The sequence below is a fragment of the Amycolatopsis sp. NPDC021455 genome (assembly GCF_040640995.1).
Lineage (GTDB): Bacteria > Actinomycetota > Actinomycetes > Mycobacteriales > Pseudonocardiaceae > Amycolatopsis.
The window spans coordinates 1-56914 of sequence record NZ_JBFACT010000046.1; the positions used below are offsets into that span (position 1 = coordinate 1).

Annotated in this window: 49 protein-coding genes (1 of these 49 cut by a window edge); 26 read left to right on the forward strand and 23 right to left on the reverse strand. The window is 72.0% G+C overall.

Annotated features, from left to right (window positions below; translation table 11 throughout):
• Positions 1-79 precede the first annotated feature (79 nt).
• Genes AB0G28_RS34685 through merB form a run of 5 tightly spaced genes read right to left on the reverse strand, consistent with a single transcriptional unit; the run spans position 80 to position 5085 of the window.
• On the reverse strand, positions 80-859 hold the full coding sequence (locus AB0G28_RS34685; protein WP_361099065.1) for an LLM class F420-dependent oxidoreductase: 780 nt from the start codon (positions 857-859) through the stop codon (positions 80-82).
• The gene (locus AB0G28_RS34690; RefSeq protein ID WP_361099068.1) at positions 856-1782 is read right to left on the reverse strand and encodes a phytoene/squalene synthase family protein; all 927 of its coding nucleotides are present in this window, start codon (positions 1780-1782) and stop codon (positions 856-858) included. Before AB0G28_RS34690 ends, AB0G28_RS34685 begins: the two co-directional genes overlap by 4 nt.
• Complete coding sequence (crtI, locus tag AB0G28_RS34695) at positions 1779-3251, reverse strand: phytoene desaturase family protein (protein WP_361099071.1); 1473 nt, start codon at positions 3249-3251, stop codon at positions 1779-1781. Before crtI ends, AB0G28_RS34690 begins: the two co-directional genes overlap by 4 nt.
• A 1-nt stretch (position 3252) precedes the next feature.
• A complete protein-coding gene (locus tag AB0G28_RS34700; RefSeq protein WP_361099074.1) occupies positions 3253-4335 on the reverse strand; it encodes a polyprenyl synthetase family protein in 1083 nt (360 codons plus the stop codon).
• A 60-nt stretch (positions 4336-4395) separates the two neighbouring features.
• Complete coding sequence (gene merB / locus AB0G28_RS34705) at positions 4396-5085, reverse strand: organomercurial lyase (RefSeq protein WP_361099077.1); 690 nt, start codon at positions 5083-5085, stop codon at positions 4396-4398.
• A 50-nt stretch (positions 5086-5135) separates the two neighbouring features.
• Between merB and metF the strand changes: the two genes are divergently transcribed.
• The 3 genes from metF to AB0G28_RS34720 all read left to right on the forward strand — a co-directional run bounded on the left by metF (position 5136) and on the right by AB0G28_RS34720 (position 8967).
• Entirely contained in the window at positions 5136-6020 is an 885-nt protein-coding gene (metF, locus tag AB0G28_RS34710; protein ID WP_361099080.1) for a methylenetetrahydrofolate reductase [NAD(P)H], read from the forward strand.
• A 42-nt stretch (positions 6021-6062) separates the two neighbouring features.
• Entirely contained in the window at positions 6063-7751 is a 1689-nt protein-coding gene (locus AB0G28_RS34715; RefSeq protein WP_361099084.1) for a DUF885 domain-containing protein, read from the forward strand.
• Between the two features lie 343 nt (positions 7752-8094).
• Positions 8095-8967 (forward strand): EamA family transporter, encoded by an 873-nt coding sequence (locus AB0G28_RS34720; protein ID WP_361099087.1) that lies wholly within the window; start codon positions 8095-8097, stop codon positions 8965-8967.
• Positions 8968-8987: 20 nt separating this feature from the next.
• Here AB0G28_RS34720 and AB0G28_RS34725 read toward each other — a convergent pair whose 3' ends face one another.
• Both AB0G28_RS34725 and AB0G28_RS34730 read right to left on the reverse strand, forming a co-directional pair.
• Entirely contained in the window at positions 8988-9560 is a 573-nt protein-coding gene (locus tag AB0G28_RS34725; RefSeq protein WP_361099090.1) for a GNAT family N-acetyltransferase, read from the reverse strand.
• Positions 9557-10069 (reverse strand): YbaK/EbsC family protein, encoded by a 513-nt coding sequence (locus AB0G28_RS34730; protein WP_361099093.1) that lies wholly within the window; start codon positions 10067-10069, stop codon positions 9557-9559. The genes AB0G28_RS34725 and AB0G28_RS34730 overlap by 4 nt, the downstream gene beginning before the upstream one ends.
• A gap of 755 nt (positions 10070-10824) precedes the next feature.
• On the opposite strand from AB0G28_RS34730, the gene AB0G28_RS34735 reads away from it, so the two are divergent.
• The 5 genes from AB0G28_RS34735 to AB0G28_RS34755 all read left to right on the forward strand — a co-directional run bounded on the left by AB0G28_RS34735 (position 10825) and on the right by AB0G28_RS34755 (position 14840).
• Positions 10825-11295 (forward strand): SAV_6107 family HEPN domain-containing protein, encoded by a 471-nt coding sequence (locus AB0G28_RS34735; RefSeq protein ID WP_361099234.1) that lies wholly within the window; start codon positions 10825-10827, stop codon positions 11293-11295.
• Complete coding sequence (locus AB0G28_RS34740) at positions 11285-12052, forward strand: maleylpyruvate isomerase family mycothiol-dependent enzyme (RefSeq protein ID WP_361099096.1); 768 nt, start codon at positions 11285-11287, stop codon at positions 12050-12052. Before AB0G28_RS34735 ends, AB0G28_RS34740 begins: the two co-directional genes overlap by 11 nt.
• Positions 12053-12123: 71 nt before the next feature.
• Complete coding sequence (locus AB0G28_RS34745; protein ID WP_361099099.1) at positions 12124-12855, forward strand: VOC family protein; 732 nt, start codon at positions 12124-12126, stop codon at positions 12853-12855.
• Between the two features lie 15 nt (positions 12856-12870).
• Positions 12871-13704, forward strand: coding sequence for an alpha/beta hydrolase (locus AB0G28_RS34750; protein ID WP_361099102.1), 834 nt, complete (start codon positions 12871-12873; stop codon positions 13702-13704).
• A 74-nt stretch (positions 13705-13778) separates the two neighbouring features.
• Entirely contained in the window at positions 13779-14840 is a 1062-nt protein-coding gene (locus AB0G28_RS34755; protein ID WP_361099237.1) for a GNAT family N-acetyltransferase, read from the forward strand.
• Positions 14841-14847: 7 nt separating this feature from the next.
• Here AB0G28_RS34755 and def read toward each other — a convergent pair whose 3' ends face one another.
• The 4 genes from def to pdxA form a co-directional block, all read right to left on the reverse strand.
• Positions 14848-15348, reverse strand: a complete 501-nt coding sequence (gene def / locus AB0G28_RS34760; RefSeq protein WP_361099105.1) for a peptide deformylase — start codon at positions 15346-15348, stop codon at positions 14848-14850.
• Between the two features lie 81 nt (positions 15349-15429).
• Positions 15430-20103 (reverse strand): DEAD/DEAH box helicase, encoded by a 4674-nt coding sequence (locus tag AB0G28_RS34765; RefSeq protein WP_361099108.1) that lies wholly within the window; start codon positions 20101-20103, stop codon positions 15430-15432.
• Positions 20093-20959, reverse strand: coding sequence for a DeoR/GlpR family DNA-binding transcription regulator (locus AB0G28_RS34770; RefSeq protein WP_361099111.1), 867 nt, complete (start codon positions 20957-20959; stop codon positions 20093-20095). Before AB0G28_RS34770 ends, AB0G28_RS34765 begins: the two co-directional genes overlap by 11 nt.
• Positions 20956-21984 carry a 4-hydroxythreonine-4-phosphate dehydrogenase PdxA gene (pdxA, locus tag AB0G28_RS34775; RefSeq protein WP_361099114.1) on the reverse strand — a complete coding sequence of 343 codons (1029 nt, stop codon included), beginning with the start codon at positions 21982-21984 and terminating at the stop codon, positions 20956-20958. The genes AB0G28_RS34770 and pdxA overlap by 4 nt, the downstream gene beginning before the upstream one ends.
• A gap of 274 nt (positions 21985-22258) precedes the next feature.
• Here pdxA and AB0G28_RS34780 point away from each other — a divergent pair, with 274 nt between their 5' ends.
• The 4 genes from AB0G28_RS34780 to AB0G28_RS34795 all read left to right on the forward strand — a co-directional run bounded on the left by AB0G28_RS34780 (position 22259) and on the right by AB0G28_RS34795 (position 26168).
• Complete coding sequence (locus AB0G28_RS34780; protein ID WP_361099117.1) at positions 22259-24085, forward strand: Hsp70 family protein; 1827 nt, start codon at positions 22259-22261, stop codon at positions 24083-24085.
• Between the two features lie 39 nt (positions 24086-24124).
• The gene (locus AB0G28_RS34785) at positions 24125-24319 is read left to right on the forward strand and encodes a DUF3046 domain-containing protein (protein WP_361099120.1); all 195 of its coding nucleotides are present in this window, start codon (positions 24125-24127) and stop codon (positions 24317-24319) included.
• Between the two features lie 238 nt (positions 24320-24557).
• Positions 24558-25604: a recombinase RecA gene (recA, locus tag AB0G28_RS34790; protein WP_003054505.1), complete on the forward strand. Its 1047-nt coding sequence runs from the start codon at positions 24558-24560 to the stop codon at positions 25602-25604.
• Between the two features lie 18 nt (positions 25605-25622).
• A complete protein-coding gene (locus AB0G28_RS34795) occupies positions 25623-26168 on the forward strand; it encodes a regulatory protein RecX (protein ID WP_361099123.1) in 546 nt (181 codons plus the stop codon).
• 16 nt (positions 26169-26184) lie between these two features.
• Here AB0G28_RS34795 and AB0G28_RS34800 read toward each other — a convergent pair whose 3' ends face one another.
• From AB0G28_RS34800 to edd, 4 genes are all read right to left on the reverse strand, one after another.
• Positions 26185-27447 carry an MFS transporter gene (locus tag AB0G28_RS34800; RefSeq protein ID WP_361099126.1) on the reverse strand — a complete coding sequence of 421 codons (1263 nt, stop codon included), beginning with the start codon at positions 27445-27447 and terminating at the stop codon, positions 26185-26187.
• A gap of 20 nt (positions 27448-27467) precedes the next feature.
• On the reverse strand, positions 27468-29435 hold the full coding sequence (locus AB0G28_RS34805) for a PEP/pyruvate-binding domain-containing protein (protein ID WP_361099129.1): 1968 nt from the start codon (positions 29433-29435) through the stop codon (positions 27468-27470).
• A 215-nt stretch (positions 29436-29650) separates the two neighbouring features.
• Entirely contained in the window at positions 29651-30256 is a 606-nt protein-coding gene (gene eda / locus AB0G28_RS34810; protein ID WP_361099132.1) for a bifunctional 4-hydroxy-2-oxoglutarate aldolase/2-dehydro-3-deoxy-phosphogluconate aldolase, read from the reverse strand.
• Complete coding sequence (edd, locus tag AB0G28_RS34815) at positions 30253-32139, reverse strand: phosphogluconate dehydratase (RefSeq protein ID WP_361099135.1); 1887 nt, start codon at positions 32137-32139, stop codon at positions 30253-30255. The genes eda and edd overlap by 4 nt, the downstream gene beginning before the upstream one ends.
• Positions 32140-32394: 255 nt before the next feature.
• On the opposite strand from edd, the gene AB0G28_RS34820 reads away from it, so the two are divergent.
• From AB0G28_RS34820 to AB0G28_RS34845, 6 genes are read left to right on the forward strand one after another with little or no spacing between them, the layout of a single operon-like run.
• Positions 32395-32682 carry a hypothetical protein gene (locus AB0G28_RS34820; protein ID WP_026469165.1) on the forward strand — a complete coding sequence of 96 codons (288 nt, stop codon included), beginning with the start codon at positions 32395-32397 and terminating at the stop codon, positions 32680-32682.
• Positions 32679-33503, forward strand: coding sequence for a hypothetical protein (locus tag AB0G28_RS34825; protein ID WP_361099139.1), 825 nt, complete (start codon positions 32679-32681; stop codon positions 33501-33503). The genes AB0G28_RS34820 and AB0G28_RS34825 overlap by 4 nt, the downstream gene beginning before the upstream one ends.
• Before the next feature lie 52 nt (positions 33504-33555).
• Positions 33556-35472, forward strand: coding sequence for a fumarate reductase/succinate dehydrogenase flavoprotein subunit (locus AB0G28_RS34830; RefSeq protein WP_361099142.1), 1917 nt, complete (start codon positions 33556-33558; stop codon positions 35470-35472).
• A complete protein-coding gene (locus tag AB0G28_RS34835; protein WP_361099145.1) occupies positions 35469-36221 on the forward strand; it encodes a succinate dehydrogenase/fumarate reductase iron-sulfur subunit in 753 nt (250 codons plus the stop codon). Before AB0G28_RS34830 ends, AB0G28_RS34835 begins: the two co-directional genes overlap by 4 nt.
• A gap of 33 nt (positions 36222-36254) precedes the next feature.
• Positions 36255-36785 (forward strand): GNAT family N-acetyltransferase, encoded by a 531-nt coding sequence (locus tag AB0G28_RS34840; protein ID WP_361099148.1) that lies wholly within the window; start codon positions 36255-36257, stop codon positions 36783-36785.
• The gene (locus tag AB0G28_RS34845; RefSeq protein ID WP_361099152.1) at positions 36782-37900 is read left to right on the forward strand and encodes an amidohydrolase family protein; all 1119 of its coding nucleotides are present in this window, start codon (positions 36782-36784) and stop codon (positions 37898-37900) included. Before AB0G28_RS34840 ends, AB0G28_RS34845 begins: the two co-directional genes overlap by 4 nt.
• A gap of 159 nt (positions 37901-38059) precedes the next feature.
• On the opposite strand, the gene AB0G28_RS34850 is transcribed toward AB0G28_RS34845, so the two are convergent.
• Entirely contained in the window at positions 38060-38911 is an 852-nt protein-coding gene (locus AB0G28_RS34850) for a helix-turn-helix transcriptional regulator (protein ID WP_361099155.1), read from the reverse strand.
• A gap of 236 nt (positions 38912-39147) precedes the next feature.
• On the opposite strand from AB0G28_RS34850, the gene AB0G28_RS34855 reads away from it, so the two are divergent.
• Complete coding sequence (locus AB0G28_RS34855; protein WP_361099158.1) at positions 39148-39834, forward strand: YoaK family protein; 687 nt, start codon at positions 39148-39150, stop codon at positions 39832-39834.
• Between the two features lie 118 nt (positions 39835-39952).
• Here the strand turns inward: AB0G28_RS34855 and AB0G28_RS34860 are convergent, their stop codons facing one another.
• The 5 genes from AB0G28_RS34860 to AB0G28_RS34880 all read right to left on the reverse strand — a co-directional run bounded on the left by AB0G28_RS34860 (position 39953) and on the right by AB0G28_RS34880 (position 44070).
• On the reverse strand, positions 39953-40690 hold the full coding sequence (locus AB0G28_RS34860) for an SDR family oxidoreductase (protein ID WP_361099161.1): 738 nt from the start codon (positions 40688-40690) through the stop codon (positions 39953-39955).
• Between the two features lie 76 nt (positions 40691-40766).
• A complete protein-coding gene (locus tag AB0G28_RS34865; RefSeq protein ID WP_361099164.1) occupies positions 40767-41627 on the reverse strand; it encodes an amino acid ABC transporter permease in 861 nt (286 codons plus the stop codon).
• A complete protein-coding gene (locus AB0G28_RS34870) occupies positions 41624-42271 on the reverse strand; it encodes an amino acid ABC transporter permease (RefSeq protein ID WP_361099167.1) in 648 nt (215 codons plus the stop codon). The genes AB0G28_RS34865 and AB0G28_RS34870 overlap by 4 nt, the downstream gene beginning before the upstream one ends.
• Before the next feature lie 85 nt (positions 42272-42356).
• Complete coding sequence (locus tag AB0G28_RS34875) at positions 42357-43283, reverse strand: glutamate ABC transporter substrate-binding protein (RefSeq protein WP_361099170.1); 927 nt, start codon at positions 43281-43283, stop codon at positions 42357-42359.
• A 58-nt stretch (positions 43284-43341) separates the two neighbouring features.
• Positions 43342-44070 carry an amino acid ABC transporter ATP-binding protein gene (locus AB0G28_RS34880; RefSeq protein ID WP_361099240.1) on the reverse strand — a complete coding sequence of 243 codons (729 nt, stop codon included), beginning with the start codon at positions 44068-44070 and terminating at the stop codon, positions 43342-43344.
• 278 nt (positions 44071-44348) lie between these two features.
• Here AB0G28_RS34880 and AB0G28_RS34885 point away from each other — a divergent pair, with 278 nt between their 5' ends.
• The gene (locus AB0G28_RS34885) at positions 44349-45023 is read left to right on the forward strand and encodes a response regulator transcription factor (protein WP_361099243.1); all 675 of its coding nucleotides are present in this window, start codon (positions 44349-44351) and stop codon (positions 45021-45023) included.
• Positions 45024-45026: 3 nt separating this feature from the next.
• Positions 45027-46424, forward strand: coding sequence for a HAMP domain-containing sensor histidine kinase (locus AB0G28_RS34890; protein WP_361099173.1), 1398 nt, complete (start codon positions 45027-45029; stop codon positions 46422-46424).
• On the opposite strand, the gene AB0G28_RS34895 is transcribed toward AB0G28_RS34890, so the two are convergent.
• Positions 46421-47341, reverse strand: a complete 921-nt coding sequence (locus tag AB0G28_RS34895; RefSeq protein ID WP_361099176.1) for a TAXI family TRAP transporter solute-binding subunit — start codon at positions 47339-47341, stop codon at positions 46421-46423. The two genes, AB0G28_RS34890 and AB0G28_RS34895, sit on opposite strands and share 4 nt — an antisense overlap.
• 21 nt (positions 47342-47362) lie before the next feature.
• Positions 47363-49417 (reverse strand): hypothetical protein, encoded by a 2055-nt coding sequence (locus AB0G28_RS34900; protein WP_361099179.1) that lies wholly within the window; start codon positions 49415-49417, stop codon positions 47363-47365.
• A 147-nt stretch (positions 49418-49564) separates the two neighbouring features.
• On the opposite strand from AB0G28_RS34900, the gene AB0G28_RS34905 reads away from it, so the two are divergent.
• From AB0G28_RS34905 to AB0G28_RS34925, 5 genes are all read left to right on the forward strand, one after another.
• Positions 49565-50674, forward strand: coding sequence for an ROK family protein (locus AB0G28_RS34905; protein WP_361099182.1), 1110 nt, complete (start codon positions 49565-49567; stop codon positions 50672-50674).
• 167 nt (positions 50675-50841) lie between these two features.
• Positions 50842-51798 carry a sugar ABC transporter permease gene (locus AB0G28_RS34910; protein WP_361099185.1) on the forward strand — a complete coding sequence of 319 codons (957 nt, stop codon included), beginning with the start codon at positions 50842-50844 and terminating at the stop codon, positions 51796-51798.
• Positions 51799-51826: 28 nt separating this feature from the next.
• Positions 51827-52666, forward strand: coding sequence for a carbohydrate ABC transporter permease (locus AB0G28_RS34915; RefSeq protein ID WP_361099188.1), 840 nt, complete (start codon positions 51827-51829; stop codon positions 52664-52666).
• Between the two features lie 36 nt (positions 52667-52702).
• Positions 52703-54016 carry an extracellular solute-binding protein gene (locus AB0G28_RS34920; RefSeq protein WP_361099191.1) on the forward strand — a complete coding sequence of 438 codons (1314 nt, stop codon included), beginning with the start codon at positions 52703-52705 and terminating at the stop codon, positions 54014-54016.
• 7 nt (positions 54017-54023) lie between these two features.
• On the forward strand, positions 54024-56914 hold the 5' portion of the coding sequence (locus AB0G28_RS34925; protein ID WP_361099194.1) for a glycoside hydrolase family 38 C-terminal domain-containing protein. 1285 nt of this gene lie beyond the right edge of the window; the window shows 2891 of its 4176 coding nt (coding positions 1-2891); its start codon is at positions 54024-54026; its stop codon lies beyond the right edge, outside the window.

The following is a 56914-nucleotide window of genomic DNA, read 5'->3' on the forward strand; positions in this document are numbered from 1 at the left end:
GATCTCCACCGGGCCCAAAAGCCGTGAAGGCCTCCTTCCCGGCTCTAAGAGCCGGGAAGGAGGCCTTCACGGACAGACGTCAGCCCTGGGTCTTGTCGCGCCAGGCGAGCCACTTCTTCAGCGCGCCGAGGTCGTAGTCCGGGCCGCCCACGCCGACGGTGAACGTCGTGACGCCCAGGTCCAGGAGCTGCGGGCCCAGCTCGTCCGGCTCGCCCTGGACGCCGCACGAGCGCTCGATCTCGGCCGGGTCGCGGCCGACGTCCGCGCAGTGCTGGTCGAGGATCTTCACCTTGCGGCCGACGACCTCCGGGTCGCCGAAGCCGTGCCAGATGTCGCCGTGCTTCGCGACCAGCTTCAGCGTCTTCTTCTCGCCGCCGCCGCCGATGAGGACGGGGATCTTGCGGGTCGGGGCCGGGTTCAGCTTGCCCAGGCGCGACTCGATCCGGGGGAGGGACTCCGCCAGGTCGTCGAGGCGGCCGCCGGCGGTGCCGAACTCGTAGCCGTACTCCTCGTAGTCCTTCTCGAACCAGCCGGAGCCGATGCCGAGGATGAGCCGGCCGCCGGAGATGTGGTCGACCGTGCGGGCCATGTCGGCCAGCAGCTCGGGGTTGCGGTAGCTGTTGCACGTCACGAGCGCGCCGATCTCCACCCGGGACGTCGACTCCGCCCACGCGCCGAGCATCGTCCAGCACTCGAAGTGCTTGCCCTCGGGCTCGCCGTACAGCGGGTAGAAGTGGTCCCAGTTGAAGACGATGTCGGCGCCGAGGTCCTCGGCGGCCGACGCGGTGCGCCGGATGGTGTCGTAGTCGGCGTGCTGCGGCTGGAGCTGCAGGCCGATCCGGATGCGTCGTTGGGTCATGATCGCAGCCTACGACCGCCGCCGAACGTCTCGCTCGCCCACATCGCGGCCAAGGGTGGTAGCGCGACCACCAGCCTCCGCCCCTTCGGCACCACCGCGCGCCGCGTGAGGATGTCGTAGTCCAGCGCGACGATCTCGTCGAGGATTCCTTCGTACAGCGTCAACGCCGTCCGCACGCAGGGCCGCGATTCGGGACGCAGCAACGCCACCCCGGCCTCGGCCCGCCGGTACACCGCCCGCGTCCGCGCCACGAAGTACGCCAGCGCCGCCCGGATCCGCGGGTCGGGCCGCCTCGCCTCGAGCAGCTCCCGCGAGACGCCGAACGCGGCGAGTTCCGAAACCGGCAGGTAGAGGCGGCCGCGGTCGAGGTCCTCGCCGACGTCGCGCAGGAAGTTCGTCAGCTGGAACGCCTCGCCCAGCGCGATCGCGCCCGGCTCGGCGTCGGCGAGGGGGCCGACGGTGCCGAACACCGGCAGCATCTGCAGCCCGATCACCGCGGCCGAGCCGTACATGTACTCGCCCAGCTCGGCGAACGTCCGGTACTCGACCGGCGAAAGGTCCATCCGCATCGACTTCAGGAACGCGTCGAACAGCTCCCGCGAGAGGCCGTACCGGCGCACCGTGTCCGACAGCGCCACCAGCACCGGGTCCCCGGGGGTCCCGCCGTCGAAGACGACGTCGACCATGGCCGCGACGCGGTCCAGCTCGGCCGCCGGGTCGCTGCCCGGCGACGGGTTGTCGACCAGTTCGTCGGCCATCCGCGCGAACCCGTACAGCGTGTGCGCGGCCGGCCGGACCCGCGCCGGCAGCAGCCGCGTGGCCAGGAAGAACGTGCGCCCGTAGTGGGCGTTGATGCGGCGGCATTCGGTGTAGGCGGCGCGCAGGGCGGGTCCGGTGATGCCCGCGGCGTCGAGTTCGTTCACCGGCCGGTGATCCTTTCCGCTGCCAGTCGTCCGGAGATGAGCACCGGCGGAATGCCGACGCCCGGGGTCGTGCCGCAGCCGGCCAGCACCGCGTTGCCCGCCGCGCGCACCAGGTTCGCCGGCCGGAAGGGACCGGTCTGCGCGAACGTGTGCGCCAGCGAGAACGGCGTCCCGGCCGTGAGCCCGCGCGCCGCCCAGTCCGCCGGGGTGATCGTCTCGTCGACGGTGAACTCGTCGCCGAAGCCGGTCAGCCCGCGTGCCTCCAGCGTGCGAAGCAGCTCTTCGCGGTACGGCCCGCGCACGCGGGCCCAGTCGATCGGCCCGCGACGCAGGTTGGGGGCGGGCGCGAGCACCGAGACGATCTCGCCGCCGCGGCCGGCCAGCCCCGGGTCCGTCGCCGTCGGCCGCGTGACCAGCAGCGACGGGTCGCTCATGAGCTTCCCTTCGCGGATGATCTCCGCGAACGTCCGCTCCCAGGCGCCGCCGAAGAAGATCGTGTGGTGCCCGAGGTCCCACGCTTTCGTGGTGCGGCCGTGCAGGACCACGGCGGAGGGCGAGTAGCGCAGCGGCACCGGCCGCCGCGGCCGCGCCCCGAGGAGCCGGTACGCGGCACCCAGCTCGGTGGCCAGCACGACGGCGTCGCACGCGATCCGCTCGCCCGAGCGCGTGCGGACGGCGCGGACCCGCGAATTCACCCGCTCGAGCCACGCGGCTTCGGTGCCGAAGCGCACGTCCGCGCCCGCCCGTGCGGCGGCCCCGGCCATCGCCCGGCCGATCTCGCCCATCCCGCCTTCGGGGTAGTAGACGCCGCCGACGGTGTCCATGTAGGCGATGACGCCGTACGCGCCCATCGCGCGCGCCGGGTCGAGGCCCGCGTAGAGCGATTGGAAGGAGAAGAGCCGCCGGACGCGCTCGTCGAGCAGGTACCGGCCGACGCGCGGGCCGAGCCGGCCGAAGCCGCCCAGCGCGGCGAGCTTCGCCAGCTCGGGGCGGGCCAGGCCGAGCGGCGAGTCGAAGTTCGCCGCGAGGAAGTGGTCCTTCTGCACGGCGTACAGCTCGGTCAGCCAGCGCCGCAGCGCCCGGTAACCCGCCGCTTCGCGGGCGCCGGCGAAGGCGCGGATCTCGGCCTCCATCGCCTCGCCGTCGGTGTGCAGCGCCAGCGTCGAGCCGTCGGCGAACCGCGCCCGGTACGCCGGGTCGAGCCGGGTCAGGCGCAGGTTCTTCGCCAGGGGCTCGCCGACCGCGGCGAACGCCTCTTCCAGCAGTTCCGGCATGGTGAGCACGCTCGCGCCGGTGTCCACGGCGTTGCCGTCGAAGCTCTGCTGCCCGGCCCGCCCGCCCGGGGCGTCCGCCTGCTCCAGCAGCGTGACCCGCCGTCCCGCGCCGAGCAGGTGCAGGGTCGCCGAAAGGCCGGCCAGCCCGGCCCCGATCACGACGACGTGGTCGGCCGGCCCGTCGATCTTCCGCACGTCAGTACGTCCGCTGGGTGGCCTTGACGACGAGCCCGGTCAGCGCCTCGGGCGCCGGCTCGGCCAGGTGGGCGCGCTCGAGGGCGGCCATCGCCGCGGTGGTCAGCTCGTCGATCCGCCGCTCGACCGCGTCGACCGCGCCGACCTGCTGCAGGGCCATCCGGACGGTCTCGACGCCCTCGTCGGACAGGGCCGCGTCGCCGATCGCGTCCGCGATCACGGTGGCCGCGGCCCGCTCGCCCTTCTCCTCGGCGAGCTGCAGGCCGAGCGCGACCAGCAGGGTGCGCTTGCCTTCCCGCAGGTCGTCGCCGGCGGGCTTGCCGGTCACCGACGGGTCGCCGAACACGCCCAGCAGGTCGTCCCGCAGCTGGAACGCGACGCCGACCTCGCCGCCGAACTCCAGCAGGGTGGCGATCAGCTCGGGGGAGGCGCCGCCGAGCGCGGCGCCCAGGTGCAGCGGCCGCTGCACGGTGTAGGCGGCCGTCTTGAGCTTGTCGATCTTCAGTGCGGCCTCGACGGAGGCGTCGCCGGTCGCCTGCGTCCGGACGTCGAGGTACTGCCCGGCCAGGACCTCGGTGCGCATCGCGCGCCAGGCCGGGCGCGCGGCGGCGAGCGTTTCGGCCGGCAGCGGCGCGTCGGCGAACATGTCGTCCGCCCAGGCCAGCGCCAGGTCGCCGACGAGCACCGCGGTGGCCAGGCCGAACGTCGCCGGCGAACCGAGCCAGCCCCGGTCGGCGTGCAGCTTCGCGCCCGCGATGTGCACGGTCGGGAAGCCGCGGCGGGAGTCGGAGGAGTCGATCAGGTCGTCGTGGATCAGCGCGCACGCCTGGATCAGCTCCAGGCTGGACACCGCCTGCAGGACACCTTCGGCGTCCGGGCCCGCCGGGTCGCCGCCCGCGCCGCGCCAGCCCCACCAGGCGAACGTCGGCCGCAGCCGCTTGCCGCCGTTCAGCACGAACCCGCTCAGCGCGTCGATCCCGGCGGCCACGGTCGGCTCGGTTCCGAGGATTTCGGCGCTCGCCCGGCCGAGGAACCCGGCCAGCGCGCGCTCGACGTGGGCGGGCAGGTCGGTGTCGGCGTTCATGACGTCATCCTCGCCGAACCCGCGGGCGGCCGGGCCGCCGGGGCACCCGGATGTGGTGAATCAGACTCCCGGCGCAGCGGCCCAGAACGGCCCCGTCAGGCCCGCTTCGGCGAAGTAGGCGGCCGCGCTGCCCGGCTCGCGCCGCCGGTAGCCGCGTTCCAGCCTGCCTTCGTACCAGCCGCGCGCGAGCCGCCAGAGCGTGACGAGGTCCAGCACGGACCCCTTGTCCTGCCCGGTTTCCGCGAGCCAGGCGTCCACACAGGACTCGCAGCAGAAGAGCCGCTGGTTGCCGCAGGTGTGCAGCACGTCGTCCCACATCCGCGCGGCGGGCACGAGGAAGTGCGCCACCTGGATGCCCTCGGGCGGCGCGCTCCGGTTCACCACCAGCGCGTGCGGCTGCCCGCAGCCGGGACAGCGGGTCGCGACGAGCACCTCGGGCTCGGCCTCGACGAGGTGGGGGATGGCGAAGGAGTCCCACGCGCAGCCGCCCCACCACAGCGTGTGCGAGCCCATCACGGAGAAGCCGAGCGACTTCGCGGCGAACGGGTGCGCCAGCACGACGTGTTCGCACTCGTCGAGCACCAGGTGGTGGGCGTCGGCCAGGCGGTGCAGTGCCTGCTTGGCGACGGCCAGCGACCCGCCCGCCGCGTCGGCCAGCTCCGGGGCGCTCGGCGCGCGGCCGTGGGCGGCGAAGGCGCGGTAGACCGCGAGGCGCACGTCCTCGTCCCAGCTCGCGTCGTCTTCCCTCATGGCACGCTCCCGTATCCAGTTTAGTCCGCGCTGCCCTTAACATCGTGGGTATGACGTCGGTGATCGAGCGGTTGCGCGGAGACGGCCCGAAGTTCTCCATCGAGTTCTTCCCACCCCGGGACCCGGCGGACGAGGCCGTCCTGTGGAAGGCCATCCGGGAGCTCGAGTCGTACGACCCGGCCTACATGTCGATCACCTACGGCGCCGGCGGCTCCAGCCGCGACGGCACGATCCGCAGCATCGCCCGCGTCGCGACCGAGACGACGCTGGTGCCGATGGCGCACCTGACCGCGGTCAACCACTCCGTCGCCGAACTGCGCAACGTGATCGGCTGGTACGCCTCGGTCGGCGTCCGCAACATCCTCGCGCTGCGCGGCGACCCGCCGGGCGACGTCTACGGCGACTGGATCCCGCACCCGGAGGGCCTGACCTACGCCGAAGAGCTGGTCCAGCTGGTGCGCGAGCTGGGCGACTTCTGCGTCGGCGTGTCGGCGTACACCTACGGCCACCCGCGCTCGCCCGACCTGGACACCGACACGAAGTACCTGGTCCGCAAGCTGCGCGCGGGCGCCGACTTCGCGATCGCCCAGCTGTTCCACGACGCCGAGGACTTCCTGCGGCTGCGCGACCGGGTCGCCGCGACCGGCTGCGACGTCCCGGTGCTGCCCGGCGTCATGCCGCTGACGACGATGCGGACGCTGCAGACGACCATCAAGCTGTCCGGCGCCCCGGCCCCGCGGAAGCTGCTCGACCGGCTCGAGCCGCTGGCCGACGACCCCAAGGCGTTCCGCGCGGCGGGCATCGACGTCACCACGGAGCTGTGCGAGAAGCTGATCGCCGAGGGCGTGCCGAACCTGCACTTCTACACGTTCAACCGCTCGAAGGCGACGCGCGAGGTGATCGCGAGGCTGGGCCTCGTCCCAGCCCGTGCTTAAGTACGTACCACTGGCCACCTGCGGCCCGGTAGCGTGCGGCCCATGGCTTCTACTGCTTCTGAGGGCGTGCACGGCATCTGCGACCGCTATGTCGACGACTACGCGGCCGCGGACCCCGTCGCGGCCACCGCGCAGGGCATCACCGGGCACGACCACCGGCTGACCGACTACTCGGCGGACGGGTTCGCCGAGCGCGCCGGCCTGGCCGCGCGGGCGCACGCCGCCGTCACCGCCGCCGAACCCCGGGACGCCGCCGAACGCGCCGCCAAGGCCGTGTTCACCGAGCGTGTCGGCCTGGAGCTGGAGATCCACGAAGCCGGACTCGACGTCGCGAGCCTCAACGTCATCGCCAGCCCGGTGCAGGAGCTGCGGATGGTGTTCGACCTGATGCCGCTCGAAACGGAGCACGACTGGTCGGTCGTCGCGGCCCGGCTCGGCGAGGTCCCGAAGGCCCTGGCCGGCGTCCGCAGCGGCCTGCTCTCGGCGGCCGACGCGGGGCGCGTCGCGGCGCTGCGTCAGGTCGCGAAGGTGGCGGAGCAGTGCGAAACGTGGGCCGGCCTGAAGGAGGAGACGGGGTTCTTCACCGCACTCGTCGGCGGTGCGTCTTCGCAGGGTGAAGCGCTGAAGTCGGACCTCGCGCACGGCGCCCGCGCCGCCGACGAGGCGTACGCGGAGTTCGCCGGGTTCCTGCGGGCCGAGCTGGCGCCGAAGGCCCCGGTCAAGGACGCCGTCGGCGAGGACGTCTACCGCCTGTGGTCGCGGTACTTCGTCGGCGCCACGCTGGACCTGCGCGAGGCCTACGAGTGGGGCTGGGCGGAGTTCGCCCGGATCGAGGAGGAGATGCGCGCCGTCGCGAACCGCGTCAAGGCGGGCGCGACCGTCGCGGAGGCCGCCGCGGTGCTGGACGCCGACCCGCGCTACCGCGTCCGCGGCCGCGCCGAGTTCGAGGCGTGGATGCAACGCCTGTCCGACAAGGCACTGGAGTCGTTGCGCGGCAAGCACTTCGACATCTCCGACCGCGTGATGGCCCTGGAGTGCAAGATCGCCCCGCCGGGCGGCGGCGTCGGCGCGTACTACACGGGCCCGAGCGAGGACTTCGGCCGCCCGGGCCGGATGTGGTGGTCACTGCCGGCGGGCCGCGACGAGTTCGTCACCTGGCGCGAGACGAGCACGGTGTACCACGAAGGGGCCCCGGGCCACCACCTCCAGATCGCGACGGCGGTGGACCAGTCGGGAGCGCTGAACAAGTACCAGCGGATGATGGCGTTCACGTCGGGCCACGCCGAGGGCTGGGCCCTGTACGCCGAGCGCCTGATGCAGGAACTGGGCTACCTCGCGGACGACGGCGACCTGCTGGGCATGCTGTCGGAGCAGCTGTTCCGCGCGGCCCGGGTGATCGTCGACCTGGGCATGCACCTGGAGCTGGTGATCCCGTCCGGCACCGGCTTCCACGAAGGTGAGCGGTGGACGCCGGAGCTGGGCCTGGAGTTCATGCTGACCCGGACGATCACGGACCCGGCCCACCTCCGCGACGAGATCGACCGCTACCTGGGCTGGCCGGGCCAGGCCCCGGCGTACAAGATCGGCGAGCGCCTCTGGCTGGCGGCGCGTTCGGAGGCCCAGGCCCGGGCGGGCAAGTCGTTCGACATCAAGCACTTCCACACGGAGGCCCTGAAGCTGGGCGGCATGGGGCTGGACACGCTGCGGGAACAGCTTTCCCACTTGGCCTGAGGTGCGGGGCCGGGGGCCTGGCCCGCCCCGGGCCGGCCCCCACCCGCCCAGGGGGGCGTGCCCACGTCCAGTCTATCGGCCCCCACCGACGAAACCGGCCGGAAAGCCGTTCCGGAGCCCAGTTGTCCACAACTCGGCCGGCCTGGGGAAAACCTCGTCGCGTCCGCCCCACCGCACCGCTAGGTTCCTTCTCGTGCGCCGAATTCTGTTCGTCACCCCACCGCCTCGCGCCTGAGCGGGGTGGTCCTCGCCGCGTGGCCGGAAAGGCCCGCGGCTGATTCGTCTTGCGCACCGCCCCGCGTCGTCGAACTCCCTTTTCCTTCGACGCAGGAGCGTTCTCCCGATGTCCATCGCCACACCCACGCGCGCCCGTTCGTCGGCCGCGCTCGTTCTCGCCGGTGTCCTCTGGGGCACCGGCGGCCTCGCCGGCTCGCTGCTCGGCGACCTCGCCGGCCTCCACCCGCTCGCCGTCGCCGCCTACCGGCTGCTCGTCGGCGGCGGCGCCGCGACCCTGTTCGTCCTCCTGACCGGCGGCACCTTTCCGCGCACGGCCCGAGCGGCCAAGCGCATCGCCGCGGTCGGCGGCCTGTTCGCCCTGTTCCAGACGAGCTACTTCGCCGCCGTCGCGCTCAGTTCGGTGAGTGTCGCGACCATGACCACCATCGGTGCCGCACCCGTCGTGGTCACCCTCGCCGGGCGCCGGAAGCCGCACCGCTGGACGCTGGTCTCGCTGGCCGGCACCGTCGCCGGCCTGGCGCTGCTCCGCTGGTCACCGGGCGAAGCGACCTCCCTCGCCGGGCTCGGCTTCGCGCTCCTCGCGGCGGCCGGCTTCGCCACCCTCACCCTGCTCACCGCCCAGCCGGTCGAGGGGCTGGAGCCGCTGCCCACGACGGCGTTCGGCTGCCTGGCCGGCGGCCTGCTGCTCACGCCCGTGGCGAGCTGGTCCGGCATGGCGCTGCCGCTGCACGCGGACGTCCTGCTCGTGGCGTGCTACCTCGGCGCGGTGCCGACCGCGCTCGCCTACGCCCTGTACCTGCGCGGCCTCGCCGACGCGCACCCGCTCCTAGGGGCGCTGGCAGCGGTGCTCGAGCCGCTCACGGCGGCGGTGCTGTCCGCGGTCCTGTTCGGCGAGCGGCTGAGCGTCACGGCGTGGTGCGGCGCCGCCGTGCTGGTCGCGGCGCTCACGGTCGGCTACTGGCGCCCGGAACCGCGCTGACGGCGGCGTTGCCCCTCGGCTCAGCGCGGGTCGAGGGGCAGCGCCCGCCCGAGGATCGCGAACGGCCGCGGGTCGCCGGCGAAGTGGTAGTCGCGCAGGACGTCGACGAACCCCGTCCGGCGGTAGAGCTTCCACGCCCGGCTGGTGCCCTCGGGGGTCGAGAGCAGCACGTTCGCGCTCGGCACGCCGTCGAGCAGCCCGCGCAGCAGGTCCTCGCCGATCTGGTGGCCCTGGTTTTCCGGCCGGACGTGGATCTCGGTCAGCTCGAAGTAGTCCGACAGCCAGCGGTCGGCCTCGGCGGGCCCGGACCGGCGGCTCAGGCCGTGCCGCACCTGCTCGTGCCACCACTGCCCGGCCCGCCCGCGGTAGCCGTAGGCGACCCCGAGCAGGACGTCGTCGGCGTCGAGGGCGGCCATGCAGCGCCAGCCCTCACGGAGCGCGTGGGTGAGCCACATCGGCGCGCGCTGCTCGGCGGTGCCCGCCGGGTACCGCATCGCCCGGACGTAGATGTCGAGCGCTTCGGGCAGGCGTGCGCGGAACTCGTCCGACGAGAGCTGGACGTACCGGGAGCAGCCGGCGGGCATCGCGGTCACGGCTGTCCATTCTCCTCCGCGCCGCCGAGCGCGCCGGGGGTGCCCCCGGTCAAGGCCACCAGCCCGGCGAAGGTGGTGGGGTAGACGGCCTTCGGATGCCCGGCGGCGGCCCAGACGACGTCGTGGTCCCGCAGCGCGGTGTCGACGAGCGTCGGCAGCGGCCGCGGGTGCCCGGTGGGGGCGACCCCGCCGATCGGCTGCCCGGTGTGCGTCCGGACGAAGTCGGCGTCGGCCTTCCCGATTTCGGCGCCGGCCAGCCGGGCGAGGGTAGCCGGATCGGCGCGGTGGGCGCCGGAGGTCAGCGCGAGGAGCGCGTTTTTGTCGGACCCCAGGCGGAAGATGAGGCTGTTGGCGATGGCGCCGGTGGGCACGCCGAGTGCTTCGGCCGCCTGGGCGGCGGTCCGGACCTCGGCGGGCAGCACGCGGATGCCTTCGGCGGCGGCGTGCTGCCCGGCCTCGGCCAGCGCGGCCGCCACCTTGGCGACGGCGGGGTGGTCCAGCGAACTCATGAACCTATGAGATCACGCCACCGACCTGGTGTCCCGCACCACGCCCGGTGGGGTTGAGCGGACGCCCGGTCCGGGGTTACTCTGGAAATTGTTCGAACAGGCGTTCGACATCGGTGAGCGCGCACCGGTCAGGTGCCCGGTACCGGGACGGGGGAAGCGTCTCGGCACCGGGCCCCCGATCGGAGCTCACCCCGCGCGGGAGGAGGGTCGCCATGTCCGTCAAGGCCGTGTCCCCCACGGATCCGGGGCAGCCACAGCTGCCCATGTCGCTGCGCCCACCGGTAACCCCGGCGGCGGCCGGAACCCACCACGTCCGCCCCCGGCGGCCCTCGACAGCCTCGGCGGCCTCGGCCCCGGTGGTGGATTCCCGGCAGCCCGAGCTGCCGATGCCGCTGTGCCGTTCCGCTGCCGAGCTGGAGTCTGGGCAGCCGATGCCACAGCGCCGTTCCGCCGCCGAGTCCCACCAGCCTCAGCTGCCGTTGTCGTCACGTCCGGCCGCCGCCGAGCCGGGATCCGGGCAGGTCCTGCCCGAGTCGCGGCGCTCGCCCGCCGCCGCGCCGGAGGCCGACCGGCCTCGGGCGCCGATGGCGGTGCGCCCGCCAGCCGGTGAGTTGGAGTCCGAGCAGGCCCTGCTGCCCATGGCGGTGCGCCCGTCCGCCGCTGAGCCGGGGGGCGAGGCGGAATCCGGGCAGGTCCTGCCCGAGTCGCGGCGCTCGCCCGCCGCCGCGCCGGAGACCGACCAGCCTCAGCTGCCGATGCCGCCGCGTCCGCCGGCCACCACCGGCACTGAGGCCGACCAGTCCCTGTTCCCCATGGCCGTGCGCCCGCCCGCCCCGCCTGTCGCCGCCGGCTTGCTCGCGCAGGCTCGGCGCGGGCTCGCCGAGGCCGAGCGGGAGACCGATCCGGCCGAGCGGTTCATCGGCGCCTACCTCGCGGCGCTGCGCGGTGCCGCCGCCGTGCTCGCCGCCCGGGGGCGTCCGCACCGGGGCCGTGCTCGGCCGGCCTCCACCTGGGTCCTGCTCGACTCCGTCGCGCCCGAGCTGCGGGAGTGGTCCGCCTTCTTCGACGGCAACTCGGCGGCGCGCGCCGCCGCGCAGGCCGGGATCACCGGCAAGGTCACCGCCGAGTCCGCCGCCGGCCTGGTGCGGGCCGCCGCTCCCTTCCTCGAACTCGTCCGCCGCCTCGTGCACGGCCTGCCGATCACCGGGGAAGCCCATGTCGCGTGAGCACGGCCTGGTCGACTCCGGGCGGCTGCTCACGGCGTTGGGGATCGAAGGCCGGGTGCTGGCCGAGGCCGTGCACGCGGCGCCGGTCGAGGCTCCGGTGCCGGCCTGCCCCGGCTGGTCGCTCGGCGAGGTCGCCCGGCACGTCGGAAGCCTCTACCGGATGATCCGGCGCCGCCTGGCAGACGGCCGGAGCCCCGAAGACTGGCAGCGCGACCCCGAACCGGGCCAGAGCCTGCGGGAGTTCCTGGAGACCGGCCTGGCCGAGCTGCTCGACGAACTGGCCGCGCACGACCCCGAGGACCGCGCCGACACCTGGTGGCCCGCGGACCCGACGTACGGGTTCTGGCGGCGGCGCATGCTGCACGAGACGCTCGTCCACCGCGTCGACGTCGAGCAGGCCGCGGGCACGGAGTCGCGCGGGGTCCCCGAAGACCTCGCGCTCGACGGCATCGACGAAGCGCTGACCCTGTGGTTCGGCCAGAAGCTGCCGATGCTCGGGCTGACCGGCACGAAAGCGGGCTCGGTCGGCGTGCGGGCCGGCGCGCACAGCTGGATCGCGCGGGCCGGCCCGGAGACCACCGAAGCCTGGCGCTGCTCGGCCGAGGAGGCCGAGAACGCCGACGACGTCGTCACGGCGAAACCCGCGCAGATCTACCTGTGGCTCTGGGGCCGCGCGTCCCTGACCTCGGTGACCGTGCGGGGAGTGCACGACCAGGCGGCCCAGCTCTGGGCGCTGCTGCGGCTCGCGACCCGATGACCCGGCCGGTGGGGAAGCCGAACCGGAACTGTCGGACGTGACTGCCGCGAATGACCGCTAGCCTGCGGCGCATGAGCACGCGCCTGGTGAACGTGGTGATCGACGCGGCGCGGCCGGGAGTCCTGGCGGACTTCTGGGCCGCGCTGCTCGGCTGGCGGGTCGCCGTCGAGGAGCCCGGCGAGGTCGACGTCCGCGCCCCGGAGACCGACGGCTGGGACCTCGACCTCGTCTGCGTGCCCGTTCCGGAACCCAAGGAGGTCAAGAACCGGATCCACCTCGACCTGGCGAGCACGACTCCGGCGCACCAGGCCGAGCTGGTGGCGCGTGCCCTGGAACTCGGCGGCCGCCGGGTCGACCTCGGGCAGGGCGCGGTGCCGTGGGTGGTGCTCGCGGACCCGGAAGGGAACGAGTTCTGCGTGCTCGAGCCCCGCGACCGGTACGCGGACACCGGCTCGGTGGCGTCGATCGTGGTCGACGCCCACGACCCCGCGCTCCTGGCGGGCTTCTGGGCGGGCGTCACGGGACGGCCGGTCCAGGTCCGGGAGGGCGACGTCCTGGTGGGCTTGCGCGCGCCCTCGGGCCGCGGGCCGTGGCTGGAATTCCTCCGCAACGACGACGTCAAGCGGGTCAAGAACCGCGTGCACCTGGACGTCGCGCCGCCGGCGGGCGCCGACCACGCCGCCGCCGTGACCGACGTCATCGCGGCCGGTGCGGCGCCCGCGGACCTGGGCGGTCCCGCGCTTCCGTGGCGCGTCCTGACGGACCCGGAGGGCAACGAGTTCTGCGTGCTCACCCCGCGCTGACCTAGCTTGGGAAGCATGGAGATCTTCGACTGGCAAGGACGCCGGATCGCCTGGGAGCGCGCCGGATCGGGGCCGTCGGTGGTGTTCTGCCACGGGACGCCCTGGTCGTCGTGGCTGTGGCGGCCGTTCGCCGAGGCGCTGAGCAGCGACTTCACCGTCTACCTGTGGGACATGCCCGGCTACGGCCGGTCTTCGAAGAACCCGGAGCACCCGGTGGACTTCGGGGTCCAGGCCGACGCCTTCCAGGCCCTCCTCGCGCACTGGGACCTCGACCGGCCGCACGTCGTCGCCCACGACTACGGCGGCATCGTGTCGCTGCGCGCGCACCTCGTCCACGGCGTGCCGTACGCGTCGCTGCTGCTGGCCGACGCCGTGGCCATCCCGCCGTCGGGCTCGCCGTTCTTCCGGCTCGTCAAAGAACATCCGGACGTGCTGGCCCAGGTGCCGCCCTACATCCACGAGGCGCTGGTCCGGGCGTACGTCGGCAACGCGAGTTTCCGGCAGCTCCGGGACGCCGACGTGGACGCGCTGGTCGCGCCGTGGCTCGGCGAAGAGGGCCAGCCGGCGTTCTACCGCCAGATCGCCGCCTACGACGAGCAGTACCTGGTCGAAAACGAGAAACGGCTGGGCGAAATCGACCTGCCGGTGCGTGTCCTGTGGGGTGCCGAAGACACGTGGATCCCGCCGTCCATCGGCGAGCGGCTGGCCGCGGGCATCCGGGGCGCGACGTTCACCCCGGTCGCCGGGGCGGGGCACCTCGTCCAGCTGGACGCCCCGGTCGCGCTGGCGACCGAGCTGCGGTCGTGGCTGAGTGTTTCGCCGGGGTTGCGGGACCGCGTCGAACGCTGACCTGCGCGAAACACCGGCGCCCTGGAGCGGCAACAACCGCGGGGCACCGTGGAGGCATGGAGACCTCCAGAGCGTTGCCCCAGCCCGGCCGGACGGCCGCCGTCGAGGAGCCCGCCACCCCGTCGGCGTGGCGGGTGCGGATCCGGATGCACGACCACCCCGGCACGCTGGCCCGCATCGCCATCCGGCTCGCCGACCTCGAGTGCAACATCCTCGGCCTGAGCGTGCTGCCGGTGCCCGGCGGGGTGCTCGACGAGATCGTGCTGCGCCCCGCGACCGGCCTGCCCCGGCGGCACCTGGCCGAAGCCATCCGCGCCGAGGGCTGCGAATGCACCGCGATCATCGACGCGGACGTCCACGAGCTGGTCGACCCGTCGTCGTCGACGCTGCTGGCGGCCCGCCGGGCGATCGACGACCCGGCCCGCCTCGCCGACGTGCTGAAGGACGTCCTCGGCGCGGACGTCGTCACGCTCGTCCCGGCCGCCGAAGCGAACCCGGCCCGCACCGAGAGCGGGCACCGGGCGGTGTTCGAGCTGGGCGCCGACAGCGCACTGGTGGCGCGCCGCCAGTGGGCACCGTTCGTGCAGCTCGAGCTGACCCGCGCCGAAGCGCTGGTGACGCTGCTCACCGCGGCGGCCCGGAACGTCGCCGGCCCGGTGGTCCTCGACCGTCCGGACGGCGCGGCGATCGTCCTGCGCAAGGGCTTGCCCGGCGACGCCGACGCGGTGTCCGAGCTGCACCGCCGCTGTTCGATGGCGACGCTCTTCCGGCGCTACCACACGGGCGTGCGGGCAATGCCGCGCCGCCGGCTGCACCGGCTGCTGGTGCCGCCGCGCGGCACGAGCGTCCTCGCCGTGTTCGGCCGCGAGGTGATCGGCCTGGGCCAGCTGATCCCGCTGATGTCGGGCGGCGCCGAAATCTCGCTCCTGGTGGAGGACGAGTGGCAGCGGCAGGGGATCGGCACGGCGTTGCTGGCGCGGCTCGCGGTGCTCGCGGAGGCGCAGGGCATCACTGAGCTGTCGGCGGACTCCCTCGCGGGCGACGACGTGCTGCCCCGGACCGCGGCCCGCGCCGGCCTGCGCACGGAACGCACCGTCGAGGACGGCGCCAAGCTGCGGTTGTTCCTGCCCGCGTGAGCGGGGCTCAGCGCTTCCAGAACCAGTCTTTGTCCCGTGCTTCGCGCAGGGCGGACTTCTTGCGCTCGGCGGTGAGCCGGTCGAGGTAGAGGATGCCGTCGAGGTGGTCGGTTTCGTGCTGCAGGCACTGCGCCAGCACGTCTTCGCCTTCGACCTCGATCGGCTCGTTGTGGACGTCGACGCCCCGGACCCTCGCGTGCTTCGCCCGCTTCGTGGGGAACCACAGCTCCGGCACCGACAAGCAGCCCTCGTTGATCTCGTGGGTCTCTTCGGACAGCTCGACGATCTCGGGGTTGATGACGTACCCGGTGAGCCCGGCGACGTCGTAGCTGAAAATGCGAAGCCCCACCCCGATCTGCGGCGCGGCCAGCCCGGCGCGCCCGGCCGGTTTCACCGAGTCGAGCAGGTCCCGCACCAGCGCCTCGAGCTTCTCGTCGAACACGGTGACCGGGTCGCAGACGGACTTGAGGATCGGGTCCCCGAAATAGCGCAGTTCGCGCATCGCCATGAGCAGAACATCCTTCGTGCGGTGTCGGACTGGCAGCTTAGGCCAGTCCGGAAGGCCGTCGTCGGGGAATCGGCAACCCGCTCAGGCACGCAGGCGCAACCCGGACGGCGTCGCCCGGAACCCCGCCTCCCGCAACACCTCCGCCAGCTCCGAGGTCAGGGCTTGCTCGCCGTCCGCGCGCTGGACGGCCAGCTGACCCAGCCAGCCCTCTCGCACGGCCGCCGACAACGCCTGGGCCGCCTCCGACAGAGGTTGCCGTTCGTCGGTGAAACTCAGCAGCGATCGGCCTCCTCGCTCGACGTAGAGTGCCGGCACGCCGTCGACCAGCACCGCCAGGGCGCCGGCCTTGCGAGCGGGGCGGTGCTTCGTGTCCCCGGTCGCCGCCGGCCAGGGCAGGGCCGCGCCGTAAGGCTGGGCCGGGTCCGCCGCGGCCAGCACCACCGCGCGGCCGGGCGCCGGACGGCCCGGACCGGACAGCGCCCGCAACCGGTCCACGGCGCCCTTCGCCGCGAACTGCGCCGCGCCGAGCCCCTCGACGACGTACCCGCGGATCACCTGGCCGGTGTCCTCCATGCCGCGGAGCACCTTGTAGATCCCGGAGAACCCGCCGGTGACGCGTTCGGTGTCGAGCGCGCCGCGGGTCAGGACGCCGTGGCGCTCCAGGAACGCCTCCGTCCGCGCGTGGGCCCGCCGGGTCGCGTCGGTCTCGCGGGCCGGTGTCAGCGCCCACCGCCCGGCGACGGTCGGCGGCCCGGACCGCGACGGCATCTGCGGCCGCCCCGCCCGCAGCCGCGCGTACCGGCCGCGAGGCGCCTGCCGCCGCGGCTTGTGTGCGCCGTGGCCGGCGACCTGGGCCCGCAACGGCCCGAGCGTGTCGCCCGTGACCAGCCCGGCCCACACCAGGTCCCACAGCGCGGCCACGACTTCGGCGTCGTTCGGCGCCTTGTCCACCAGCACCGTCGCGCGGTCCACCAGCTGGCGGAAGAACAGCGCGCCACCCTCCAAAGTGGACACGATCGCGTCGTGCAGCGGACCGGTCGGGATGTCCTCGACGACTTCGGGCAGCAGCAGGTCGGCGACATCGGTGGGGGCCAGGGCGATCCAGCCGTCGCCGCCGGACAGCGCGCCGCAGCCCGCCCACGTGACCTCGCCCGCGGTCGTCAGCTCGTCCAGCAGCGCGGGGGAGTAGCCCGGCAGCCGCCCGGGCAGGATCAGCGACTCCACCGCGCTCGCCGGCAGCGGTGCCCCGGCCAGCTGTTCGACGACCGACAGCACGTCGTCCGCCGTCGGTGCCGCCCGGACGCGTCCGCCGAACCCGTGCCACGCCGGCAAGAACCGGCCCAGCGCCGCGGGTTCGACCGGCTCGACTTCGGCGCGCAGCTTCGCCAGCGACGCCCGCCGCAGCCTTCGCAACACCGCCGAGTCGCAGTACTCGACACCCACGCCGTGGGTGTCCGGGTGCCCGACCGGGCTCAGCTCGCCCCGGACCAGGCGGCCTTCCCCGGTCATCCGGTCGAGGACGCCGGTGACGACCGCCGTGCCCAGCCCGAACCGGGTGGCCGCGTCCGCCGCCGCGAACGGCCCCCGGCTCCGGGCGTACCGCGACAGCAGGTCCCCGAGCGGGTCCGCGACCGGTTCGGTGAACGCCTCGGGCACGCCCACCGGCAGCGCGGTGCCCAGCGCGTCTCGCACCCGCCCCGCGTCCTCGACGGCCAGGAACCGTTCCGTGCCGCCGATCCGCACGCGGATCGCCCGCCGCGCCGCTTCCAGCTCGGCCAGCCATTCCGGCCGGATTCCGCGTGCTCCGGCTTCCTCGACGGTCAGGTCCCCGAGGAACCGCAGCAGGTCGGCGGCGTCCTCGGCGGACCGCGCGTGCCGGTCGGGCTCGAGCCGCTGCAGCGACCGCTCCACCTCCCGGACGGCTTCCGGGTCGAGCAGTTCGCGGATCGCCTCGGTGCCGAGCAGTTCGGCCAGCAGCGCCGAGTCCAGCGACAATGCCGCCGCCCGCCGCTCGGCCAGCGGCGCGTCGGTCTCGTACAGGAACATGCCGACGTACCCGAAGAGCAGGCTGCGCGCGAACGGCGACGCGGCCGGCGTCTCGACCTCCACGAGCCGGACCTTGCGGGCCCGGACGTCGGCCATCAGCTCGCGCAGGCCGCCCACGTCGTAGACGTCCTGCAGGACCTCCCGCATCGCCTCCAGCACGACCGGGAACCGTTCGTACTTCGCCGCGACCGACAGCAGCTGCGACGCGCGTTGCCGTTGCTGCCACAGCGGGGTGCGGCGCCGGGGGTCCCGCCGCGGAAGCAGCAGCGACCGCGCCGCGCACTCCCGGAACCGCGCCGCGAACACGGCCGAGCCGCCGACCTCGGCGACGATGAGCTGTTCGACCTCTTCGGGATCGAGTAGCACGTCGTCCGCGCCGATGGTGACGTCGGCGCCTTCGGCGTCCAGCGCGTCCGGCAGCCGGAGGACGATGCCGTCGTCGGAGTGGGCCACCTGCGCGTCGACCCCGCGGTTTTCCCGCAGCCGCGCGGCGATGGCCAGCGCCCACGGCGCGTTCACCTGCGCGCCGAACGGCGAGTGCACGACGATCCGCCAGTCGCCGAGCTCGTCGCGGTAGCGCTCCAGCAGGATCGTCCGGTCGTTCGGGACGTGCCGGGTGGCGGCCTTCTGCTCGGCCAGGTAGGTGAGGAGGTTGTCGCACGCCCGCTCGTCCAGCCCCGCCGCCTCGGCCCGCTCACGCGCCTTCACTTCGTCCGATGTGGACAGTTCGCGGACGAACTTGCCGAGCGCCCGGCCGAGTTCCAGCGGACGGCCCGGCGCGTCGCCCTTCCAGAACGGCATCCGCGCGGGCTCGCCCGGCGCGGGCACCACGATGACGCGGTCGTGCGTGATGTCGGTGATCCGCCACGACGACGTGCCCAGCAGGATGGTGTCGCCGACGCGCGATTCGTACACCATCTCTTCGTCGAACTCGCCGACGCGCGAACCTGGTTTGTCGTCCGCGCCCGGGGTCATGACGGTGAACAGGCCGCGGTCCGGGATCGTGCCGCCCGAGGTCACCGCCAGCCGTTGCGCGCCCGGTCGTCCGCGCAGCTCGCCGCCGATGCGGTCCCAGGTGATCCGCGCCCGCAGCTCGCCGAACTCCTCGCTCGGGTACCGGCCCGCGAGCATGTCGAGCACCGCGTGCAGTGCGTCGTCCGGCAGGGCGGCGAACGGCGCCGCGCGCCGCACCAGTGACGCCAGGTCCGGCACCGTCCACGGTTCCAGCGCGACCATGGCCACGACGTGCTGCGCCAGGACGTCCAGGGGGTTGCGCGGGTAGCGGACCGCCTCGATCGCGCCGGTCGCCATCCGCTCCGCGACCACCGCGCACGAGACGAGGTCACCGCGGAACTTGGGGAACATCACGCCGGAGGAGACCGCGCCGACCTGGTGCCCGGCCCGGCCGACCCGCTGCAGCCCGGACGCGACCGTCGGCGGTGCCTCGATCTGCACCACCAGTTCGACCGCGCCCATGTCGATGCCCAGTTCCAGCGACGACGTCGCCACCACGCACGGCAGCCGCCCGGACTTGAGCTCCTCCTCGACGTGCGTGCGCTGCTCGCGGGACATCGACCCGTGGTGCGCCCGGGCGATCACCGGCGCCGCGCCGGTGCTGACCCCGGACTGCCCGACGGCTTCCGCGGGGAACGCGTCGGCGGCGGTGAGCTCCGTCTGCTCGGTGGCCAGCTCGTTGAGCCGGGCGGTGAGCCGCTCGGTCAGCCGGCGCGAGTTGGCGAAGACGATCGTCGAGCGGTGGTCGCGGATCAGGCTCAGCACCCGCTCCTCGACCGCCGGCCAGATCGACGGCCGCTGCACCGGGTTGCCCGCCATCTCCTCGAGCGTGCCGAGGCCGCCCGGCGCGATGTCACCGGGCGGGAACGCCTCGGTCAGCGACTCCAGCGACTCCAGTGCGTCGAGCGGGCTCGGAGCCGGGCCGCCGCGCGGCGCGTCGAGGTTGCTCATGTCTTCGACCGGGACCTCGACGCGGACTTCGATGGTCTTCGCCAGCTTGGGCTGGACCACGCGCACGGGACGTCCGCCGGCCAGGAACGCGCTCACCTCGTCGATCGGGCGGACCGTCGCCGACAGGCCGATCCGCTGCGCCGGCTTCGGGAGCAGCGCGTCCAGCCGCTCCAGCGAGAGCGCGAGGTGCGCGCCGCGCTTGCCGCCGGCGACCGCGTGCACCTCGTCGACGATCACGGTCTCCACGCCGCGCAGCGACTCCCGCGCCGACGAGGTGAGGATGAGGAACAGCGACTCCGGCGTGGTCACCAGCACGTCCGGCGGGGTCTTGCCGAACGTGCGCCGCTCGGCCGCGGTGGTGTCACCGGTGCGCATGCCGACCTCGATCTGCGGCACCGGCAGCCCGAGCCGCCGGGTGGCCTGCGAGATCCCGGCGAGCGGGGCACGCAGGTTCCGCTGGACGTCGACCGCGAGGGCTTTCAGCGGCGAGACGTAGAGGACGCGGCAGCGTTTCGTCGCTTCCGCCGGCGGCGGTTCCACCGAGAGCCGGTCCAGCGCCCAGAGGAACGCGGACAGCGTCTTGCCGGACCCGGTCGGCGCGACGACGAGGGCGTGCTCACCCGCGTGCGCGGCCCGCCAGGCCCCTTCCTGCGCCGCGGTGGGCGCGGCGAAGGCTCCCGCGAACCAGTCCCGGGTCGCGGGGGAGAAGAGGTCGAGAACGTCAGCTGCCACGTCACCCATCATGCGCGGCACCACCGACAATTTCGGAACGCGAGGACCTCTGACCACGGAACTCGCGTGATCCGGCCCGCGAGTCACGGGCTCCGGTGGGTTCGGGTTCGCCGGCCAGCAGGACGCCTCCGCTCTCGGCGAACGGCGCGAACTGGATGTCGAGCGCGGCGTGGTCGGTGATCAGGCGGAACTCGCGGTCCAGCGGGGTCCAGTAGGGGAACGGGGCCTGGCCCAGCCGGGAATGGTCGGCCAGCACGTACGCCTCGCCGCCCGCGTGGAGCATCGCGTGCTTGACCACCGACTGCTCCAGGGACGGGCAGCACAGCCCACGTCCGGCGACCAGGCCGTCCGCGCCCAGGAACACCCGATCGGGTGAGATGTGCCGCAGCTGCGCCGGCACGCTCTCGCCGAGGATCGCTTCGCCGGGGTGCCGCAGCCGGCCGCCGAGCACGATCAGGTCGATCCCGGGGAAGCCGGCGAGCTCGCGGATGGCGGTGACGCCGTTGGTGACCACGGTCAGCCCCTCGCGGTGGGCGAGGTGGCGGGCGAGCCTGCCGGTGGTCGGGCCGGCGTCGAGCAGCACGACCTCGCCCTCCTGGACCAGCGCGGCGGCTTCGCGGGCGATGGCGTCCTTCGCCGCTCGCTGCGGGTCCTGCTCGCGGTTGCCGTGTTCCGGGCCGGTGTCGAGCGCGCCGCCGTAGGTGCGGACGACGTGCCCGGCGCCCGCGAGCGAGGCGAGGTCGCGGCGGATCGTCGATTCCGAGACGCCGAACTCTTCGGCCAGCTCCGCGATGCCGCCCGAGCCGTGACGCACGGCTTCGAGCAGCATCGCGCGCCGGTCACGGGTGCCCGGTCGCGGCCGGATCATCGGACACCCGGCGGGTAGATCACGGGCAGTTTCCGCGCGTACGGCGCCAGGGTCGCCGCGGCCTTGAACGCCGCCCGCATGGTGCCGTGCGACGCCCGGCCGGTGCCCGCGATGTCGAACGCCGTGCCGTGGTCGACCGACGTGCGCAGGATCGGCAGGCCGACCGTCACCGCCACCGTGCCCTCGAAGTCGTACGTCTTCGACGCGATGTGCCCCTGGTCGTGGTAGAGCGAGAGCACGCCGTCGAACCGGCCCTGGATCCCTTGGTGGAACACGGAATCGGCGGGGATCGGGCCGACCACGTCCAGCCCGGCGGCGCGCGCGGCGGCCACCGCGGGGGCGATCGCGACGATCTCCTCCTCGCCGAACTTGCCGTTCTCCCCGCCGTGCGGGTTCAGCGCCGCCACCGCCAGCTTCGGTTTCTCCGTGCCGAACACCTCCAGCGCGGTGTAGGCCTCGCGGATCGCGTGCTCGATGTTCTCCCGCGTGATCCGGTCGAGTGCCTCACGCAGCGAAAGGTGCCGGGTGGCGAAGAAGATCTTCAGCCCCGACACCCAGAACATCGTGGTGAACCGGGTCGACCCGGTCAGCTCGCCGAGCATCTCGGTGTGCCCGAGGTGCTGCGAGCCCGCCGCCCAGATGGCCTCCTTGTTGATCGGCGCGGTCACGATCGCGTCGACCTCGCCGGCCAGCGCGAGCCGGGTGGCGACCTCGATCGCTCCGAGCGCCGCGGCGCCCGCGGTCGCGTTCACCTCGCCCCATGGCAGGTCGTCGGTGACCACGCCGAGGTTGAGCACGTCGATCACGCCGGTGGTGAAGCGCGCGTCGGCGACCGTCGCGATCGGGTTGACCTCCAGGTGCAGGCCCAGGTGCCGGACCAGGCGTTCCAGCACGACCGCGTCGCCCACCGCGACGCCGCGCGCCAGCTGGAGCGACTCGGGCTCGGCGAGGGTCTTCAGGGTGATCTCCGGGCCGATGCCCGCGGGGTCGCCCAGGGTGACGGCGAGGAGGGGGAGGTCGCTCAAGGTTTCTTCCTTCCGGTGGCCGGACGTGGTTCGCCGTCGGCTCGGGCGGGCGGCCTCCGGCATGTGCCGGGGTACCCAGATCGCCGAGGCGTCGATCACGGTTCTTCGCGCAGTTCGCGCACCTTGATTGACCGGAATGTGCAACTATCGTGCCCCCGGCCCGGCCGCCGTGTCAAGGAGCAGCGACTTTCCCGGGTCCGCACGCACGGTGACCACCCGCATGGCAGCATCACGGCGAACGCCGTCGGGGCGTGTCTTCGCGAAGGGGAGTTCTGTGCGGATCCTGTCGGTGGACCTGGGGACGTCCAACACCGTCGCGGTGCTTTCCGCGCACGGCAGGCCGCCCCGGGTCGTCGAGGTGGACGGCTCGGCCAACATGCCGTCGGCGGTGTTCGCCACCGAAGAGGGCACGATCATGGTCGGCCGCGACGCCGAACGCCGCGCCCGCCTCGACCCGACGCGCTTCGAACCGAACCCCAAGCGCCGCATCGACGAGCAGACCCTGCTGCTGGGCACCGACGTCGTCCCGGTGGCCGACGCGCTCGCCGCCATCCTGCGCCGCGTGCTCGAAGAGACCTCGCGCCAGCTCGGCGGCGAGCAGCCCGACGAAGTCCGGCTGACCCACCCCGCGCAGTGGGGCCAGACCAGGCGCAACGTCCTGATGACCGCCGCCCGGCTCGCCGGGATGGGCCCGAACATCCTGCTGGTGCCCGAACCGGTCGCGGCGGCGGCGCACTTCGCGTCGTTCCCCGGGAAGTCGCTGGCCCCCGGCCAGGCGCTCGCCGTCTACGACCTCGGCGCGGGCACCTTCGACGTCGCCGTCGTCGGCGCCACGCAGACCGGGTTCACGGTGCTCGCCGAAGACGGCCTGCCCGACCTCGGCGGCCTCGACGTCGACCAGGCGCTGATGGTGCACGTCGGGCGCGAGGTCTCGCACTCCGACCCGCAGCGCTGGCAGCGGCTGCTGCGGCCCGAGTCGACCGCCGACCGGCGCACCCGGCGTGCGCTGCAGGAGGACGTCAAGGCGGCCAAGGAGGCGCTGTCGCGGCACCCGCAGACCGAGGTGCCGATGCCCGAGCCGTTCAAGGACGTCCTCGTCACGCGCGGCGAGCTGGAAGGCCTGGTCCGGCCGGCGATGCTGCGCAGCGTCGAACTGCTGTCGCGGACGCTGCGGTCGTCCGGGCTGACCCCGGACCGGCTGGCCGGCATCTACCTCGTCGGCGGGTCGAGCCGGCTGCCGCTGGTCGGCACGATGGTCGCGGAGAAGCTCGGGGTGGTGCCGGGCAGCCTCGACCAGCCGGAGACCGCCGTCGCGCTCGGCGCGCAGCACGTGGCCCGCGACGGGCTCTCGGTGCGCACGCAGAACGTCGAGGGGGCGGTGGCCGCGGGGCACCGTCCGCAGTACGCGCCGCCGCCTCCGCCGCCGCAGTTCCACGGGAACTTCCCGCCCCGCGGCCCGCAGCCGATGCCGTCGAACTTCCCGGCGTACCCGCCCGCGCCGGAGAAGGCCGGACCGAAACCCGGCGGGAAGAAGAAGCTGCTCATCGCCGTCGCGGCGGCGGTCGTGGTGGTGCTCGCGGCGGGCCTGACCGTCTTCCTGACCTCGTCGTCTTCGGTGACCACCTACACCGCGGACCAGTGCAGGACGCCCGGTCACGCGGACGACAAGGGCTTCACCGGCTGCCTGCGCCAGCTCGCCGGGAAGATCGCCGACACCGGCGACTGCAAGCCGGGCATGGGCAACGGCCCGGCGGCGCCGGCGCAAAGCCTCGGGGCCGCCTCGACCTGCTCCGCGCCGGGCCGGGCGGGCACCCAGGTGACCTACGTCCACGGCGACAGCGCCGCCGCGCTCAAGCAGTACACCGACGGCCTGCTCGCCTCGGCGGGCGGCGACCGCACCGAGGCCGACTGGGGCGGCAACGGGCTCAAGGGGCACTACTCGTCGGCCGCGGGCCGGACGTCGGCGGTGCTCGTGTTCACCGTGTCGGACCGGCCGCTGGCCGGGTTCATCTACCAGCTGAACACGAGCGAGCAGGCCCAGGCGACGACGCCGGGCACGCTGGCCGACTACTTCGAGCAGAGCGTCCAGCCCGGGGAGTAGCGAACGGACCGTTCGCGCCCTCCGGTTAGAGTGGGTTCGATGCGGATCACGGTTTTCCGGCGGCTGATGGCCGAGGAGTTCGGCCCGGGGCGGGCCCAGGTACTGGCCAGGGATCACGTCCTCAGCGGGCTCGGCGGGCGCACCGTCGACCAGGCGCTGACCGCGGGAATCCCGGCGAAGGAGATCTGGCGCGAGGTCTGCGACGCCTTCGACATCCCGGCCGAACGGCGCTGACCTGGGCGAATACGCACGGGTCCTGACCCGGGCGGGCGAAAATCCTAGCGCAAGGGTGTGTCGCTGCCGACCTCGAACAGGTGTTCGTCTATGGTGTTGTCCACATCGGGTCCAGCGATCCACAGATTGGGCGCCGCGCCTGGAATTGTCGGTCCCCGCCGCTAGCGTCGGACCGGACAGCTGAAGAACCGACACAGAGCCCTCGAGACGGGGGCTTCGACCAGCGAGGTGGACTTCCATGCCTGCAGCACCCGACAAGGACAAGGCGCTCGAGCTCGCGCTCGCGCAGATCGACAAGCAGTACGGCAAGGGCTCGGTGATGCGCCTCGGCGAGGACACCCGGCCGCCCATCGCCGTGATCCCCACCGGCTCGATCGCCCTCGACGTCGCCCTCGGCATCGGCGGGCTGCCCCGCGGCCGGGTCGTCGAGATCTACGGCCCGGAGTCCTCCGGTAAGACGACGGTCGCCCTGCACGCGGTGGCGAACGCGCAGCGTGCCGGCGGCATCGCGGCGTTCATCGACGCGGAGCACGCCCTCGACCCGGAGTACGCCAAGGCCCTCGGCGTCGACACCGACGCGCTGCTGGTCTCCCAGCCGGACACCGGTGAGCAGGCGCTCGAGATCGCGGACATGCTGATCCGCTCCGGCGCGCTCGACATCCTGGTCATCGACTCGGTGGCCGCGCTCGTGCCGCGCGCCGAGATCGAGGGCGAGATGGGCGACTCGCACGTCGGCCTCCAGGCCCGCCTGATGAGCCAGGCGCTGCGGAAGATCACCGGTGCGCTCTCCAACTCGGGCACCACGGCGATCTTCATCAACCAGCTCCGCGAGAAGGTCGGCGTCATGTTCGGCTCCCCGGAGACGACGACCGGTGGCAAGGCGCTGAAGTTCTACGCGTCCGTCCGCCTGGACGTGCGCCGCATCGAGACGATGAAGGACGGCGGCGAGGCGGTCGGCAACCGGACCCGCGTCAAGGTCGTCAAGAACAAGGTGGCCCCGCCCTTCAAGCAGGCCGAGTTCGACATCCTGTACGGCCAGGGCATCTCCCGCGAGGGCTCCCTGATCGACATGGGTGTCGACCAGGCGATCCTGCGCAAGTCGGGTGCCTGGTACACCTACGAGGGCGACCAGCTCGGCCAGGGCAAGGAGAACGCGCGCCGGTTCCTGCGCGACAACCCGGACATCGCCAACGAGATCGAGAAGCGGATCAAGGAGAAGCTCGGCATCGGCCCGCAGCTCGACGCGGCGGCCGTCGAGGCGGTTCCGGCGCCGGTCGACTTCTAGAGAGGCGAGCGGTAACCGATGGCGAGGGCGCCCAAAGTCCCGCCGGCCGAGCTGCCCCCTGAGGAGCGGTACAAGAAGGCCAAGGAGATCTGCTTCGATCTCCTGGCCGCTCGTCCGCGCACCCAGGAGGAGCTGCGGCAGGCGTTGCACCGCAAGGGGTTCGACGAGGAGACGAGCGAAACCCTGCTCGGCAAGCTCGACCGGGCGGGGCTGGTGAACGACGAGGAATTCGCCCAGCTGTGGGTGAAGTCCCGCCACACGAACCAGGGCCTGTCCCGCACGGCGCTGGTGGCCGAGCTGCGGCGCAAGGGTGTCGACGGCGAGGTCGCCGCGCAAGCGGCGGAAGAGGTCGACCGCGAGTCCGAGGAGCAGATGGCCAGGGAACTGGTCCGCAAGCGCCTCGGGTCGCTGGGCAACGTCGACGAGCAGACGGCGTTGCGGCGGCTGCTCGGGTTCCTGGCCCGCAAGGGTTATCCGCAGGGGCTGGCGTACACGGTGATCAGGGAGGAACTCCGCGAGTACGGCGCGGAGTCCACCCTGCTCGACGACGCGGTCATCGACTGACGGCCGAACCGCCCACTCAGAGAGAGGTGGCGGTCACCGGCTCCCGCCGGGCCGGCCGGCGCCGGTCCGAGCGGTGCTTGCGGACCGCCAGCAGCAGGACTGCCAGCAACCCCATCGCCACGCACGTCACCACGGCCGTCAGGACCAGGAACTCGTTCAGCCGGCCGGCGGCCAGGTACGCGCCCAGGGCCACCGCGACCAGCGCGCACACCGCGCGGTCCACAATGGACTCCATCGACAGGAGGGTCGCGCGGTACCGGGAGTCCGGGATGGAGTCGTTCAGCAGCTGCTTCTGGACCGGGAACGCGATGCCCGTCGCCACCGCGAAGACGCATAGCAGCACCACTGCCGGGAAGGAGCCGACGAACACGATCACCCCGAGGCACAGCGCCATCACGATCGTCAGCGTGAACACCGAGCCCACCGGGCCGATCGCGCGGCGGAGCCGGTGGGGGCGGGCCGCGCCGAGCGCTTCGAACACCGTCATCGCGGCCAGCGCCGCGCCGTACCAGTTCACCGAGAGCGACTTCGACTCGAGGATCGGCTGGAACAGGTTCACCTGGCAGATCCGGACCAGCGTGAACATCGCGATGCCCTGCACCATCAGCAGCGCCAGCCAGCGGGACGAGCGCAGCGCCGACAGCGCGCCGCCGACTCCCGCGAGCAGCGACGCCGTCTTGCCGGTCGCGCGGCGGCCGCCGGGGATCGGCGGGAGCTTGTACGCGAACACCAGCGCGATGCCCGCGTTGATCGCCGTCAGCCAGTACGGGGAAGGGAGGTTCCACGTCATCAGCAGGCCGATCACCGGCCAGAACACGATCTTGCCGACCAGGCTGTACGCGCGGCCGACGCCTTCCACGCGAAGGTAGTGTTCGCCGGCACTGGAAGCATGCAGGTACTCGTACAGGTACGCGCTCTGCGCGCCGGACACCAGCGAGCGGGCCAGGGCGATCAGGATGAAGTGCACGAGGAAACCCGGGTACGAGCCCGAGAGCACCGGCACCAGGTTCGCCAGCACCAGCACGCCGGCGCCCGCCGTCAGCGAGGTGCGGTAGTCGAATCGGTCGGCGAGCATCCCGGTCGGGATCTCCAGCAGGCAGAACACGATGTAGTAGATGCTCTGGATGCCGAAGATCTCGCCGTCGGAGAGGCCGGCGACTTTCTGATACTGGTAGAAGATCGGCACCCACAACAGCAGGCCGAAGAAGAACTGGAACCCGTAGGTCAGCCGGACGGCGCGCTGAACGTCGGGTTTCGCGGGCAGGCGAAGGCCCAGCATGGTGTGTCTCCCGGGACAGGTCAGGCCGAATAAGGACGCAGCTGGACGATGTGGACGTGGTCGCGGTCGGCGAGCCACTCGACGTCCACCGGCGAGCCGAAGGTGTAGTCGGGCGAGAAGTGGCCCTGCAGCAGGCGGCCGGCGACGGCGAGCCGCTGCAGCTGCTCGTGGGCCCGTTCGTCGAGGTCCTCGGCCGCGTCGCCGAGCGACACCGTGCGGCCGCCGCCTTCGACCGTCGAGTACAGGTACTGCATCGGCAGCGCCGAACCGTCGACGACGTCCGTCACGCTGGGCGACACGTTGACGTACACCGAGCGGAAGTCCGCGCGGTTCATCGGGTTCGTCGTCACCAGCACCCCGCCGATGTCGGCCGAGACCTGTTCCTGGATCACGACACCCATGAAGCACTCGTCGAGGGAGATCCCGGCCTGGTGGCGCAGCCGCACGCTGCGCACCGACACCAGCGAAGCCCAGACTTCCTTGACACTGGCGAAGATCCGCTCGGCGGTGGTGACGTGGTTGATCGACTCGTAGATCCCGGCGGCCGAGAACCCGGCGAGGTCTTCGGCGTTCGACGAGCTGCGCACGACGAACGCCCGTACGCCGGCCAGCTGCGACACCAGCGCGGAGTCGATTTCGCCGGCGAGCGCGCCCGGCATGCGCGCCGACCGGATCAGGCCCTGCAGCTCGACGCACAGGGGCTCGATCTCCCGCGCGTCCAGCTCGAGGGCCATCTTCAGCTTGCCGATGGCCTGCTGGATCCGCGGCGACGACTCCAGGAACCGCCGCTGCAGCGAGAACGGCAGCGCGATGCCGCGGGGCACGCGGATGTGCTCGTCGAGCAGGCGGCGGGCCGCCGCGGCCAGGTCGGCCTCCGGGGCGACGTCCAGCAGCCGGGCCAGGTACGGCAGCAGGTTGTCCCGCGGCGGCCGCGGCACCTGGTAGAAGCCGAGCAGCCGCTGCGAACCGTGTGCCAGGACGTGGTGCAGCTCGCCGAGGTTGGCCGCCTTGGTGCCGTAGCGGTGCCGGTCGGACGCGCGCAGCCGGGCGAGGTTCACGATCGGGCTGTGGCCGGCCTCCGGCTCCTCCAGGGTGACGCGCTGGGCGTACCAGGCCGGCGGCACCGCGTCGGCCGGCTCGTCGACCTCACGCAGGGAGAGCGTCTGACTGTCCACTGTGTACTCGACCCACTTGCCGTCGAGCCCGCGGCGTTCGATCTCGGCCAGGGCGCCGAGCTGGACGGCGTTCGGGATCCGCCAGCCGGTGGCGAGGACGTTGGTGTGCGACAACGGCGTCGTGTGCCGGGCGTTGACGATGCCCGACAGGCGCGGGATGTCGTCGGGCACGCGGTCCATCACGATGATGTCGGTCCAGTCCAGCGTCGCGGCCCGGTACTCGGCTTCGGTGCGGAACGCGCGCAGCCGTCCCGTCGCCGTGCCCGGGTTCAGCGCCACGAACGGCGCCGTGGAGAACAGCTCGTGCGCGAAGACGCGCGGCAGCTCGCTCGCCGGGATCTCCCGGACGATGCGCTCCTGCAGCTGGTTGGCCGGTTTGAACAGCAGCGGCAGCGCCGGGTCGACGTACTGCGCGACGAAGGCGTGGAACTCGCGGATCAGCGCGGCCGGCATCGTGTCGACCTCGACCGTCTCCAGCGAAAGCAGCTGGGGGTGCAGGGCCAGAATGCCGAGCAGGAACCGCCGGTCGGGCGCGTGGTAGAAGTCCTCGTTGTACGAATCGATCTCGGCGCGCACGCGTTCTTCGCCGACGCCGAGGATCTCTTCGCCGATATAGATCGCGTGAAAGGAATGGCGCGCGTTGTTCAGGAAGTGGATCTTCGCTTGCTCGCGGTCGACCACGACCTTGACGAAGGAGTAGCCGCCGAGAGTGCCGCCGAGCTGGTGAAGTGCGGACACCGAAAGGCGTTCGCCGACGAGGGCGGCCACCGTCTCGGGGGCAGGACTGGGCGCGACCACGCTGGTCAGGGACACGGATTCTCCTCGCTGGAAATAGCGAAGAGAAACGATAACAGGCAGGTAAATGGCCTGCTCGAGTGACGCATGCACCATTCAGCGGAACGCGCCGGATTTTCATGACCGGCGCCACACCCGCTCGGAGCACCGTTCCAGCGCGCTGGAACGGTGCTCCCGGAATGCGGACGCGCATTCCACCGTTCGGGTAAGGCGACGACGCGGAGTGATCTCCGCTACAGCGCGGCGGCCTCCGCGGCCAGCTTCTCGATCGTGGCGGGGTCGAGCGAGGACGTCAGCCAGGAGCCGCCGATGCAGCCGACGTTCGGCAGCGCCAGGTACGACGGCGCCGACGCCACGGTGATCCCGCCCGTGGGGCAGAAGCGCAAGGAAGGCAACGGGCCCGCGATCGACTTCAGGTACGCGACACCGCCGCTGGCCTCCGCCGGGAAGAACTTCAACGCCGACAGCCCGCGCTCGGCCAGCCGCATCGCCTCGGACACCGTGCTCGCGCCGGGCAGGAACGGCAGCCCGGTTTCGAAGCACGCGTCGACGACCGCGTCCGTGCAGCCCGGCGTCACGAGGAACTTCGCGCCCGCGTCGGCCGCCTGCTTCGCCTGGTCTGGCGAGACGACGGTGCCGGCGCCGATGACGATGTCCGGCACTTCGGTGGCGACGCGCTCGATCGCGGACAGCGCAGCCGGGGTGCGCAGGGTCAGCTCGATGACCCCGATCCCGCCGGCGAGCAGGGCCCGCGCCGTGGGCACTGCGTCGTCGGCGTCGTCGATCACCACGACGGGCATCACGGGGGACAGCTCGAGCAGGTCCTGACCGGTGGTCACTGACCGACCTCCTGGGTAGCGAAAGCGGGCATTCCGAAGTGTTCCGGCGTCAAGCCGCCGAAGACCGAAGCGCCCTGGTCGGCGGGGCCGACCGCACGGCGCAACGCGGCGAACAGCTCCCGGCCGGTGCCGGTCCAGGATGCTTCGGACGGCGGCGAATCCACAAGCTCACGCCGGGCGAGCTGGTCGTCACCGACGAGCACGTCGAGCGAGCCCGCGGACGCGTCGAGCCGGATGACGTCGCCGTCCGCGACGCGGGCGATCGGGCCGCCCGCCGCGGCCTCCGGCGTCACCTGGATCGCGGCCGGAATCTTGCCCGACGCACCCGACATGCGACCGTCGGTGAGCAACGCCACGGCGTACCCGCGGTCCATCAGCACGCCCAGCGCCGGGGTCAGGCCGTGCAGCTCCGGCATGCCGTTGGCCCGCGGGCCCTGCTGCCGGATCACCACGACGACGTCCCGGTCCAGCTCGCCGGCCTCGAACGCGGCCTTGAAGTCCTCCTGCGTGGTGAACACCCGCGCCGGCGCCTGGACGACGCGGTGCTCGGGCGCCACCGCCGACACCTTGACCACCGCGCGGCCGAGGTTGCCCTCGACCATCCGCAGCCCGCCGTCCGCGGCGAACGGGCGCCACGCCGGGCGCAGCACCTCCTCGTCGAGGCTGCGGGTGGGCACGTCGCGCCAGACCAGCTCGCCGTCGGACAGGATCGGCTCGGCGCGGTAGCGGTGCAGCCCGAACCCGGCCACCGTGTGCACGTCCTCGTGCAGCAGCCCGGCGTCGAGCAGCGTGCCGACCAGGAACTGGATGCCGCCGGCGGCGTGGAAGTGGTTGATGTCGGCGCTGCCGTTCGGGTAGACCCGCGCCAGTAGCGGCACGACCGCCGAGAGGTCGGAGAAGTCGTCCCAGGTCAGCTCGATGCCCGCGGCCGCGGCGACGGCGACCAGGTGCATGGTGTGGTTGGTCGACCCGCCGGTGGCGAGCAGTGCGATGACGCCGTTGACGAACGCCTTCTCGTCGAGGATCCGCGAGACCGGCGTGTACTCCTCGCCGCGCGAGATCGCGACGACCCGCCGCCCGGCCTCCTCGGTCAGCGCGCGCCGCAACGAAGAACCCGGCTGGACGAAGCTGGCGCCCGGCAGGTGCAGGCCCATCACCTCGACGACCATCTGGTTGGAGTTGGCCGTGCCGTAGAAGGTGCAGGTGCCGGCCGAGTGGTACGACGCCGCTTCGGCGTCGAGGAGGTCTTCGCGCGTCGCGAGACCTTCGGCGTACAGCTGCCGGACGCGCGCCTTCTCCTTGTTCGGCAGCCCCGAGTTCATCGGGCCGGCCGGGACCAGGATCGACGGCAGGTGCCCGAACGACAGCGCGCCGATCAGCAGGCCGGGCACGATCTTGTCGCAGACGCCCAGCAGCAGGGCCGCGTCGAACATGTCGTGCGACAGCGCGATCGCCGTCGACATCGCGATGACCTCGCGGCTGAACAGCGACAGCTCCATGCCCGCGCGGCCCTGCGTGATGCCGTCGCACATGGCCGGGACGCCGCCGGCGAACTGGGCGACACCGCCGGCGGTCCGCACGGACTTCTTCAGCCAGGCCGGGTACTCCTGCATCGGCTGGTGCGCCGACAGCATGTCGTTGTAGGACGAGACGATCGCGACGCCGGGGGCGCGCGCGGCCCGCAGCGCCTCCTTGTCGGCGCCTTCCATGGCGGCGAAGCCGTGGGCGAGGTTGCTGCACGCGAGGCCGCGGCGGACCGGGCCTTCGGCGTGCGCGGCGGTCATGCGGTCGAGGTACGCCGAGCGCGTCGCGGCACTGCGCGCGGCGATGCGCGCGGTGACTTCGGCGACGACAGGATGCAGCGGCGTGGTGGGATGGCTCATGTCCGGCTCCGGATCACGGGGGTGGGGTGGTCCGCGGGACGGCAGCACTGGCGCCTCTGGGTCGTGACACTGGCCACACTACCTCCGGAAAACGCGGAAACAAAATCGATTCAGAAGATCCACCCGCGTGACCCCGATCACCTCCGGGACCGATAGTGTGCTAGTTGTCACACTGCACGACGCGCGGCAAAGCCGTGGGGGCGAGCGATCGCCCGGCCGGTTCCCTGTCGGCCCACCACCAACCCGGGAGGCATGATGTCCACCTCCGAGATCGCCGAGCTGCGGCGAACCATCGGCCAGCTCAGGCAGTGCGTCGGCGCGCTGCGCTCCCGCTACGGCGACGCGTCGGCGGTGCGCCGGCTCGCCAACGACGTGGAGCGCCTCGACATCGACACCGCCGACCTCGACGGTGTGCCGCCCGCCGTGCCCGCCCAGGCCAAGGCGGCCGAACGCGTCCCGGTACCCGACACCCCCTACGACCCGGCGCTGTGGCACGGCGCCGATGACGAAGGCGTCGGCGGCTACAAGCGCGACCAGCGGTGAGCGCACCCGCTGACAACGGCGTCGGCACCGGCGTCCGGGCCCCGAAGCGGGCCCGGATCGCCGAGCGCACCCTCCGCACGGACCGGTGGTGGCTCCAGCCGCTGCTGACCGTGCTCGGGCTGTCGGCGTTCATCGTCTACGCGACGATCCGGTCGTTCGTGCGCACCGCGTACTGGGTGCCCGACTACCACTACCTGACGCCGTTCTATTCGCCGTGCCTGTCCACGTCCTGCGTCGAGGGCTCGAGCCACTTCGGCCACTGGTTCGGCGACCTGCCCGGCTGGATCCCGCTCGGGTTCGTCGTGCTGCCGTTCCTGCTCGGGTTCCGCCTGACCTGCTACTACTACCGCAAGGCCTACTACCGGTCGGTGTGGTTCTCCCCGCCGGCCTGCGCCGTCGCGGAACCGCACGCCAAGTACACCGGCGAGACGCGGCTGCCGCTGATCATCCAGAACGTCCACCGCTACTTCTTCTACGTCGCGCTGATCGTCTCGCTGATCAACACCTACGACGCGATCACGGCGTTCCACGGGAAGACCGGCGGCTTCGGCTTCGGGCTGGGCAACATCATCCTGCTCGGCAACGTGGTCCTGCTCTGGGCCTACACGCTGTCCTGCCACTCCTGCCGGCACGTGACCGGCGGCAGGCTCAAGCACTTCTCCAAGCACCCGGTGCGCTACTGGATCTGGACCAAGGTCTCGAAGCTCAACACCCGCCACATGACGCTGGCCTGGACGACGCTCGGCACGCTGGTGCTGACCGACTTCTACGTCATGCTCGTGGCCAGTGGCGCGATCTCCGACCTGCGGTTCGTGAACTAGCGCTCCCTTCCCCCACAACGACACGTCCCCAGTTCCGAGGTGGAATCTCTTCATGACCGAGGTCGAACGGCACAGCTACGACGTGGTGGTGATCGGTGCCGGTGGCGCCGGTCTGCGAGCTGTGATCGAGGCGCGCGAACGCGGTTTCCGCGTCGCCGTCGTCTGCAAGTCCCTGTTCGGCAAGGCGCACACGGTGATGGCCGAAGGCGGTTGCGCCGCGTCGATGGGCAACGCGAACTCGAACGACAACTGGCAGGTCCACTTCCGCGACACCATGCGCGGCGGGAAGTTCCTCAACAACTGGCGGATGGCCGAGCTGCACGCCAAGGAGGCGCCGGACCGCGTCTGGGAGCTCGAGACCTACGGCGCGTTGTTCGACCGCACCGCGGACGGCCGGATCAGCCAGCGCAACTTCGGCGGGCACACCTACCCGCGGCTCGCGCACGTCGGTGACCGCACCGGTCTCGAGCTGATCCGCACGATGCAGCAGAAGATCGTCTCGCTGCAACAGGAGGACTTCGCCGAGACCGGCGACTACGAAGCGAAGATCAAGGTCTTCGCCGAGTGCACGGTCACCGAGCTGCTCACCACCGACGGGAAGATCGCCGGCGCGTTCGGCTACTGGCGCGAGAGCGGGCGGTTCATCCTCTTCGAGGCGCCCGCGGTCGTGCTCGCCACCGGCGGCATCGGCAAGTCGTTCAAGGTGACGTCGAACTCGTGGGAGTACACCGGCGACGGCCACGCGCTGGCCCTGCGGGCCGGCGCGAAGCTGATCAACATGGAGTTCGTCCAGTTCCACCCGACCGGGATGGTCTGGCCGCCGAGCGTCAAGGGCATCCTCGTCACCGAGGGTGTCCGCGGCGACGGCGGCGTGCTGAAGAACTCCGACGGCAAGCGGTTCATGTTCGAGTACGTGCCCGACGTCTTCAAGGGGCAGTACGCCGAAAGCGAAGACGAAGCCGACCGCTGGTACACCGATCAGGAGAGCAACCGGCGCACACCGGACCTGCTGCCGCGTGACGAGGTGGCCCGCGCGATCAACTCCGAAGTCAAGGAGGGCCGCGGCTCCCCGCACGGCGGCGTCTTCCTCGACATCGCCAGCCGGCTGCCGGCCGAGGAGATCCGCAAGCGGCTGCCGTCGATGTACCACCAGTTCAAGGAGCTGGCGGACGTCGACATCACCGCGGAGCCGATGGAGGTCGGCCCGACCTGCCACTACGTCATGGGCGGCATCGAGGTCGACCCGGACACGGCCGGGGCGAGCGTGCCCGGACTCTTCGCGGCCGGCGAGTGCTCGGGCGGCATGCACGGGTCCAACCGGCTCGGCGGCAACTCGCTGTCCGACCTGCTGGTGTTCGGGCGCCGCGCCGGGCTCGGCGCCGCCGAGTACGTGCAGGCGCTCGACGCGCGGCCCGTGGTCGAGCAGTCCGATGTGGACGCCGCGGCGAAGATGGCACTGGCGCCGTTCGACCCGCCCGAGGGCGGCTCGGCGGAGAACCCGTACACGCTGCACACCGAGCTGCAGCAGTCGATGAACGACCTGGTCGGCATCATCCGCAAGGCGGAGGAGATGGCGCAGGCGCTGGCGAAGCTCGACGAGCTGCGGGAGCGGATCCTGCGCGTCACGGTCGAGGGGCACCGGCAGTTCAACCCCGGCTGGCACCTCGCCATCGACCTGCGCAACATGCTGATGGTCAGCGAGTGCGTCGCCAAGGCGGCGCTGACGCGGACCGAAAGCCGCGGTGGGCACACGCGGGACGACTACCCGGCCATGCAGGCGGACTGGCGCAACAAGCTCCTCGTGTGCTCGGCGTCCCCGGGCGACAACCCGGTGGTGCCGGACATCGACGTCGAGGTGAAGGAGCAGGTGCCGCTGCGGCAGGACCTGCTGGAGCTGTTCGAGTTCGGCGAACTCGGGAAGTACTACACCGATGCGGAGCTCGAGACGCACCCCGGGAGCAAGGCATGAGCTACAAGGCGAGTTTCCGGGTCTGGCGCGGCGACGACACCGGCGGCGGGCTGCAGGACTTCACGGTGGAGGTGAACGAGGGCGAGGTCGTCCTCGACATCATCCACCGGCTGCAGGCCACCCAGGCGTCGGACCTCGCCGTGCGCTGGAACTGCAAGGCGGGCAAGTGCGGCTCGTGCTCGGCGGAGATCAACGGCCGGCCGCGCCTGCTGTGCATGACGCGGATGTCGACGTTCACCGAGGACGAGGTGATCACGGTGACGCCGATGCGGACGTTCCCGGTGATCCGCGACCTCGTCACCGACGTGTCGTTCAACTACACGAAGGCACGCGAGATCCCGTCGTTCACGCCGCCGGCGGACCTGAAGCCGGGCGAGTACCGGATGCAGCAGGTCGACGTCGAGCGGTCGCAGGAGTTCCGCAAGTGCATCGAGTGCTTCCTGTGCCAGAACACCTGCCACGTGGTGCGTGACCACGAGGAGAACAAGGAAGCCTTCGCCGGGCCGCGGTACCTGATGCGCATCGCCGAGCTGGAGATGCACCCGCTCGACGTCGCGGACCGCCGTGACGCGGCGCAGGACGAGCACGGGCTCGGGTACTGCAACATCACCAAGTGTTGTTCCGAGGTGTGCCCGGAGGGCATCCACATCACCGACAACGCGCTCATCCCGATGAAGGAGCGCGTCGCGGACCGGAAGTACGACCCGATCGTGTGGCTGGGCAACAAGCTCTTCCGCCGGGACAAGTGACGTTCCTGCCCGCTGGGCTGGCATGGTGGAGGGATGGAGATCGAGCTGCTGCCGCCCTCCGCGGCCGACGACGGGGCGGTGGTCGCCCGGCTCACCGACCTCGTCAACCAGGTCTACGCCGAAGCCGAGAAAGGGCTTTGGCAGGACGACACGGACCGGACGTCGACGGCCGAGATGGCCGGGCTCGTGCGGGCCGGGGAGATCGCCGTCGCGCGTGGGGACGGTGATCTCGCCGGGTCCGTGCGGTTGCGGCGGCTCGACGAGCACACCGGTGAGTTCGGCATGCTCGCCGCCGATCCGGCGCGGCGGGGTGTCGGCGTCGGGCGTGAGCTCGTCCGGTTCGCCGAACAGGCGAGCCGGGACGCCGGGTGCCGTGAAATGCAGCTGGAGCTGCTGGTGCCGCGGGACTGGACGCACCCGTCGAAGGTCTTCCTGGCCGAGTGGTACGGCCGGCTCGGCTACCGCGTGACCCACCACGTCGACCTCGCCGAGGACTACCCGCACCTCGCGCCGTCGCTGGCCACGCCGTGCGACCTGTTCGTCTACCGCAAGGGACTCGCGTGACGGTGCTCGCCGGAGCGCGGGTGTTGGATCCCGACACCGGTGAGACCGTCCGTGCGGACGTCCGGCTCGACGGCGACCGCATCGCCGAGGTCGGGCCCGGCCTCGACGGCGGCGAGCGCGTCGACTGTTCCGGCGGGCTGCTGATCCCCGGGCTCATCGACTGCCACGTGCACGTCGCCTTCCCGCGGCCCGAGCCGTTGCCGCGCAGCGCGCGGATCCTCGAAGCCGTGCCCGTGCTGCGGGGACTGCTGGCGCGCGGGATCACCACCGTCCGGGACGCCTGGGGCGCCGACGCCGGGTTCAAGCACGCCCTGCGGGAAGGCTGGATCACCGGGCCGGACCTGCTCGTCAGCCTCCGCCAGCTGGGCCCGACCGGCGGGCTCGGCGACGGCTGGGAGCCGCCCGCGGGCGCTGTCGACCACTACGGTGACCCCTCGCTGCCGGACCCGCTGTTCGACGGGCCGGACGCCGCCCGCGCGGCCGTCCGCCGGATGGTGCGCGCGGGCGCGGACTGGATCAAGGTCGGCGCCGGCGGGGCGATGGCGTCGATCCGTGCCGGCGTCGACGTCCGCCCCGCCGACGACGAACTCCTCGCGCTCGTCGCCGAGGCCGGCCGGTGCGGCCGGGACGTGATGGCTCACGCGCACACGTCCGCGGCGGTCGTCTCGGCGGCCCGCGCCGGGGCGCGCAGCATCGAACACGGCACCTTCCTCGACGACTCCGCCGTCGCCGCCATGGCCGGCGCCTGGTACGTGCCGACGTTGTCGCCGATCGGCGACAGCGAGTTCGCCGGCACGCACCAGCGCTCCCTGCGCCTCGCGGTGGAAGCCGGCGTCCGCATCGCCGCGGGCTCGGACCTCGCCCCGCGTCCCCATGTCGACTTGACGACCGAGCTGCGGTTGCTGGCCGCCGTGCTCGGCGACGCGGCGGCCCTGAAAGCGGCCACGTCCGAGGCGGCCCGGCTGCTGCGCCTCGACGACGACCGCGGCCGCCTCGAGCCCGGCCTGCGCGCGGACCTCGTGCTGCTCGACGGCCCGGGCCTCGACGTGACCGACCTGCCCGGCCGGATCCGGGCGGTCTGGCACGACGGGGAACGGGTCGGCGAAGCGAGCTGAGCAGCGCGCTCCACGCGCGGTGGGGGACGGTGCGGTGCCCGGGTGCCGGGCACCCGGGAACCGCGGACCGCGGTGACCCCCGGGGTCAGGGCCGCTTCCACGCAGGGTTGGTTCTCCCGGCCTTCGCCGTAGCAGTTTTCGAACGCGAGCCATCCCGGATCAGTCCCCCATGCGTTCGTACTCCTCCGCGAACCGGACGAGCCACTTCCGCGATTGGTTCTCGGAAAGGGCCACCTGTTCCAGCCGGGTGAGGAGGAGGTAGAAGGCCTCGACGGCGATCCGGTCGTCCACGAACAACCCCGCGGTGTAGGTCTCTTCGTAGACCACCGGCGGATGCTCGGGGAACTCCATCACCGTGAAGGTCGTGCTCAGCACCCGGAAAGCCGGATCCGACTCCGGCACGACCCGGATCACGCAGTGCGGCAGGTTCGTGGTCAGCACGAGGTTCTGCAGCTGTTCGTGCATGAGCTCCGGGCTGCCGACGCACGACCGCAGAGCCCGCTCGTGCACGAAGAAGGTGCAGCGAGGCGGGTCGTGGCGTTGCAACAGCTGCTGCCGGTCCACGCGGGCCCGGGTCAGCACGCCCAGCCTGTCGGTGGTGTAGCGCCCGGTGAGCTCGAAACAGGTCTGGACGTAGTCCTCCGTCTGCAACATCCCGGGGATGGCGGCCGGGCTGTAGTACGTCAGCGAACTCGCGAGCTTTTCCTGGATGATGAGCGACTTCATGGGGTCGACGTGCTTGTCGAAGTAGGGCCGCACCCAGTACAGGTCGCTGGGCGGCTTGGTCAGTTCGAGGAGCCGCGTGCGTTCGGCGGCCTTCGTGCCGCAGTGGGCGAGGTAGATCGCCGCGTCGACCGGCGAGATGCGGCGGCCGTTCTCCCAGGCCGACACCTTCGACGCCGACCAGTCCGCGCGCCGCGCCACCTCGCGCAGGGGCATCTCCTTCTGCTCGCGCTGGCTCTTCAGTTCGAAGGCCATTTCGCGCGTGCGCACCGTGCTCTTTTCGGTCATGCCCCGCACGGTAGAGGCGACCTCCGACAAAACAGCGCAGGCCGCGCGCGGATTCACCGCAAGGAGGTCGTTGTTCTGCCTGTGTGACAACGGAATCCGCCCGCGAAGCGCTGCGAAGCCGCTTCGCGCAATGAAGCACGCTTCGCGCTTTCGCGCGTCACTAAGGAGCCTACGGAATTCGTCCCCGGAATCGAACCGGCCCGGCGCGTCCACTCGCGGGGTGGTTGACTTGCGGCGTGGCTGAGACGAAACCTCGGGGCCTGGCCGCCCTGCTGCTGGCGCTGACCGTCGTCACGGGAGTGGTCGACGCGGTCAGCTTTCTCGGGCTGGGCCGGGTCTTCGTGGCCAACATGACGGGCAACGTCGTGTTCTTCGGCTTCGCGGCGGCGGGGGAGACGACGTTGTCGGTGCTCGCGTCGCTGACGGCGGTGCTGGCGTTCCTGGCGGGCGCGCTCGCGGGCGGCCGCCTGGCCCGCCGCGACGACGACTACGACGCCCTCCGCCGGGCGACGACGGTCCAGGCGGTGCTGGTCGCGGTGGCGGTCGTGCTGTCGGCGACCCTCGGCGCCGGCACGCGGCCGGGCAGCGAGCTGCTGATCGTGGTGCTGGGCGTGGCGATGGGCGTGCAGAACGCGGCGGTCCGCCGCATCGGCGCCCCCGACCTGACGACGACGGTCCTGACGATGACGCTGACCGGATTCGCGGCGGATTCGAAGGCGGCGGGAGGGGCCGGGGCGCATCCCCTGCGGAAGGTGGCCGCCGTGGGGGCGATGCTCGTGGGCGCCTTCGCGGGCGGGCTGCTGCAGTTGCGCGTCGCGATGTGGACGGCGTTGAGTCTCGCGCTGGTGCTGATTCTCGGGGTGCTGGTGGTGTTGTGGGCCGGCTCCGGCGCTACTGCGGGAAAGGGTGGTTCAGCGGCGTAAATGTGCTGATCCACATCGTTGTGGTGGCAAGCGGAAATCTTGCCGGGGAATTCACGCAGATGCCGCTCTGGGCGTAACGAATTGCGCGCCTATTCGCAGGATATATCGCGGCCGGAAATCAGCCCAGGGAGCGGCCGCCGTCGACCAGGAGACGCTGGCCCGTGACGAATCCCGCCTCCTCCGACGCGAAGAAACTCACCGCCGCCGCCACGTCCTCCGGGGTGCCCAACCGGCCCGCCGGGACCGACGCCCGGTACTCCTCCCGCTCGGCGGCCGGCACCTCCGCGTGCCGCTCCACCGGGACGAAGCCCGGCGCCACCGTGTTGACCGTGATGCCGTCCGGGGCCAGCTCGCGCGCCCACGCCCTGGTCAGGCCGACCTGGGCGCTCTTCGCCGTCGCGTACGCCGAACGGCCCGGTGGCGGGCGGTCCGCCACCTCCGAATCCACGTGCACGATGCGCCCGTACCCGCGGGCGCGCATCCCCGGCAGCACCGCGTGGCCGAGCAGCACCGGCGACCGGACGAAGAAGTCCAGCTGGGCCAGGTGGTCCGGCCAGTCCACTTGGGACACCGGCGCCTCGGGCTGCGGGCCGGTCGCGTTGAGCACCAGCACGCCGATCGGGCCCAGCACCGCCGTGACGGCGTCGACCAGCTCGCCGACCTGACGGCGGTCCGTCACGTCCGCGGCGAACGCCGCCGCGCGGCCGCCCTCGGCGAGGATCGCCTCCGCCGCCGTCTTCAGGTCGGGGTCGTCGTGGAGGCCGTTGACCGCGACGGCGAACCCGTCGCGGGCCAGCCGTCGTGCGATCACGCGACCCAGGCCGCGGGAACTGCCGGTCACCAGTGCGACACCCATGCCGCCGACGCTAGGGGAGACCCACCGGAAACGACAAGGCCCCCGGGACGGATCCCGGGGGCCTCGAACGGGTGACTCAGGCGGAGGCGGCCACCAGATCCTCGGCCGCCGACGGCGGCGCCGCCACGACCTTCTTGTTGCGCCGGTTGCGCCGCTCCAGGTACGTCGCCAGCGCCGTCAGCAGCAGGCACATGACGACGTAGATGCCGGTCGCCACGATCGTCGACGGCACGATCGGCCGCCCGAACGCGCCCTGCGAACCGATGTACCGCGCGTAGTACAGCAGCTCCTGGTAGGTGATGATGAAGCCGAGCGCGGTGTCCTTCAGCAGCACGACCAGCTGGCTGATGATCGTCGGCAGCATCGCCCGGATCGCCTGCGGCAGCAGGACCAGGAACATCACCTGCGTCTTGCGCATGCCGAGCGCGTACGCGGCTTCGCTCTGGCCCTTCGGCAGCGACTGGATGCCCGCCCGGAAGACCTCCGCGAGCACCGAGCCGTTGTACAGCGTCAGGCCGAGGACCACGCCGAGGAACGGGCTCGTCGGCACGCCGACGGTCGGCAGGCCGAAGTAGAACAGGAACATCAGGATCAGTGCCGGGATCGCGCGGAAGAACTCCACGACGAAGCCGGCGATCCGGCGGATCCAGGCGTGGTCGGACAGCCGGCCCGCCGCGAAGATCGCGCCGAAGATCAGCGCGAGCACCGCGGCGGCGGCGAACGCCTCGACGGTCGACAGGATCGCGTTGCCCAGGTCGCGCTGCACCTGCGCGTACTGCAACCATTCCCACTTGCGGGCGGTGAACTGGCCGCTGTCGTAGAAGCGCCAGCCGATGTAGCCGACGAACGCCAGGACGACGAGTGTGCCGACCACCGCGTACGTGCGGTACCGCAGCCGCGCCTTCGGCCCCGGGACATCGAACAGCACATTGCTCATCGGGCCACGCTCCAGCGCTTCTCCAGGCTGCGTTGGACGAACGACAGCACGGCGACCAGGATGATGAAGCCGAGCGCGACCCACAGCAGGCCGACCAGCTGGTTCTCGCCGCGTTCGGACAGGTACGAACGGATCGCGCCGGCCTCGGCGACGGAGAAACCGGCGGCGATGGTGGTGTTCTTCAGCAGCGCGATCAGGGTGCTGATCAGCGGCGGGACGACCGAGCGCAGTGCCTGCGGCAGCACGACCTGGCCGAGGATCTGGCCGAAGGTCAGCCCGAGCGCGCGGCCCGCCTCGGCCTGGCCGACCGGCACGGTGTTGATGCCCGAGCGCACAACCTCGCAGATGAACGCCGAGGTGTACACGATCAGGGCGGTCACCGCCGCCGGGAAGTAGTCGAGCTTCACGATGTCCAGCAGCGGGTACGCGAACACGAAGAACGCGAACACGAGGGTGAGCGGGGTGTTCCGGGCGATCGTCACGTACGCCGTGCCGACGGCGCGGAACACGGGCACCGGGCTCACCCGCAGCATGGCGAGGATCGTGCCCCAGATCAGGCTGCCGGCGGCCGAGAGCAGGAACAGTTCGATCGTGGTGAGGAAGAACGGACCGAACAGGTCCAGGTTGTTGAGCAGGACGTCCATGGAACCTTCCCCGCGTCCGTTTCAGGTGGTGGATGTGGGAAGGCCGGTGGAGCGGGACACCCGATCCACCGGCCTCGCCGTCACGTCAGTACTTTTCGAGGGTCGGCTTCTTGGCGGCCGAGCCGGACTTGCCGAGCGTCGCGGCGTAGATCTTGTCCCAGGTGCCGTCGTCCAGCGCCTTCTGCAGGATTTCGTTGATCTTGTCGCGCAGCACCTTGTCGTCCTTGTTCAGGCCGATGCCGTACTTCTCGGTCGAGAACGTCTTGCCGACGACCTTCAGGTTGTCCGGGTCCTGGGAGGCGTAGCCCTTCAGGATCGCGTCGTCGGTCGTGACCGCGTCGACGTCCTTCGACAGCAGCTTCTCGACGCACTGCGAGTACTTCTGGAACTCGACGATGTTGTTCGGCTCGGTCAGGTTCTGCTGCCGGACCTTCTGGATCGGGGTCGAGCCGGTGACCGAGCAGACCTTCTTGCCCTTGAGGGTCTCCGGGCCGGTGATCGAGGTGTCGTCCTTGCGCACGAGGAGGTCCTGGCCCGCGACGAAGTACGGGCCGGCGAAGGAGACCAGCGCCTTGCGCTTGTCGGTGATCGAGTAGGTGCCGACGTAGTAGTTCACGTCGCCGTTCGCGATGGTCTGCTCGCGCGCGCCGGAGTCGACCGTGCGGAAGGTGATCTTCTCCGGGTCGAAGCCGAGGCCGGCCGAGACGAGCTTGGCGATCTCGATGTCGAAGCCGCCGAACTTGCCGGTCGTCGGGTCCTTCTGGCCGAGGCCGGGCTGGTCGTCCTTGGCGCCGACGGTCAGCGCGCCCGCCGTCTTCATCTTCGCGAAGACGGGCGAACCCTGCAGGTCGACGCCGGTCGCGACCGGGTACGTCGGCAGCGCGGCGGCGTTCGTGCCGCTCTGGTCACCGGCGCCCGGGGTGGTCGGCGTGCCTTCCTTGCCGCACGCGGTCAGCGTGGTCAGCGTCAGGCCACCGACGAGCAGTCCCACCGCGAGGGTGCGGATCCTCATGTGAATCTCTCCTGTGTGGTCGTCACCCGCGACGCCGGCGACGCCGCGGAACGTTCTCTCAGTGGGTCAGGATCTTGCCGAGGAAGTCCTTCGCGCGCTCGCTCTTCGGCGCGGTGAAGAACTCTTCCGGCGTCGTGTCCTCGACGATCTCGCCGTCGGCCATGAAGATCACCCGATCGGCTGCCCGCCGGGCGAAGCCCATCTCGTGGGTGACCACGAGCATCGTCATGCCGTCCTTGGCCAGGCCCGTCATCACGTCGAGGACCTCCTGGACCATCTCCGGGTCCAGCGCCGAGGTCGGCTCGTCGAACAGCATCACCTTGGGCCGCATCGCCAGCGCCCGCGCGATGGCGACGCGCTGCTGCTGGCCGCCCGAAAGCTGCGCCGGGTACTTGTCGGCCTGGTTGGCGATGCCGACGCGCTCCAGCAGCTCCATCGCCGTTTTGCGGGCTTCGGCCTGCGGGGTCTTGCGGACCTTCACCGGCGCGAGCATGACGTTCTCGACGATGGTCTTGTGCGCGAACAGGTTGAACGACTGGAACACCATGCCGACGTCGGCCCGCAGCGCGGCCAGTGCCTTGCCCTCGGCGGGCAGCGGGACGCCGTCGACGGCGATCTCGCCCGAGTTGATCGGCTCCAGCCGGTTGATCGCCCGGCACAGGGTCGACTTGCCCGACCCGGACGGGCCGAGCACCACGACGACCTGGCCGCGAGGCACCTCGAGCGTGATCTCCCTGAGCACGTGCAGGTCGCCGAAGTACTTGTTCACGGCGGACGCCTTGATCATCGGCGCCGCCACCTCCGCGGTCATCTGGCCTCCCGGGTCGTTCGTGCAAATCGGGCATGGGTCACCACGCGATGGCGAGAACCTACCGTTGCTTTACCGGCTGGCAAGGCCGCTTGAGCAATACTTAGGGTTTCAACTGAGTATCGATGTCCATTTTGGGGGGTGTCCACCCGAAGTCACGGGGAGTGACCGTCCGGGTGGCCGGTGCGGCGGGCGTCCGGACGTCCTAGAGTTCGCGCTACCGGCCGGTGGAGCGGGTCACCATGGGAGGCGGACGGGTGCGGGTGCTGCTGGTGGAGGACGACGACCGGGTCGCGGGTGCGCTCATCCCGGCGCTGACCCGCCGCGGCCTGGCGATCGCCCGGCTGGCCACCGGCGCCGGCGTCCTCGACCGGGTGCACGAGGTCGACGTCATCCTGCTCGACCTCGGCCTGCCCGACATCGACGGCGTGACGCTCTGCCGCCAGATCCGGGCGGTCAGTGACGTCGCGATCATCGTCGTCTCGGCGCGCGGGGAGGTCGACGACCGGATCCAGGGCCTGCGCGCGGGCGCCGACGACTACCTCGTCAAGCCCTACGACGTCGAGGAGCTGATGGCCAGGGTCGAAGCCGTGCGCCGCCGCCGCGGGGAGCACCCGGCCGCCGAGCCGGTGGTGATCCGCGTCGGGGACGTCAGCGTCGACCTGTCCCGGCACGAGGTGCTGGTCGACGGGCGGGCGGTCGCGTTGTCGCGCAAGGAGTTCCAGGTGCTCGCGCTGGTGGCGGGCGCGCGCGGCGCGGTGTGCTCGCGCGAGCACGTGCTCACCGAGGTGTGGGGGCACCGCGGGCCGGCGGAGAGCCGTTCGCTGGACGTCCACGTCGCGACGCTGCGGACGAAGCTGGGCCGCCCGGCGCTGATCGAGACGGTCCGCGGGGTCGGGTACCGGCTCGGCGGCCAGGTCGCCCGGAGCTGAGCCGTGCGCGTCCGGTTGCAGGGCATCGTGCTGACGCTGGTCGCGTTGCTGGTGTTCGGCCTGGGCATCCCGCTGGCCCGGAGCATCGCCGCCGGTGCGCAGCAGGACCTGTTCCTCGACCGGCTGACCGACACGGCCCGGTTCGCCTCCCTGGTCCAGCGCCCGCTGCTGGACGGCAAGGCGGACCTGATCGAGCCCGACCTGCGCCGCTACACCGAGGTGTACGGGGTCCAGGTGGTCGTCTTCGACCAGGACGGCAAGCCGGTGGCCAGCTCGGTGGGCTCGGGTGGCGCGCGGCTCGACATGCACGCCGCGCGGATCATCGACCCGGCCCTCGATGCCCTGGCCGGCCGCCGCTCCCAGCCCGGCGGCCTGCTGATGCCGTGGGACGACACGGCGCTGGTGCTCGCCGAGCCCGTGCTCGCCGACGGTGAGGTGCGCGGCGCGGTCGTGACCATCTCCGACACCGGCGCCGAGCGGACCGACGTGCTGTGGTGGTGGCTGCTGCTCGCCGCCGGCGGGATCCTCGCGTTCACCCTGGCGCTGGCCGTGGCGATCCCGGTGGTCCGGTGGATCCTTCGGCCGGTGCACCGGCTCGACGACGCGACCGGCGCGCTGGTGGCGTCCGTGGTCAGCGGGCGGGAGGCCGAGCCGGTGGGGGAGAGCGGCGGGCCGCCGGAGCTGCGGCAGCTTGGCCGGTCCTTCGACCGGATGGCCGAAAGCGTGTCCGGCGCGCTGGCCGCGCAACGCGCGTTCGTCGCCGACGCCTCCCACCAGCTGCGCAACCCGCTGACGGCGCTGAAGATCCGGCTGGGCAACCTCGAAGGGCACGTCGACGACGAGCCCGCGGCCGCCGACCTGGAGGCCGCGCGGGTCGACGCGGGACGGCTGCACCAGATCCTGGACGGCCTGCTGTCGATGGCCCGCGCCGAGGCGTCCGGCGGCGAACTGGACCCGGTGGTGCTCGACGACGTCGTCGCCGAGCGGGTCGCCGACTGGTCGGTGGTCGGGCAGGCGCGGGACGTCCGGCTGGTCGTCGACACCGCCGGCGGCGGCACGCGGGTGTGCCTGCCGCCGCGCGGCGCCGAGACGATCCTGGACGCGCTGCTCGACAACGCGCTGAAGTTCACCGCCGCCGGCACCGAAATCCGGGTCGCGGTTTCTCGCGAGGAGGACCTAGTGCGCCTGTCGGTGCGCGACCACGGGCCGGGGCTGCGGCCCGACGAGCTCGACCGGGCGCGGGACCGGTTCTGGCGCAGCCCCGCCCACCAGAACGTGCCCGGTTCGGGGCTGGGCCTGGCGATCGTCAGCGAGCTGGTCGCGCATTCCGGTGGTGAGCTGGAGCTGGACCTGCCCGAAGGCGGCGGCCTCCGGATCACGATGACGTTCCCGGCGGTCTAGGTCTTTTCCGCCCGGAAGTACCGCAGGGCCCCGGGGTGCAGCGGGAGCGGCTGGGTCTCGATGCCGGGGTGCACGTCGATCGACAGCGCCGCCCGGTTGGTCTGGGCGAGCCGGCCCCGCGCGTCGAACAGGCCGCGGACCAGCGCCTCGGCGACGTCGGCGTTCATCGACTGCCGCACGACCAGGAAGTTCGGCACGACCAGCGTGGTCACCGGCGCACGCTGGTCGTAGGTACTCGCGGGGATGGTCGCGGTGCCGTAGACCTCGCTGAGCGCCCGCATCTTCGGCATCTGGTCGCCGATGTCGACCAACCGCAGCTGGTCCTGGTACTTCACGATTTTCGGCGTGGGCAGCCCGCCGGACCAGAAGAACGCGTCGACGTCGCCGCGCAGCAGCGTGGCGATGGAGTCTTCGAGGTCGTGGGAGCTCGTGCTGACCGCGTGGTTCAGGCCGGCCGCGGCGAGCAGCTTGGCCGCGATGAATTCGACGCCGGACGCCTGCGCGCCGATCGCGATGCGGTGGCCGCGCAGCTGGTCCATCGACCGGATGCCGGAGTCGGCGCGGACCACGACGTGCAGGTAGTCGTCGTGGATCCGGGCGAGCGCGGCCAGTTCGAGGTGGGTCTTGTGCTGTTCCTCGGCCACGTCGGCGGCGACGAAGGCGACGTCGGCCTCGCCGGCCAGCACCCTCCGGACGTTGTCGGGCGAGCCCTCGGTCTGCAGCACCTGCGGCCGGGGGATGTCCAGGTCGCCCTGCCAGGCGGTGGCGAGGGTCTGGGCGAGCCCGTCGTAGACACCCCCGGGGTTGCCGGCGGCGATCCGCAGCCGGAGGTCCCCGAAGCCACCGGTGCAGGCGGCGGGCGCCAGCAGCAGGGCGGCGGTCGCCGCGAGTGCGCTCCTCCGCCGGATCGTGGCCATGGGCCGATCGTGCCAGATCGTTCACGGCCGTGCGGTCAGGTGCAGGACCGGATCTCCGTTCGCGTCGCCGGCGGGATCGCCGACGAGGGCGGAAAATCCCGGTGCCTCGACGAGCAGCCCGTCGGGCGTGGCACGGACCTCGACGGCGAAGGCGACGTCGGGGTACGGGCCGTACCGGACGGCGAACACGTCGAACCCCGGCGGCGAGCCGGGAAGCGGCTCGGCGAGGAGGTGGTTCGTGTCCGTCACGCGGTGCCAGCCCGTGTCCGGGTTGCCGTAGCCGCGCGGGTCGTCGGCCAGGGAGAAGGCCAGCTGTTCCTGGGTCAGCCCGAGCGTCTCCGGACTGTTGAAGGCGGTCCGGCCCGCCGGCGGGTTGACCACGCTCAGCCCCGCCGCCGCCGTGATCGCCAGGCGGCCCGCGAGGAGCGTGCCGCGCGTGGGCAGCACCGCGTCCGGCGTGCCCAGGTCGAACGACGGTCCGCCGGGCTCGGCCACGGTGACGATCTTGCGCTGGCCCGCCTCCGTCTCTTCGGCGTAGGGCAGCCCGGCGAGGAAGACGCACTCGGCGTCCGTCGACGGGACGACGCCGAACAGCATCACCCGGCGGCCGTCGGTCACGGACAGCTGCCGGACGCTCAGCATCACCTGGTCCCGGGTGACCACCGCCTTGGTCACCAGCCGGGCCACCAGGCCGCCGTCGCGCGCGTCGCGGACGCGGACCGGGCCGAGCGGGCGGGTGAGCAGCGTCCGGTGACCGTCGGCGTGGCGCAGGAGCGGCCCGATGCCGTGCTGGCCGGCCACCACGGACTCGATCACCACGGCGCGCCCGGCGTCGATCAGGTACGGCGTGTGGCTGCCCGTCAGCGACACGGACGCGGCCCCGTGGCGCAGCGAGTACGCCGTCGCGACCGGCGACGGCGAGGCCCGGTGCCACTTGCTGTCGTCCTGGTACAGCCAGACGGTCGTGAACGCGAAGTGCCCGCTCGGCGCCCCGGTTCCCGCCACCGGGTAGTAGGCGACGCGGCGGTCGGCGAGGTAGCGGCCGAGGTCGCTGCCCACGTGCGAGCTGAAGTACCGGAGGCCCAGCGTGCCTTCCGCCCCGCAGTGCTGCTCGCTGTAGCGCGGCCCGCCGTAGTCGAAGCCCCGCGCGGAGAGGCGGCAGTCGAGGTGCCGGGCGATCTCCGCGCCGTCGTCGAGGAACAGCCGGTCGCCGGTGACCCGGTGGGCCTGCGCCAGGAAGGACAGCGAGATCGGCAGGTAGTTCTGGTCGTGGCCGGCGCCGTGCTCCGCCGGCAGGGCGAAGCCGCGGTCGGTCAGCCGCGCCGGCCGGATCACGTCGGTGTAGAGCCGCATGGCCGCCGTCGTCACGCGCTTGCCTTCGCGGGCGCGGGAAACCGTGCCGAGGTGACGGCCGAGCATCAGGCCCGCGACGACCGCGCCGATCGCCTGGTTCGCCGTCTGCTGGGGGTTGACCATGCTCGCCTCGGTCAGCCACCGCCAGTAGCCCAGCGCCAGCTCGGTCACCTCGGCGTACTGGCCGTCGGTCAGCAGGCCCTCGCCGAGGTCCAGGACGTTGACGGCGTGCAGCATCGCCCACACCGTGCTCGGCCAGTCGCCGAACGGGTGCTCGCCGTCCCCGGGCATGTACCGCGCGTACGGCAGGCCGCTGTCCCGGACGCGGAGGAACGGCTCACCGGGGTTGTCGTGCCGGAACACCCGGTTCGCCAGGAAGAAATCGAGGCCGCGGCGCACCGCGCCGGTGACCGCGGGATCGTCCGTGGCCGTCCGCCGCCAGGCCAGGCAGAGCAGGGAGATCACCCCGAGCGCCATGTCGCCGATGTCGTCGTCGGCCGCCGGGTCCTCGAAGTTGCCGTCGGGCTGCTGGGCGGCGAGCGCGGCGGCGACCGCGTCCGCGAGGACCGCGTCCAGGTGCTCCGGATCGTCGGGAAGGTCGTGCGCGCTCGCGTGCTGGCTCGGCAGCAGGATCGGGTTCATCCGCTTCGCAGCCTCCCCGCCGCCCTGGGCGCCGGACCGGTCGATGTGGTCAGTAAGCGCTTTCCCGGAAAACTTGCCCATTGCCGGCCGGAAAAGCGATGATGCGGCTGGGACCCGCACTTGGTTAAGTAGTAAACAAACGAACGTCGGCGTTGTCAACGGAAGGGCTCCCGGGCACGCGGGCGAGGGGTGGTATTCGACGGTTTCACCTGGGGAAAGTGGGTGCAGATGGCTAAAACGGGCATCGGCGACCGCGCGGGCGAGGTCTTCGCCGCGCTGGCGGCCGCCGGCCAGGCCACCCGGCCACAGCTCGCGGTGGCCTGCGGGCTGTCGAAACCGACGGTGTCCCTGGTGATGGCCGAACTGGAGGCCGCCGGGCTCGCCGAGCGCAGCGGCAGCTCGTCGGGAGCCACCGGGCGGACGGCCGCGGTCTACCGGCTGGGGCCCCGGGCCGGGTACGTGCTGGCGGTGGACCGGGGGTCGACGCAGGTGGCGCTGCGCGCGACCGGACTCGACGGCGAGCTCCTCGACGAGGACCACACCTCGCGGCCCGCCTCCGCGGGCGCGATGGTCCAGGCGGCGCTCGGCCGCGGAGCCGCGCGGGGCCCGCTTCGCGCCGTTGTCGTCGCGGTGTCCGAAGTGGTCTCCCCGCCCGGACGCGGGGATCCGGCGACCATGGCGCGGGTCCGGGACGCCGTGGCCTCGCTCGGGCTGCCCGCGGACGCGGCCGTCCGCACCGAGAACAACGTCAACTGCGCGGCCATCGCCGAACTGGCCGAAGGCGCGGGCACGGACCACGACAGCTTCGTGTACCTGCAGGTCGGGGTGGCGATCGGGGCCGGGGTGGTGATCGGGCGGCGGCTCGTCCGCGGGGCCAGCGGCGCGGCCGGGGAGGTCGCGCGCCTGGCGTACCCGTGGGCGGACGACCGGTCGCCCGCGCCGGAGGCCCTGGAAGCGCGGCTCGGTTCGCGGGCGCTGCTGCGCCGGGCCCGCGCCCGCTGGGACGGGCGGGATGATCCGGCGCCGAGGACGGCCGCCGCGCTCTTCGCGCTGGCGGAGAAGGGGGACCCGGTCGCGCTGGAGATCGTCGGGGAACACGCCGGCGCCGTGGGGAACCTCGCCGCGTCGCTCTGCGCGGTCGTCGACCCCGGCCTGGTGGTGCTCGGCGGCGGCGTGGGACGCAACCGGCTGCTCCTGCCCGGAGTCGTCGCCACCGTCGGCAGGCTGAGCTGGCCGACCGACGTCGTGGTGAGCGAGCTGGGTGCCCGCGCGACCGTGCTCGGCGCCGCGCACCTGGCCAGGGAGAGAGGCATCGGCGCGGTCGTCACCGAAGGGTGAACGACCTGCCGTTGACAGCGTCGAAGGCCGTGCCTAGAGTGCCCGAGAAAGCGCTTCCAGCTCCCTGGGACGGAACCACTGGAACCGCGTGCGATGGAAGAAGTGCCACGGCAGCCGCCCCGTTTCCGGAGCGCTGCCGGTCCACGCTGGAGTCCCGGGAGCAGCCGATGTCAGCCGAAGCAGCAACCCAGCCCGTCGAAGCCGGGGTTCCGCCGGCGGCGAAACCCGCGCCGGCCCGGCGTCGCCGCAAGCGGCACAAGGACAACCGGGCGGCGTACGCCTTCCTGTCGCCCTGGTTCCTCGGCATCTTCGGGTTCGTGCTGATCCCGATGGGGTATTCGCTCTACCTGTCGTTGACGAAGTTCGACCTGCTGAGCTCGCCGCAGTGGGTCGGCTTCCGGAACTACCTGGCGATGTGGCAGGACGAGAAGTTCCTGCACTCGGTCAAGGTCACGCTCACCTACGTCTTCTTCTCCGTGCCGCTCAAGCTCGCGGCCGCGCTCGTCGTCGCCGCGGTGCTGAACCGGGGCCTGCGCGCGCTGGGGTTCTACCGTTCGGTGTTCTACCTGCCGTCCCTGCTCGGGGCGAGCGTCGCCGTTTCGGTGATGTGGCGCCAGATCTTCTCCCAGCAGGGCCTGCTGAACCAGGTGCTGGGTTTCTTCGGCGTCCGCGGCGCGGACTGGATCGGCGATCCGCGGTTCGCGCTCTGGACGCTCATCCTGCTTTCGGGCTGGCAGTTCGGCACCCCGATGCTGATCTTCCTCGCCGGGCTGAAGCAGATCCCGAAGGAACTGTACGAGGCGGCGGAGCTGGACGGCGCCGGCCGGATCCGGATGTTCTTCCGGATCACCGTGCCGATGCTCTCGCCGGTGATCTTCTTCAACCTGGTCCTGGAGACGATCAACGCGTTCCAGACGTTCACGCCGGCCTACGTCGTCAGCGGCGGGCTGGGCGGGCCGATCGACTCGACCATGCTGTACACGCTTTACCTGTACCGCAAGGGGTTCACGAGCCTGCAGATGGGCTACGCGTCGGCGATGGCGTGGGTCCTGTTCCTCGTCATCGGCCTCTTCACCGCCCTCTACTTCGCGTCGTCGCGGCGCTGGGTCACCTACGCGGACTGAACACGCGCTCGTACCGGGAAGGACCGAGATGGCCATCAAGACCACGAAGTACCACTGGCGCGCCCACGCGGTGCTGCTCGCCGGGGTCGTCGTGATGATCTACCCGCTGGTGTGGCTGGTCGGGGCGTCGTTCAAGCCGGAGAACCAGATCTTCAGCACGCTGAACCCGATCCCGTGGCACTTCACCTTCGAGAACTACCTCAGCGGCTGGACCGCGACCGGGACGTCGTTCACCGTCTACCTCACGAACTCGGCGACCATCGCGATCTGCGTGGTGATCGGCAACATCGCGTCCTGCTCGCTCGCCGCGTACGCGTTCGCCCGGCTCGACTTCGCCTTCCGCAAGATCTGGTTCGGGCTGATGCTGGGGACGCTGATGCTGCCGTTCCAGGCCACGATGATCCCGCAGTACACGATCTTCTACAAGCTGAACTGGATCAACACGTTCCTGCCGCTGGTGGTGCCGCAGCTGCTGGCGTTCGACTCGTTCTTCATCTTCCTGATGGTGCAGTTCATCCGGGGCATTCCGCGCGAACTGGACGAGGCGGCGGCCATCGACGGCGCCGGGCACGGCCGGATCTTCTTCTCGGTGATCCTCCCGCTCCTGCGGCCCGCCCTGCTGACGACCGGGGTCCTGACGTTCATCTGGACGTTCAACGACTTCCTGCGCCAGCTGGTCTACCTGTCCGACAAATCGCGCTACACCGTCCCCTTGGGACTCAACTCCTTCATCGACCGGGCGAGCGGGTCCAGCTACGGCGGCATGCTCGCGATGTCGGTGGTCACCCTCGTCCCGACGGTCGTGGTGTTCCTGTTCTGCCAGAAGCGCCTGGTGGACGGCGTGGCCAACTCCGGGATCAAAGGCTGAAAACCCCCACACCGTACAGAAGAAAGTGAGACCGCCATGGCACAGCACCTGTCCAGGAGGGGATTTCTCGGGATCGCCGGGGCGGGGGTGGCCTCGGCCGCGCTCGCGGGCTGCGGGTTCGCGCCGCCCAGCAACAGCGGAACCGGCGCCGGGAACAACGCCCTGACCTTCCGCTGGTGGGGCGGCAACGCCCGCAACGACGCCTACCAGAAGGCGGTGAAGATCTTCACCGACAAGACCGGGATCGCCGTCACCACCCAGTACTCCGGCTACGACGGCTACTTCGACAAGCTGAACACCGAGTTCGCCGGCGGCAACCCGCCCGACATCTTCCAGATGGACACCGCGCTCATCAGCACGTACGCCGGCCGGAACGTGCTCACCGACCTGGGTACCTACATTCCCGGCACGATCGGCCTGGACACCCTCTACGCGCCGCTGCGCACGGCGGGCGCGGTGAAGGGCAAGACCTACGGCGTCCCCTCCGGCTCCGGCAACGCCCCGGTGCTCTACGACAAGACGGTCTTCGACCAGCTGAAGATCACGCCCCCGACGAACGACTGGACGTGGGAGGACTTCGGCACCATCGCCGGCGAGGTCTCCAAGGCCTGGGGCCCGAACAAGTACGGCGCCCTGGACGCGTCGAAGGACGACTCGGGCGCGCTGCAGCCGTGGCTGCGCCAGCGCGGCAAGGACCTCTACACCGCTGACCAGACCCTCGGCTTCGGCCCCGAGGACCTGACCGAGTGGTTCACCTTCTGGGACGGCCTGCGCAAGTCCGGCGCGATCTGCCCGCCGACGCTGCTGAGCAACACCGACTCGGCGACCGGCACCCACCCGTTCATCACCGGCCAGATCGCGATGACCACCGGCTGGGGCCTGGCCCAGATGCAGCCGCTGACCCAGCACGAGCTGAAGCTGGTCGTCGTGCCGCGGGCCAACGGCAAGACCGGCCAGGCGCTGTCCGGTGGCGTGCTGCTGTGCATCCCGGTGAAGAGCAAGAACCCGGAGGGCGCGGCGAAGCTGATCAACTTCTTCCTCAACGACGACGACGCGATCAAGACGATGAAGCTGCAGCGCGGGCTGCCACCGTCGGACAAGGCGAAGAACCTCCTCGCGCCGACCGCCACCGCTCCCGAGAAGGCGGACATGGACTTCGGCGAGTACGTGGCCGCGGAGGTCGCCAAGGACGGCCTGCCCACCGCGCCGACCGCGCCGCCGGGCTACGGCGACGTCAAGACCGCGCTCGACTCGGCGGCCAAGCAGATCGCGTTCGGCAAGATGTCGATCGCGGCCGGCGTGACGCAGTTCTTCAGCGACGCCAAGAACGCCCTCGCCAACGCCAAGTAGGAGAGCTGTGCGCATCGACGCCGTGCGGGGCACCGACCTGTTCATCGGCTCCGCCGCCGCGGCCCGCCAAGTGGTCAGAGTGACCCTGAGCGGGCCGCCGGCGGTGACACGGGTCCGGGTGGAGGGCAAGCGGGTCTTCACGCCCGAGCCCGTCACCGCCGACGTCCACCCGGACGGCGTCACCGTGGAAGTCGGCGTCGTCTGCCAAGCTCCCGAAGGCTCGGAACACCGGGTCACCGTGGTCGCGGAGTCGGCCGGGCAGCGCGTCACGGCGGAGGCGGACCTCGTCGTCGCGGAGACCGGCTGGACGATGTGGATGGTCTCGCACTTCCACTACGACCCGGTCTGGTGGAACACCCAGGCCGGCTTCACCGACACCTGGCTCGACCTGCCGCTGGCGCAGGAAAAGCGGATGACCTTCCAGCGGTCGGCGTTCGACCTGGTCCGCGCGCACCTGGAAGCCGCCCGCGACGACGAGGACTACCGGTTCGTCCTGGCCGAGGTCGACTACCTCAAGCCGCACTGGGACACCTTCCCCGGCGACCGCCAGGACCTGCGGCGGTTCCTCCGCGACGGCCGGATCGAGCTGGTCGGCGGCAACTACAACGAGGCCAACACCAACCTGACCCACCCGGAGTCGACGATCCGCAACGCCGTCTACGGCGTCGGCTACCAGCGGGAGGTCCTCGGCGGCGACCCGCGCTCGGCGTGGATGCTCGACGTGTTCGGCCACGACCCGGCCTACCCCGGGCTGATGGCCGACGCGGGCCTCGAGTCGAGCGCCTGGGCGCGCGGGCCGTGGCACCACGTCGGGGCGAAGCGGCACACCGGCGACATCGGCCGGATGCAGTTCCCGTCGGAGTTCGAGTGGATCTCGCCGAGCGGGCGGGGCCTGCTGACCGCCTACATGGCCGACCACTACGTCGCCGGCTGGGGCATCGAGCGCCAGGACACCCTCGAAGAGGCGATGGAGGAGGCCTACTGGCAGTTCAGCACGCTGCGGCAGGTGGCCGCCACGCGCAACGTGCTGCTGCCGGTCGGGCACGACCACAACATCCCGTCGCGGTTCTGCACCGAGATCCACCGCACCTGGAACGCCCGGTACGCCTGGCCGCGGTTCGTCGTCGGCCTGCCCCGGGACTTCTTCGCCGCGGTCCGCGCGGACGCGGCGGCGCGCGGCACGGCGATCAGCGTGCAGACCCGGGACATGAACCCGGTCTACACCGGCAAGGACGTCTCCTACATCGACACCAAGCAGGCCCAGCGCGCGGCGGAGGTCGTCGTGCTCGACGGCGAGCGCGCGGCGACCCTCGCCGCCCTGCTCGGCGCGCGGTACCCGCACGAAGCCCTCGACAAGGCCTGGCGGCAGCTCGTCTACGGCGCCCACCACGACGCGATCACCGGAACCGAATCCGACCAGGTCTACCTCGACCTGCTCACCGGCTGGCGCGAAGCGGCCGAGCGCGGCGGCGAGGTCCTCGACGGCGCGATCGCCGAACTGGCCCGGCACGCCGACACGTCCGGGGACGGCGTGGCCGTCTTCGTGCTCAACACCCTCTCCTGGACTCGCGATGCCATCACGTCGGTGACCGTGACCCCGGGGACCACGGGCGCGCGGGTGGTCGACCCGGACGGCCGCCCGGTCCCCGCCATCACCGACGCCGTCGTGCGGCATCCCGACGGCTCCCTCGCCGAACTGACACTGACCTTCTTGGCGACGGCGGTGCCCGCGCTCGGCTACCGCGTCTACCGGGTCCTCGACGCGGACACCGTGCCGCCCGGGTGGACGGTCCGGCCGGGGCCGCCGTCGATCGAGAACGACGTCTTCGCCGTCGAAGCCGACCCGGCACGCGGCGGAGCGCTCAAGCGCGTCCACGACCGGCGCAGCGGCCGGGAACTGCTGCGGGACGGCGGTCTCGCGGCCGGGCTGGTGGTCCAGGACGAGCACGCCGAGCACCCGGTGTGGGGCGAGGGCCCGTGGCACCTGCTGCCCAAGGGCCCCGGCCACGGCCCCGGCGCGGCGGACGTCGTCGTCGAGACCAGCCCGCTGGGGGAGCGGCTCGTCGCGACGACGGCACTGGACGACCTGCGGATCACCCAGCGCACGACGCTGTGGCGTGGAGTGTCCCGGGTGGACGTTCGCACCCACGTCGACGGTTCGGTGGGCCGGGACCGGCTCCTGCGTGCGCGGTTCGACTTCGCGGTGCCCGGGGCGCTCCCGGTGGCCGAGGTCGGGTTCGGGGCGATCGGCCGGTCGTTCGGCTTCCCCGACGTGGACGCGGCCGAGCACCTGTGGACCCTGGACACCCCGGCCCACACCTGGGCCGGGCTGTCGGCGACGGCCCGCGTGACCCTCGTCGGCGACGACGGCACCCGGACCGCGCACGCCATCGGCGTCGCCGAAGTCGTCGAGCCCCTCGAACCCGGGCCCGAGGTGCGCGCGCTGGTGGCGGCGCTGGCCGCGAAGGGCGTGACGTCGACGTGCACCCGCCCGGGCGGCCCGCGCTACGGTGCCCTCGACGCCGACTCGAACCTGCCCGACGTCCGGATCGTGCTGGGCGGGGACAATCCCTACGCCGCCGAGGTCTTCGCGCTCGCCGGGCCCGCGTACCGCGACGCGTTCGACCGCCACGGCCGGGTGTTCGTCCCAGCGACCCCGACCCGGCGCGAAGCCTGGGTGCCCGACGCCGACCTCCGGGGACCGCGCGACTTGCCGGTGGTGATCATCGGGGACGTCCCGGCGGCCACCGCGGAGTTCCGCGCGGGGGCCCTTGACGTGCGGGTTCCTTCCGGTTCGGAAGGCACGGCCGAACCCGTCGACGGCTACTCCGTCGCGGTCGTCAACCACGGCACACCCGGGTTCGTCGTGGACCCGGGCGGCACGCTGCACCTTTCGCT

What these genes read in the sequence shown, in the direction of transcription:
- AB0G28_RS34740 (WP_361099096.1), top strand. Translation starts at nt 11,285, where the DNA reads ATGTCGCGTGAGCACGGCCTGGTCGACTCCGGGCGGCTGCTCACGGCG.
- AB0G28_RS34800 (WP_361099126.1), bottom strand. Translation starts at nt 27,447, where the DNA reads ATGCTGGGCCTTCGCCTGCCCGCGAAACCCGACGTTCAGCGCGCCGTC.
- AB0G28_RS34685 (WP_361099065.1), bottom strand. Translation starts at nt 859, where the DNA reads ATGACCCAACGACGCATCCGGATCGGCCTGCAGCTCCAGCCGCAGCAC.
- recA (WP_003054505.1), top strand. Translation starts at nt 24,558, where the DNA reads ATGCCTGCAGCACCCGACAAGGACAAGGCGCTCGAGCTCGCGCTCGCG.
- AB0G28_RS34895 (WP_361099176.1), bottom strand. Translation starts at nt 47,341, where the DNA reads ATGGCCACGATCCGGCGGAGGAGCGCACTCGCGGCGACCGCCGCCCTG.
- AB0G28_RS34875 (WP_361099170.1), bottom strand. Translation starts at nt 43,283, where the DNA reads ATGAGGATCCGCACCCTCGCGGTGGGACTGCTCGTCGGTGGCCTGACG.
- AB0G28_RS34715 (WP_361099084.1), top strand. Translation starts at nt 6,063, where the DNA reads ATGGCTTCTACTGCTTCTGAGGGCGTGCACGGCATCTGCGACCGCTAT.
- AB0G28_RS34915 (WP_361099188.1), top strand. Translation starts at nt 51,827, where the DNA reads ATGGCCATCAAGACCACGAAGTACCACTGGCGCGCCCACGCGGTGCTG.
- AB0G28_RS34700 (WP_361099074.1), bottom strand. Translation starts at nt 4,335, where the DNA reads ATGAACGCCGACACCGACCTGCCCGCCCACGTCGAGCGCGCGCTGGCC.
- AB0G28_RS34770 (WP_361099111.1), bottom strand. Translation starts at nt 20,959, where the DNA reads ATGATCCGGCCGCGACCGGGCACCCGTGACCGGCGCGCGATGCTGCTC.
- AB0G28_RS34835 (WP_361099145.1), top strand. Translation starts at nt 35,469, where the DNA reads ATGAGCTACAAGGCGAGTTTCCGGGTCTGGCGCGGCGACGACACCGGC.
- def (WP_361099105.1), bottom strand. Translation starts at nt 15,348, where the DNA reads ATGGCGATGCGCGAACTGCGCTATTTCGGGGACCCGATCCTCAAGTCC.
- AB0G28_RS34750 (WP_361099102.1), top strand. Translation starts at nt 12,871, where the DNA reads ATGGAGATCTTCGACTGGCAAGGACGCCGGATCGCCTGGGAGCGCGCC.
- AB0G28_RS34785 (WP_361099120.1), top strand. Translation starts at nt 24,125, where the DNA reads ATGCGGATCACGGTTTTCCGGCGGCTGATGGCCGAGGAGTTCGGCCCG.
- edd (WP_361099135.1), bottom strand. Translation starts at nt 32,139, where the DNA reads ATGAGCCATCCCACCACGCCGCTGCATCCTGTCGTCGCCGAAGTCACC.
- AB0G28_RS34850 (WP_361099155.1), bottom strand. Translation starts at nt 38,911, where the DNA reads ATGACCGAAAAGAGCACGGTGCGCACGCGCGAAATGGCCTTCGAACTG.
- metF (WP_361099080.1), top strand. Translation starts at nt 5,136, where the DNA reads ATGACGTCGGTGATCGAGCGGTTGCGCGGAGACGGCCCGAAGTTCTCC.
- AB0G28_RS34745 (WP_361099099.1), top strand. Translation starts at nt 12,124, where the DNA reads ATGAGCACGCGCCTGGTGAACGTGGTGATCGACGCGGCGCGGCCGGGA.
- AB0G28_RS34730 (WP_361099093.1), bottom strand. Translation starts at nt 10,069, where the DNA reads ATGAGTTCGCTGGACCACCCCGCCGTCGCCAAGGTGGCGGCCGCGCTG.
- AB0G28_RS34870 (WP_361099167.1), bottom strand. Translation starts at nt 42,271, where the DNA reads ATGGACGTCCTGCTCAACAACCTGGACCTGTTCGGTCCGTTCTTCCTC.
- AB0G28_RS34720 (WP_361099087.1), top strand. Translation starts at nt 8,095, where the DNA reads ATGTCCATCGCCACACCCACGCGCGCCCGTTCGTCGGCCGCGCTCGTT.
- AB0G28_RS34735 (WP_361099234.1), top strand. Translation starts at nt 10,825, where the DNA reads ATGCCGCCGCGTCCGCCGGCCACCACCGGCACTGAGGCCGACCAGTCC.
- AB0G28_RS34765 (WP_361099108.1), bottom strand. Translation starts at nt 20,103, where the DNA reads ATGATGGGTGACGTGGCAGCTGACGTTCTCGACCTCTTCTCCCCCGCG.
- AB0G28_RS34865 (WP_361099164.1), bottom strand. Translation starts at nt 41,627, where the DNA reads ATGAGCAATGTGCTGTTCGATGTCCCGGGGCCGAAGGCGCGGCTGCGG.
- AB0G28_RS34840 (WP_361099148.1), top strand. Translation starts at nt 36,255, where the DNA reads ATGGAGATCGAGCTGCTGCCGCCCTCCGCGGCCGACGACGGGGCGGTG.
- AB0G28_RS34820 (WP_026469165.1), top strand. Translation starts at nt 32,395, where the DNA reads ATGTCCACCTCCGAGATCGCCGAGCTGCGGCGAACCATCGGCCAGCTC.
- AB0G28_RS34860 (WP_361099161.1), bottom strand. Translation starts at nt 40,690, where the DNA reads ATGGGTGTCGCACTGGTGACCGGCAGTTCCCGCGGCCTGGGTCGCGTG.
- AB0G28_RS34905 (WP_361099182.1), top strand. Translation starts at nt 49,565, where the DNA reads ATGGCTAAAACGGGCATCGGCGACCGCGCGGGCGAGGTCTTCGCCGCG.
- AB0G28_RS34900 (WP_361099179.1), bottom strand. Translation starts at nt 49,417, where the DNA reads ATGGGCAAGTTTTCCGGGAAAGCGCTTACTGACCACATCGACCGGTCC.
- AB0G28_RS34910 (WP_361099185.1), top strand. Translation starts at nt 50,842, where the DNA reads ATGTCAGCCGAAGCAGCAACCCAGCCCGTCGAAGCCGGGGTTCCGCCG.
- merB (WP_361099077.1), bottom strand. Translation starts at nt 5,085, where the DNA reads ATGAGGGAAGACGACGCGAGCTGGGACGAGGACGTGCGCCTCGCGGTC.
- AB0G28_RS34880 (WP_361099240.1), bottom strand. Translation starts at nt 44,070, where the DNA reads ATGATCAAGGCGTCCGCCGTGAACAAGTACTTCGGCGACCTGCACGTG.
- AB0G28_RS34830 (WP_361099142.1), top strand. Translation starts at nt 33,556, where the DNA reads ATGACCGAGGTCGAACGGCACAGCTACGACGTGGTGGTGATCGGTGCC.
- AB0G28_RS34795 (WP_361099123.1), top strand. Translation starts at nt 25,623, where the DNA reads ATGGCGAGGGCGCCCAAAGTCCCGCCGGCCGAGCTGCCCCCTGAGGAG.
- AB0G28_RS34920 (WP_361099191.1), top strand. Translation starts at nt 52,703, where the DNA reads ATGGCACAGCACCTGTCCAGGAGGGGATTTCTCGGGATCGCCGGGGCG.